55 protein-coding genes and 1 pseudogene (2 of these 56 running past the window's edge) are annotated in these 56,475 nt (G+C 68.9%); 33 read left to right on the top strand and 23 right to left on the bottom strand.

Going from position 1 to position 56,475, the window contains the following annotated elements:
* From ACBY01_RS04590 to ACBY01_RS04545, 10 genes are all read right to left on the bottom strand, one after another.
* Positions 1-780: the 5' portion of a peptidoglycan-binding protein gene (locus ACBY01_RS04590; RefSeq protein ID WP_416459591.1), read on the bottom strand. Its footprint begins 135 nt before the window's first position; the window shows 780 of its 915 coding nt (coding positions 1-780); its start codon is at positions 778-780; the stop codon falls past the left edge of the window.
* A 21-nt stretch (positions 781-801) separates the two neighbouring features.
* A complete protein-coding gene (gene tssG, locus ACBY01_RS04585; protein ID WP_416459590.1) occupies positions 802-1,818 on the bottom strand; it encodes a type VI secretion system baseplate subunit TssG in 1,017 nt (338 codons plus the stop codon).
* On the bottom strand, positions 1,782-3,659 hold the full coding sequence (gene tssF / locus ACBY01_RS04580) for a type VI secretion system baseplate subunit TssF (RefSeq protein ID WP_416459589.1): 1,878 nt from the start codon (positions 3,657-3,659) through the stop codon (positions 1,782-1,784). The genes tssG and tssF overlap by 37 nt, the downstream gene beginning before the upstream one ends.
* A gap of 2 nt (positions 3,660-3,661) precedes the next feature.
* A complete protein-coding gene (gene tssE, locus ACBY01_RS04575; protein ID WP_416459588.1) occupies positions 3,662-4,195 on the bottom strand; it encodes a type VI secretion system baseplate subunit TssE in 534 nt (177 codons plus the stop codon).
* Positions 4,196-4,202: 7 nt separating this feature from the next.
* On the bottom strand, positions 4,203-4,973 hold the full coding sequence (locus tag ACBY01_RS04570; protein WP_416459587.1) for a type VI secretion system accessory protein TagJ: 771 nt from the start codon (positions 4,971-4,973) through the stop codon (positions 4,203-4,205).
* A 32-nt stretch (positions 4,974-5,005) separates the two neighbouring features.
* A complete protein-coding gene (locus ACBY01_RS04565; RefSeq protein WP_416459586.1) occupies positions 5,006-5,500 on the bottom strand; it encodes an Hcp family type VI secretion system effector in 495 nt (164 codons plus the stop codon).
* A 42-nt stretch (positions 5,501-5,542) separates the two neighbouring features.
* Positions 5,543-7,036 (bottom strand): type VI secretion system contractile sheath large subunit, encoded by a 1,494-nt coding sequence (gene tssC, locus ACBY01_RS04560; protein WP_416459585.1) that lies wholly within the window; start codon positions 7,034-7,036, stop codon positions 5,543-5,545.
* 26 nt (positions 7,037-7,062) lie between these two features.
* Positions 7,063-7,593, bottom strand: coding sequence for a type VI secretion system contractile sheath small subunit (gene tssB, locus ACBY01_RS04555; RefSeq protein ID WP_416459584.1), 531 nt, complete (start codon positions 7,591-7,593; stop codon positions 7,063-7,065).
* A gap of 75 nt (positions 7,594-7,668) precedes the next feature.
* Entirely contained in the window at positions 7,669-8,655 is a 987-nt protein-coding gene (locus tag ACBY01_RS04550) for a type VI secretion system protein TssA (protein WP_416459583.1), read from the bottom strand.
* Positions 8,656-8,682: 27 nt separating this feature from the next.
* Positions 8,683-9,390 (bottom strand): OmpA family protein, encoded by a 708-nt coding sequence (locus ACBY01_RS04545; RefSeq protein ID WP_416459582.1) that lies wholly within the window; start codon positions 9,388-9,390, stop codon positions 8,683-8,685.
* A 211-nt stretch (positions 9,391-9,601) separates the two neighbouring features.
* On the opposite strand from ACBY01_RS04545, the gene ACBY01_RS04540 reads away from it, so the two are divergent.
* From ACBY01_RS04540 to ACBY01_RS04525, 4 genes are all read left to right on the top strand, one after another.
* Complete coding sequence (locus ACBY01_RS04540; protein WP_416459581.1) at positions 9,602-11,632, top strand: type VI secretion system Vgr family protein; 2,031 nt, start codon at positions 9,602-9,604, stop codon at positions 11,630-11,632.
* A gap of 63 nt (positions 11,633-11,695) precedes the next feature.
* Positions 11,696-13,237, top strand: coding sequence for a type VI secretion system-associated FHA domain protein TagH (gene tagH, locus ACBY01_RS04535; protein ID WP_416459580.1), 1,542 nt, complete (start codon positions 11,696-11,698; stop codon positions 13,235-13,237).
* A gap of 169 nt (positions 13,238-13,406) precedes the next feature.
* Complete coding sequence (locus ACBY01_RS04530) at positions 13,407-13,748, top strand: hypothetical protein (RefSeq protein WP_416459579.1); 342 nt, start codon at positions 13,407-13,409, stop codon at positions 13,746-13,748.
* Positions 13,745-14,185: a hypothetical protein gene (locus ACBY01_RS04525; protein WP_416459578.1), complete on the top strand. Its 441-nt coding sequence runs from the start codon at positions 13,745-13,747 to the stop codon at positions 14,183-14,185. The genes ACBY01_RS04530 and ACBY01_RS04525 overlap by 4 nt, the downstream gene beginning before the upstream one ends.
* Positions 14,186-14,352: 167 nt before the next feature.
* Here the strand turns inward: ACBY01_RS04525 and ACBY01_RS04520 are convergent, their stop codons facing one another.
* Positions 14,353-15,159 carry a hypothetical protein gene (locus ACBY01_RS04520; protein WP_416459577.1) on the bottom strand — a complete coding sequence of 269 codons (807 nt, stop codon included), beginning with the start codon at positions 15,157-15,159 and terminating at the stop codon, positions 14,353-14,355.
* 449 nt (positions 15,160-15,608) lie between these two features.
* Here ACBY01_RS04520 and ACBY01_RS04515 point away from each other — a divergent pair, with 449 nt between their 5' ends.
* From ACBY01_RS04515 to ACBY01_RS04500, 4 genes and pseudogenes are all read left to right on the top strand, one after another.
* Complete coding sequence (locus ACBY01_RS04515) at positions 15,609-21,032, top strand: hypothetical protein (protein WP_416459576.1); 5,424 nt, start codon at positions 15,609-15,611, stop codon at positions 21,030-21,032.
* A 70-nt stretch (positions 21,033-21,102) separates the two neighbouring features.
* Entirely contained in the window at positions 21,103-22,215 is a 1,113-nt protein-coding gene (locus tag ACBY01_RS04510; RefSeq protein ID WP_416459575.1) for a TIGR03032 family protein, read from the top strand.
* Positions 22,216-22,498: 283 nt separating this feature from the next.
* Positions 22,499-23,434: pseudogene (locus tag ACBY01_RS04505) on the top strand (IS630 family transposase).
* Between the two features lie 235 nt (positions 23,435-23,669).
* Positions 23,670-25,061 (top strand): methyl-accepting chemotaxis protein, encoded by a 1,392-nt coding sequence (locus ACBY01_RS04500; protein WP_416459574.1) that lies wholly within the window; start codon positions 23,670-23,672, stop codon positions 25,059-25,061.
* Between the two features lie 648 nt (positions 25,062-25,709).
* Here the strand turns inward: ACBY01_RS04500 and ACBY01_RS04495 are convergent.
* The 7 genes from ACBY01_RS04495 to ACBY01_RS04465 form a co-directional block, all read right to left on the bottom strand.
* A complete protein-coding gene (locus tag ACBY01_RS04495; RefSeq protein ID WP_416459573.1) occupies positions 25,710-25,991 on the bottom strand; it encodes a hypothetical protein in 282 nt (93 codons plus the stop codon).
* Positions 25,992-26,182: 191 nt separating this feature from the next.
* Complete coding sequence (locus ACBY01_RS04490) at positions 26,183-26,587, bottom strand: hypothetical protein (protein WP_416459572.1); 405 nt, start codon at positions 26,585-26,587, stop codon at positions 26,183-26,185.
* A 179-nt stretch (positions 26,588-26,766) separates the two neighbouring features.
* Complete coding sequence (locus tag ACBY01_RS04485; RefSeq protein ID WP_416459614.1) at positions 26,767-27,612, bottom strand: flagellin; 846 nt, start codon at positions 27,610-27,612, stop codon at positions 26,767-26,769.
* Positions 27,613-27,861: 249 nt separating this feature from the next.
* Complete coding sequence (gene flgH / locus ACBY01_RS04480) at positions 27,862-28,608, bottom strand: flagellar basal body L-ring protein FlgH (protein WP_416459571.1); 747 nt, start codon at positions 28,606-28,608, stop codon at positions 27,862-27,864.
* Between the two features lie 23 nt (positions 28,609-28,631).
* Entirely contained in the window at positions 28,632-29,087 is a 456-nt protein-coding gene (gene flgA, locus ACBY01_RS04475) for a flagellar basal body P-ring formation chaperone FlgA (protein ID WP_416459570.1), read from the bottom strand.
* Positions 29,084-29,866 carry a flagellar basal-body rod protein FlgG gene (flgG, locus tag ACBY01_RS04470; RefSeq protein WP_416459569.1) on the bottom strand — a complete coding sequence of 261 codons (783 nt, stop codon included), beginning with the start codon at positions 29,864-29,866 and terminating at the stop codon, positions 29,084-29,086. Before flgG ends, flgA begins: the two co-directional genes overlap by 4 nt.
* A 36-nt stretch (positions 29,867-29,902) precedes the next feature.
* The gene (locus tag ACBY01_RS04465) at positions 29,903-30,646 is read right to left on the bottom strand and encodes a flagellar hook-basal body complex protein (protein WP_416459568.1); all 744 of its coding nucleotides are present in this window, start codon (positions 30,644-30,646) and stop codon (positions 29,903-29,905) included.
* 150 nt (positions 30,647-30,796) lie between these two features.
* Between ACBY01_RS04465 and ACBY01_RS04460 the strand changes: the two genes are divergently transcribed.
* The 5 genes from ACBY01_RS04460 to ACBY01_RS04440 all read left to right on the top strand — a co-directional run bounded on the left by ACBY01_RS04460 (position 30,797) and on the right by ACBY01_RS04440 (position 34,069).
* Positions 30,797-31,339, top strand: coding sequence for a flagellar basal body-associated FliL family protein (locus ACBY01_RS04460; RefSeq protein ID WP_416459567.1), 543 nt, complete (start codon positions 30,797-30,799; stop codon positions 31,337-31,339).
* Positions 31,336-32,352: a flagellar motor switch protein FliM gene (gene fliM / locus ACBY01_RS04455; protein WP_416459566.1), complete on the top strand. Its 1,017-nt coding sequence runs from the start codon at positions 31,336-31,338 to the stop codon at positions 32,350-32,352. The genes ACBY01_RS04460 and fliM overlap by 4 nt, the downstream gene beginning before the upstream one ends.
* Entirely contained in the window at positions 32,349-32,705 is a 357-nt protein-coding gene (locus tag ACBY01_RS04450; RefSeq protein WP_416459565.1) for a DUF6468 domain-containing protein, read from the top strand. The genes fliM and ACBY01_RS04450 overlap by 4 nt, the downstream gene beginning before the upstream one ends.
* Positions 32,702-33,277, top strand: a complete 576-nt coding sequence (locus ACBY01_RS04445) for a MotE family protein (RefSeq protein ID WP_416459564.1) — start codon at positions 32,702-32,704, stop codon at positions 33,275-33,277. Before ACBY01_RS04450 ends, ACBY01_RS04445 begins: the two co-directional genes overlap by 4 nt.
* A gap of 168 nt (positions 33,278-33,445) precedes the next feature.
* Positions 33,446-34,069 (top strand): GAF domain-containing protein, encoded by a 624-nt coding sequence (locus ACBY01_RS04440; protein ID WP_416459563.1) that lies wholly within the window; start codon positions 33,446-33,448, stop codon positions 34,067-34,069.
* Here the strand turns inward: ACBY01_RS04440 and ACBY01_RS04435 are convergent.
* Complete coding sequence (locus ACBY01_RS04435; RefSeq protein WP_416459562.1) at positions 34,066-34,458, bottom strand: hypothetical protein; 393 nt, start codon at positions 34,456-34,458, stop codon at positions 34,066-34,068. The two genes, ACBY01_RS04440 and ACBY01_RS04435, sit on opposite strands and share 4 nt — an antisense overlap.
* A gap of 87 nt (positions 34,459-34,545) precedes the next feature.
* On the opposite strand from ACBY01_RS04435, the gene ACBY01_RS04430 reads away from it, so the two are divergent.
* Both ACBY01_RS04430 and ACBY01_RS04425 read left to right on the top strand, forming a co-directional pair.
* On the top strand, positions 34,546-34,788 hold the full coding sequence (locus tag ACBY01_RS04430) for a hypothetical protein (RefSeq protein ID WP_416459561.1): 243 nt from the start codon (positions 34,546-34,548) through the stop codon (positions 34,786-34,788).
* Positions 34,788-36,626: a hypothetical protein gene (locus ACBY01_RS04425; protein WP_416459560.1), complete on the top strand. Its 1,839-nt coding sequence runs from the start codon at positions 34,788-34,790 to the stop codon at positions 36,624-36,626. The genes ACBY01_RS04430 and ACBY01_RS04425 overlap by 1 nt, the downstream gene beginning before the upstream one ends.
* A 59-nt stretch (positions 36,627-36,685) precedes the next feature.
* Here the strand turns inward: ACBY01_RS04425 and ACBY01_RS04420 are convergent, their stop codons facing one another.
* Genes ACBY01_RS04420 through ACBY01_RS04410 form a run of 3 tightly spaced genes read right to left on the bottom strand, consistent with a single transcriptional unit; the run spans position 36,686 to position 41,048 of the window.
* Positions 36,686-37,591, bottom strand: coding sequence for a flagellin family protein (locus tag ACBY01_RS04420; protein WP_416459559.1), 906 nt, complete (start codon positions 37,589-37,591; stop codon positions 36,686-36,688).
* Positions 37,592-37,602: 11 nt separating this feature from the next.
* Entirely contained in the window at positions 37,603-39,702 is a 2,100-nt protein-coding gene (locus tag ACBY01_RS04415; RefSeq protein ID WP_416459558.1) for a FlgK family flagellar hook-associated protein, read from the bottom strand.
* Between the two features lie 47 nt (positions 39,703-39,749).
* Positions 39,750-41,048 (bottom strand): flagellar hook protein FlgE, encoded by a 1,299-nt coding sequence (locus ACBY01_RS04410; protein ID WP_416459557.1) that lies wholly within the window; start codon positions 41,046-41,048, stop codon positions 39,750-39,752.
* Between the two features lie 205 nt (positions 41,049-41,253).
* On the opposite strand from ACBY01_RS04410, the gene ACBY01_RS04405 reads away from it, so the two are divergent.
* From ACBY01_RS04405 to ACBY01_RS04375, 7 genes are all read left to right on the top strand, one after another.
* Positions 41,254-41,661 carry a flagellar biosynthesis repressor FlbT gene (locus tag ACBY01_RS04405; RefSeq protein WP_416459556.1) on the top strand — a complete coding sequence of 136 codons (408 nt, stop codon included), beginning with the start codon at positions 41,254-41,256 and terminating at the stop codon, positions 41,659-41,661.
* A 14-nt stretch (positions 41,662-41,675) separates the two neighbouring features.
* Positions 41,676-43,001 carry a flagellar protein export ATPase FliI gene (gene fliI, locus ACBY01_RS04400; protein WP_416459555.1) on the top strand — a complete coding sequence of 442 codons (1,326 nt, stop codon included), beginning with the start codon at positions 41,676-41,678 and terminating at the stop codon, positions 42,999-43,001.
* Positions 42,998-43,444: a hypothetical protein gene (locus ACBY01_RS04395; RefSeq protein ID WP_416459554.1), complete on the top strand. Its 447-nt coding sequence runs from the start codon at positions 42,998-43,000 to the stop codon at positions 43,442-43,444. Before fliI ends, ACBY01_RS04395 begins: the two co-directional genes overlap by 4 nt.
* Positions 43,441-44,400 (top strand): peptidoglycan-binding protein, encoded by a 960-nt coding sequence (locus tag ACBY01_RS04390; protein ID WP_416459553.1) that lies wholly within the window; start codon positions 43,441-43,443, stop codon positions 44,398-44,400. Before ACBY01_RS04395 ends, ACBY01_RS04390 begins: the two co-directional genes overlap by 4 nt.
* A 305-nt stretch (positions 44,401-44,705) precedes the next feature.
* A complete protein-coding gene (locus ACBY01_RS04385) occupies positions 44,706-45,767 on the top strand; it encodes a sigma factor-like helix-turn-helix DNA-binding protein (RefSeq protein WP_416459552.1) in 1,062 nt (353 codons plus the stop codon).
* 216 nt (positions 45,768-45,983) lie between these two features.
* The gene (locus ACBY01_RS04380; RefSeq protein ID WP_416459551.1) at positions 45,984-47,102 is read left to right on the top strand and encodes a helix-turn-helix domain-containing protein; all 1,119 of its coding nucleotides are present in this window, start codon (positions 45,984-45,986) and stop codon (positions 47,100-47,102) included.
* A gap of 271 nt (positions 47,103-47,373) precedes the next feature.
* Positions 47,374-47,934: a response regulator transcription factor gene (locus ACBY01_RS04375; RefSeq protein WP_416459613.1), complete on the top strand. Its 561-nt coding sequence runs from the start codon at positions 47,374-47,376 to the stop codon at positions 47,932-47,934.
* Between the two features lie 13 nt (positions 47,935-47,947).
* Here the strand turns inward: ACBY01_RS04375 and flaF are convergent, their stop codons facing one another.
* Positions 47,948-48,310, bottom strand: coding sequence for a flagellar biosynthesis regulator FlaF (gene flaF / locus ACBY01_RS04370; RefSeq protein ID WP_416459550.1), 363 nt, complete (start codon positions 48,308-48,310; stop codon positions 47,948-47,950).
* A gap of 184 nt (positions 48,311-48,494) precedes the next feature.
* On the opposite strand from flaF, the gene motA reads away from it, so the two are divergent.
* The 11 genes in view from motA to ACBY01_RS04315 are tightly spaced (at most 33 nt apart) and all read left to right on the top strand, a layout consistent with a single transcriptional unit that may run on beyond the window.
* Complete coding sequence (motA, locus tag ACBY01_RS04365) at positions 48,495-49,379, top strand: flagellar motor stator protein MotA (RefSeq protein WP_416459549.1); 885 nt, start codon at positions 48,495-48,497, stop codon at positions 49,377-49,379.
* A 19-nt stretch (positions 49,380-49,398) separates the two neighbouring features.
* On the top strand, positions 49,399-49,683 hold the full coding sequence (locus ACBY01_RS04360) for an STAS domain-containing protein (protein WP_416459548.1): 285 nt from the start codon (positions 49,399-49,401) through the stop codon (positions 49,681-49,683).
* Positions 49,680-50,045 (top strand): response regulator, encoded by a 366-nt coding sequence (locus ACBY01_RS04355; protein WP_416459547.1) that lies wholly within the window; start codon positions 49,680-49,682, stop codon positions 50,043-50,045. Before ACBY01_RS04360 ends, ACBY01_RS04355 begins: the two co-directional genes overlap by 4 nt.
* On the top strand, positions 50,042-52,222 hold the full coding sequence (locus tag ACBY01_RS04350; RefSeq protein ID WP_416459546.1) for a chemotaxis protein CheA: 2,181 nt from the start codon (positions 50,042-50,044) through the stop codon (positions 52,220-52,222). Before ACBY01_RS04355 ends, ACBY01_RS04350 begins: the two co-directional genes overlap by 4 nt.
* On the top strand, positions 52,219-52,707 hold the full coding sequence (locus ACBY01_RS04345) for a chemotaxis protein CheW (RefSeq protein WP_416459545.1): 489 nt from the start codon (positions 52,219-52,221) through the stop codon (positions 52,705-52,707). Before ACBY01_RS04350 ends, ACBY01_RS04345 begins: the two co-directional genes overlap by 4 nt.
* Positions 52,704-53,579, top strand: a complete 876-nt coding sequence (locus ACBY01_RS04340) for a CheR family methyltransferase (protein WP_416459544.1) — start codon at positions 52,704-52,706, stop codon at positions 53,577-53,579. Before ACBY01_RS04345 ends, ACBY01_RS04340 begins: the two co-directional genes overlap by 4 nt.
* Positions 53,576-54,601 carry a protein-glutamate methylesterase/protein-glutamine glutaminase gene (locus tag ACBY01_RS04335; RefSeq protein ID WP_416459543.1) on the top strand — a complete coding sequence of 342 codons (1,026 nt, stop codon included), beginning with the start codon at positions 53,576-53,578 and terminating at the stop codon, positions 54,599-54,601. The genes ACBY01_RS04340 and ACBY01_RS04335 overlap by 4 nt, the downstream gene beginning before the upstream one ends.
* Positions 54,602-54,620: 19 nt before the next feature.
* Positions 54,621-55,010 carry a response regulator gene (locus tag ACBY01_RS04330; protein ID WP_416459542.1) on the top strand — a complete coding sequence of 130 codons (390 nt, stop codon included), beginning with the start codon at positions 54,621-54,623 and terminating at the stop codon, positions 55,008-55,010.
* 13 nt (positions 55,011-55,023) lie between these two features.
* Positions 55,024-55,545: a chemotaxis protein CheD gene (locus tag ACBY01_RS04325; RefSeq protein ID WP_416459541.1), complete on the top strand. Its 522-nt coding sequence runs from the start codon at positions 55,024-55,026 to the stop codon at positions 55,543-55,545.
* Positions 55,546-55,578: 33 nt separating this feature from the next.
* On the top strand, positions 55,579-55,878 hold the full coding sequence (locus ACBY01_RS04320; RefSeq protein ID WP_416459540.1) for a hypothetical protein: 300 nt from the start codon (positions 55,579-55,581) through the stop codon (positions 55,876-55,878).
* Between the two features lie 2 nt (positions 55,879-55,880).
* Positions 55,881-56,475 carry the 5' portion of a flagellar motor protein MotB gene (locus ACBY01_RS04315; RefSeq protein WP_416459539.1) on the top strand. Its footprint extends 263 nt past the window's final position, so 595 of the gene's 858 nt are visible here — the first part of the coding sequence; the start codon lies at positions 55,881-55,883; the stop codon falls past the right edge of the window.

Below are 56,475 nucleotides of genomic sequence, written 5' to 3'. Positions count from 1 at the left end.
CAGGCGCGCCGTCGTCGGCCAGCCGCCGCCCGGGTTGTAGACATAGGATACCAGCGCATCGAATTCGTGCTGGTGCAGCGGCACGCGGATGCGGCGCTTGACGATCGCCTCGTAATGCGGTGCGACATGGACGATCAGCTGCTGCTGCTGCGCCTCGGTCAGGTTCAGCACGTCGCGGTTGTTGCGAACGAAGGCGGTCGCCTGCGACCCCGACAGTCCTGCCCCCTGCGCCGCGGCGCGCGCCGATGCGGTCGGCACCTGTACCGCCTCCAGGTCACGCTGGATGCTCGCGGCGCTGCGATCCTTCATGTCGTAGCCGGCGCCGATCGTCACGCCACTGCCGCTGGTCGGATGGTGCAGCCGGTTGCTGACGCCGCGCTGCGCCTCGTGATCGAAGATGAACTTCCGGCCGAGCCGCGAGATGTGCATCTCGGCAACCGGGCTCGCCTGGCCCCGCGGGGCGGCGCCGGTGGTCGCACGCTGCCGTGCGCCGTTGACGGCGGGACCAAGTGCACCTGGGCTGCGGCTGGCGCTCGCCGGAGCGGCCGGCACCGTCCGGCTGCTGCCGGTCGAGCCTTGGGTCAGCGCGCCCATCGTCCGGGGGCCGGCAATGCCGTCGGGAGGATAGAGGCCGGCACGCCGCTGATAGGCGCGCACCGCACGCTCGGTCGCAGGCCCGTAGATGCCGTCGGGTTTCAGGTCGGGCTGATAGCGCTTCAGCATCGTCTGCAACGCACGCACCTGATCGCCGCGACTTCCGATCCGCAAACTCCGGACCATTCCGATCTCCTTCCTGGTTGCTTACCTCTGCCCCGACTTTGGGCTCCGCCGCAGATGCGCGTCGCGGCGGACGCTGCCCCCGCCGCCGCCGACCCAGCCGCTCCAGCCGAGCCGGGTTCGCCCGTCGAGCCGAGCGGCCGGCGCGTCGGCGCCGTCGATCTCCAGCTCGACATCCCACTCGAGGTGGCTCGGCGCGAAGGCGTCGAGCGCCTCCCCCAGCACGCGGAAGCGCGCGCCGGACGGGAGCAGCGATTCATATTCCTGGCGCGTGCGCGGGCGGATCACGACGCGGAACGCGTCCGACGCGACGCTCGCGCGAGTCCCAAGCATCGCCTCGTCGCCCAGCTGCGCGAACTGGCGGCCGAGCCGCGTACGGTCGTCGGGCTCGATCTCGCGCCAACGCGGCTGAAACTCGCGGATCCGCACCGGCTGGCCGAGCAGGTGGGTGAGCGCGTCCTCGATCGCACCGGCACTGCGGCGCGAGGCGAACAGCGCGGCATAGTGGATGCGGCCGAAGGCGGGAAAGGCGGCACGGTTGCCGACGCCCTCCGTGGCGCCGGTCAGCTGCGCCAGCTGCCCGGCGAAGCGATCGTCGTCGGGGCGATCGGCCTGGCTGGTCGGCTGCGAATCGCTCCACACCCGCACGAAGAACTGGAGCATCCGCCCGGCGAGCAGGTCGAGCCAGCGCCCGAACGGACGCTGCCGGGCATAGCGCCGCTCGAACGCGGCGAACTCGGTCATGTGGAGCGGCAGCGGCCCCATCGGCCCGGTCAGCCCGAGCCAATGCCCGCCGACCCGGGCACGCCCCGCCTTCACCTCGACTTCGGCGAGGGTGGAGTCCGGGAAGGACAGGCTCGGCACCTGCGCGAGATCGGCGACGCTTTGCGAAGGGCGGCGGGCGCGGCCGATCCGCGGCAGGTGCGGCGCACGCGCCTCCGCACCGCGCGCGATCGGGAACAAGCCGAAGCGCTTGGTCTCGGCCGCCGCGTCGGCGAGGAAGCTCAGATGGTCGGACGTCGGCCGATTCTCAGCGGCCATCGCCGGAACTCCCCTTCGTTCGCGCTGCGGAAATGCGTCTCGGTGAAGCTGTTGATGCTCGCGAACTCCGCCAGGAACCGCTCGAGCACCGCCGAGAACAGGAACATCCGCCCCTTGTCGAACGCGGCATCGTCGAGCGCGACGCGAATACGGTGCCCGCGCGCGATCGACATGCGGTTCATGCCGGGCACCCGCCGGGCGATGCGCTCGGACTGGATCGCCAGCACCCCGTCGACCTGCCGGCGCGACGCGGCGTCCTCCTGCCGGCCGTAGAGCGCGAGATGGTCGCGCAGCACCGCCGGGTCGCTGCCCTCCTCGGGCGCGAGGGTGGTGTAGTTCGGGGTGAGATGGCCGATCACCCGCCACGCCGCGTCGCCCAGCCCCAGCGGCGGCTGCGGACGGGTCGGCGCGCGCAGCACCGTCACCGCCCGCGCCGGCACGCCCGAGACGGTGAAGTGTCGGTCGCCGCGGAAGGTCAGCAGCTCGGGCAGCTCGCGGTTGGTGACCAGCGCGCGCACCGCAAGCTCGTCGATCCCGTCGAGCCGGCTCGCGTCCCCGGGCGAGGTCAGGCTGATCCAGGTCTCTGTACCGGTGTATTCGCTCCGCCGCCGCAAGCGCTGCTCGCGCGTCGACAGCCGGCGCGGGCGCAACTGCGTCGTGTAGAACAGCGCCTCGTTCCAATCGTAGAGCAGGGCGCCGGGCGCATAGAGCGGCGCGACGCTGCGCCCATCGACCGTGTTGGCGGCATAGGCCTGGACGTCGAGCAGACGGAACACCTCGAAGTCGAGCGGCCGCGCACGATCGGGAACGACGTGATGCTCGTGCTCGAACCGCGATACGCGCACGCGGCCGAGCTGCTTTTCGAACAGGTTGATCGCCGGCGTGGCGAACAGCCGGAAGTTGGCGGGCTCCAGCGCATTGTGCAGCGCGGGTGCCGAGCGCGAGAACAGCAGCACCACGTCGCATGCCCCGTCGCTCGCGCGAAACGCGCGGTCGAGCCCCTGGAGATCGACGAACAGGAAGCGTTCGGGGCAGGCGAAATACTCGCTCAGCAGGCGATAGCCGCGGAACGAGCGGAGCTCGGCGGGAAGCAGCGCCTCGTCGTCCTCAAACCCGACCTGTCCGGGCTCCGGCAGCCGCAGCCAGCCCTCTGGCCCCGCCGCCGCCTCGGCCGAGCGCGCGATCACCGCCTGGGTCTCGCCGACGATCTGGCGATAGAGTTCGGCCGGCACCGCCTCAGACCCGGCGAGGTAGATCGGCAGCCGCTTGGGGAGCACCTGCGCCAGCGGCACGCCCGCGGTCGCCTCGAACCGAAGCCGCAGCCCGGCCTCGGCACGCACGTCGGCGGCCGCGGCGAACGGCGCGACGGCGGCGCGGCTCGGCAGATACTCCGCCTGGGTGATGCGCAGCGGCCAGAGGGTCACGTCATGGCCGGTGCGGAATTCGACCGGCACCCCGCCCTGCTCGCCCGCGACCGCCACCAGCGGCGTGTTGCGCGCGACCGAGTGCCCCTTGATGAGCACGGGATCGCCGTCCTTGGGCTCGAAGCCGACGACGCACATCGACGGCGTGGGCGCCAGATAGTGTGGCTGGATCGCGTGGAGCAGATGCTGGGTGAATTCGGGATACTGGTCCGCGATCTTGAGCTGGACGCGCGCGCCCAGGAAGGCGACACCCTCCAGCAGGCGTTCGACATAGGGATCGGGATCGGTCGGCGTTTTGAGCCCCAGCCGGCCGGCGACCGCCTCATGCTCCTCGCCGAACGCGCGCGCCTCCTCGCGCAGATAGGCGAGTTCGTCGTTGTAGAAGCGCAGCAGCCGCGGATCGAGCCCGGTACTCATCGCTATTCGCGCACGGTGACCGACGCGGTCTCCGCCTCCACCTCGGTCCGGAACTTGACGGGCATGACCTGCGCGGCGGCGCTGATGTCGCCCTGGATCAGATAGGTCAGCGAATGCGGATCGCTCGGATCCTCCACCGGGTCGACGGTGAGCCCTTCCTTCGCCAGCCGCGGCTCGAACAGGCGGATCGCCCGACGGATTTCGCGCGCCCGCGCCAGCACCGCGCGCCGGTCGAGCGTGCGGCCGGCAAGATCGGTCAGCCCGAAGTTGAGCACCGACTCGCGGACGTGGGGATAGGCCTCGAGATCGACCAGCGATTCCAGATTGGTGGTGTTGAACAGCCAAGCAAGATCGCGGCGGATGGTGGCGCGCAGCGCGGTTTCGTTGAACCGCTCCAGCTTGGGCACCGAATAGTAGCGGAACTTCTCGCGGCTGACGGTCGGCAGGTCCTCGCCGCTGTCGCGCATGCCCGAGATGTCGAGGTCGGCGACGAGCTTGTCGTAGAGCGTCGGCGTCAGCCGCTGTTGGACCGCCACGGACGCGTCAGCGCAGTTCGAGCGAACGGATCGACAGCAGTCCGTGATCCTCGCCGTCGGAGGTCGACCACAGCCGCTGCCCGATGCCGCGGCCTTCGTCGGTCCAGCCGGTCGCACGCGCGAACCGCTCCGGCCCCTGCTCGGGGATGCCGGGGTAGCGGACCGGCAGCAGCGCGGCGACGCGCGGACCCGCCTTCAGCGTGATCTCGACCGGATACCAGACGAGGTCGCGCAGGTCGCGCGGTCCCTCGCTCGTGAGTTTCGCGATCGCGTCGAACGGCAGCAGGCCGTAGCGGCCACCCAGCACCGCCTCGATCGTCGGGCCGAAGCGCGGATCGGCGTCGGCGATCCAGTCGAAGTCCGTGCCGTCCAGCGTGCCGGGCGTATCCGGCGCCGCAGCGAACGCCGCATCGCGGCAGGCCTCGGCCTGCGCGGGATCGCCGCGTGCCTCGAGTTCGATCGCTTCGGCGACACCCTCGGCCCAGGCGGAGCCGCCGTGGATCGCGGCACGCTGGCTGCCGGCAAGCACCGCGGCGCGCTGCTCCTCGGCATCGAGCGCCTGGCCATAGACGACCGAGAGCATCTGCGCTTCGGGAGAAAGTTGGGCGAGTGTCGCCAGCTGCGTCTTCGCCTTGGCCCATTCGCCGGCGACCGCCAGCAACTGGAACAGGAACAGACGCGTGGGCACGTCGCCGGGGTCGCGCCGGGCGACCTCGACCAGTACGCGTCGCGCACCATCGAGATCGCCCGCACGCAGCAGCTCGTCCGCTTCGTTCATGATGGTCCTCAGCGGATCGGCTGCCAGGGTGCTCAGCCCGCCTCGTTCTGGCGGATGTCGTAGTAGGCGGTGACGACGCCGCCGTCCTTGCCACCCTGCGCGTTCTGCGCCTGATAGTCGAAGGTCACCTTGGCGCAGTTGAACGTCACCGACTCCATGATGTTGTCGCCGCCCGAAGCGCCGTTGTTGTGGATGTCGGAGACGATGATGTCCTCGAGCTTGATCTTGTAGTAGGTCAGCGGCGCCGAGCCGTCGCCGGCCTTCTGCGAGTAGATGATCGCTTCCTTGATGTGCTTACCCGAGGCGCAGGCTTTGAACAGCAGCGGCGACGACTTGTCGACTTCCTTCTGGATGCGGATGTCGGAGATCTCGGCCTTGCCCGAGCCACCGCCCGAACCACCGCTGTGGAACGAGCCGTGCTGCACCGCGCCGAAATCGAACGAGATGATGTCGATTTCGCCCTGGTGGTTCTTCTTCGAGGACTCGCCGTTGATGCCCTCAATTTTCAGAAAAAGATCGACTGCCATGTGTCACTCCTGTTGCGATTCGCTTGCTTCCAGTGTGCGGCGTCAGCCCGACGTCTTGGGCAACCGCGAGACCATGCTCAACGCCACGTCCATCCCTTCGAGCTGGTAGTGCGGCACGAACATGAACTTCCCCTTGTAGTAACCCGGGTTCTCCTCGTCGGGGACCACCTCGATCTTGGCGTCCTTCAGAGGCAGGCGGGCCTTGGTCTCTTCGTTCGAAGACGAGGGAGACCCGTCGACATATTGAAGGACCCAATTGTTTAAGTCACGTTGCAATTGTTCCGATTCTCGCGACCCACCAACCCAGTCGCGCACCATGCACTTGAGATAATGCGCAAATCGGCAGCTGGCGAAGATGTACGGCAGCCGCGCCGAAAGATTGGCGTTCGCCGTCGCTTCCTTCTTGTCGTAGGTTGCGGGGCGATGGACGGTCTGCGCGCCGATGAAGGTGGCCTGATCGGTATTCTTGCGATGCACCAGCGCCATCAGCCCCGCGCCCGACAGTTCGGCCTCGCGCCGGTCCGAGATTGCGATCTCGGTCGGGCACTTGTGGTCGACGCCGCCTTCATCGGTCGGGAAGGTCGCGGTCGGCAGTTCCTCGACGGTGCCGCCCGACTCCACGCCGCGGATGCGGGTGGTCCAGCCATAGGTGTTGAACGCCTCGGTGATGCGCGTTCCCATCGCATAGGCCGCGTTCAGCCAAAGATGGTTGTCGTGCTCGCCGGCCGAATCCTCCTCGAAGTCGAACTCCTCGACCGGATCGGTCTTCGCACCGTAGAGCGGACGCCCGAGGAAGCGCGGCAGCGCCAGCGCGAGATAGCGGCTGTCCTCCGACGCTCGGAAGGTGCGCCACGCGCCGTAATCGGTTGCGTCGAACAGCTTGCCCAGATCGCGCGGGTTCGAAAGCTCGGTCCACGAATCCATGCCGAGCAGCGAGGGCGCGGCCGCGGCGATGAACGGCGCATGGCTCGCGGCACCGATGCGCGACAGGCCGCGCATCACCTCGAGATCGGGTGCCGAATGATCGAACTGGTAGTCGCAGACGAAGGCGCCATAGGGCTGGCCGCCGAGCTGACCGAATTCGCTCTCGTAGATCTTCTTGAACAGCGGGCTCTGGTCCCACGCCGCGTCGCGGTACTGGCGGAACATCCGCCGGCACTCTTCCTTGGACATGTTCATCACGCGGATCTTCATGTCCTTCCCCGTCGCCGTATTCATGACGAGGTAGTGGAGCCCGCGCCACGTCGATTCCAGCTTCTGGAATTCTTCGTGGTGGATGATCTGGTTGATCTGCTCGGTGAGCTTGCGGTCGATCGCCGCACGCATCGCGTCGACGGTGGCGAACACGTCGCCGCCGATCACCTGCGCGTTCTGCAGCGCCTGCTGAGCGAGCGTCTGCACCGCCTGCTCGATGCGCGTCTTGCGCTCGTCGGTGGCGGGCTTGAACTCCTTCTGCAGCAGCGCCTGGAAGTCGTCGACCTCCGCTTCGGTCGCCTGCTGGGTATCGCCGGTCTGCCTGAGCGCGTCTTGCGCCATATTCCGCTCCGATCGCTTTGAAGTGTTTAGGCCTGGGTCGGCGAAGTGTCGGACTCGTCGGTCGAAGCGGCGCGCTGCGCCGAGATCGCCTTGAGCAGCGCCGGGTCGTTCAGCACCTTGTCGAGCAGGTCCTGCGCGCCGTGCTTGCCGTCCATGTAGGACAGCAGATCCTCGAGCTGCGTCCGCGCCTCGAGCAGCTTGGCGAGCGGCTCGATCCGCTTGGCGATCTGCCCGGGGGAGAAATCGTCCATCGAATTGAGCGTGAGATCGACCGACAGCTTGCCCTCGCCGGTCAGCGTGTTGTCGACCGCGAAGTCGATGCGCGGGGCGATCGCCTCCATGCGCTGGTCGAAATTGTCCATGTCGAAGTCGACGAACTCGCGCGCTTCCGCCGCCTTCTTGTCCTTCAGGCTCTTGCCCGAGAGATCGGACATCACGCCCATGACGAAGGGAAGCTCCACCTTTTGACGCGCGCCGTAGGTCTCGACCTCATATTCGATATGGACCCGCGGCTTCCGGTTCTCGCGAATGAAACGCTGACCGCTCTTGATCGCCATCTCTCTGCATCCCTTGATACCGTGCACGCTCCGGGCACGAACTTCTTGGAGCGAGCACGCACTTCCTGTCTAGTCCTACATCAAATCCGGGCTGCCGCCATCCTCGGAGCGCGAACGCAGTACCGTCAAGGCTTCGCCGGTGCTGCCCGGCGCGATGTCGTTGAGGATCGACATGAAATCCATGGCGATCCAGGCCTTTACCCGGCCGAGTGCCAGCGGGATCGGGCTCGAAGGTTCGACGCGGCCGTAATATTCGATCACCGCGTCCAGCGCGCGTGCGACATCTTCGCGACTCTCGACCCGCCCGGTCATCGCCCGCGCCCGTCCGTTGGCCACCGGCGCCTCCTCCCCGATCGCCACCGCCGCCCCGTCGTCGCCGACCGGATCGAGATGGACGTGCGGACGCACCGCCTCGGCGATCGCGTCGAGCGCCTCATAGGTGGTCGTGAAATTGGTCCCGGTCTGGCCGACCTTGGCCGCCTCGTCCGACAGCACCGCATCGGCGCGCGCCACCGCCGCGCGGATCCGGCCGATCCGGTCGAGCTGCTCGGCGATCCGCTCGACCGGCGTGTCGGCGACCGCCGCGCGGAACTGGCCATAGCCGTCGGCCGCGGCACCCTCGGCCGCGAAGCGCTCGAAATCGCCGCCGCTGAACAGGCCCAACCGCGGATGCTCGATCAGCGGCACCCGGCGCAGCGGCGCCAGGAACTCGCCGATCCGCACCAGCGACTCGCACGCGCCCTTGCGACCCTCGATGCCATATTCCTCGACGGTGGGATGAGCGCTGCCCCAGAACCCTTCGAGATAGCCCGCGAGCAGCTCGACGCCGTTCTCGATCCGGTCGAGCCTACCCGCCCGCGCCCCCGCCCGCGCCAGATAGACGGCGAGCCACAGGTCGCGCGTTTCCGCCGCCTGCGCGACGATGCGATCGATCGTGCGATCCCACTCGACCTCGTCGGGCGGCGTGTCGAACGCCTGCTCGATGACCTGGCGATCGCCGTCGTACGACAGGTCCGGCCCCGCCGGCGCGTCAAGCGAGACCGGGGCGAGAAGCGCCTGCATGTCCACGTCCGTTCCTCCGGCCGCGGATCAGGGAAGCAGCTCTGCCTCGACGCGGCGATTGGTCGGATCCGCCGCGTCATGCCCGGCGAGCGGCTTCGACGATCCGAAGCCCCGCGCCTGCAGCCGGCTCGGCTCGACACCCTGCGCGATCAGGAAGGACGCGACCCGCTGCGCGCGCCGCTGCGACAGCGGGACGTTGACGCCGCTGCCGCCGCGCTCGTCGGTATGGCCCTCGATCAGGAAGCGCTTGCTGCGCAGTTCCGGCATGAGCAGCGACTGGGCGAACACCGTCGCCGCCTGGCGACCGACTGCCGTCAGGCGATCCGAGTTGAGCTCGAACCCGATCATCAGGTCGGCGCGCGGGCGCGTCCCGGCCGGCAGCGCCGCCGCGCGACCTGCCACCGCCCGCGGTGCGACCGGCGTATAGCCGCTGCGACGTCCGTGCGTCGGCGACGACGCCGCACTACTCCGCGACCGGGCACGCGCGGCAGGCGCGACCGCCTTGGGGGTCGCCGTGTCCTTGCCACCACCCGAGCGCGCCAGCGTGAACCCCTTGGTCGGCGGCGCGTCGCGCGTGGCGGCCTCCCCTTCGGGCGCGTCGCACTTCCCCGCGAACGTGCACAGATAGCCCTCGACGCTCGGCTGCGTCGACGTCGTCTGCCCGGCATTCGCCTGTCCTGCGGCGCCCGCACCCGCGCCGAGTGCCAAGACGGCCACTGCGATCCGCAACGTCATGGTAACTATCCCACCTGTTTCTCGACCCTTGATGCAAGACTATGGCATGCATTCGAGCCGATCAACCGATAACAACAGTTGAGCCGCACGACTTTGCTTCCTTGGCCGCGCCAGGCATTGTCGCGGGCGAAGAGTGTCGATAGACCATCGGACGATGGGCAACAGGGTCGTGCGGGCGGGCGTAAGCTGTCGCGCATGCGGGAGTTAGTCGGTGGCGGATGCAGGTGAACGGCTCACGCAGATGTCGATCGACGTCGGCGACGAGCAGGTCGTACTGGAACGCATTGAAAGCCAGGAGAAACTTGGCCGCCCCTATGTCCTCCACGCGACCATCATCTCGCCGCTGGAACTCGACCTCCAGCCGCATCTCGGCAAGCCGGTCGCGCTCGCGGTGCTGGAGGACGGCGAGCTCTTGCGCCGCTTCCACGGGCTGCTGACCGCCGGCGAGTACACCAAGGAGAGCCCCGCCGGGCATCACTATCGCCTCACCATCCAGCCCTGGACCTATTATCTCGCGCAGAATCGCCAGATGGCGATTTTCCAGGACAAGACCGCGGTCGAGATCATCAAGCAGGTGTTCGAGGACGCCGGCGTCCAGGACGTCGACTACACCCGACTGGTGCGGTCGCGGGTGACGCGCGGCTACACCGTCCAGTACCGCGAGAGCGACTTCGACTTCGCCTCGCGGCTGATGGAGGAGGAGGGAATCTATTACTTCTTCCGCCACGACGCCGACCGCCACGTCATGGTGCTGTGCGAGGGGCCGGCGTCGCACCAGCCGGGGACGATTGCGAAGCTCCGCTACAACGCCAATGCCGTGTCGGTGTTCAGCACCAATTCGAAGAGCCGCTTCGACCGGCAGCAGGAATATCTGCAGAGCTGGACCGAGCGCGTATCCTCGACCGGGCAGGCGCGGGTCACGGTGCGCGACTACGACTTCGAGTCGCCCGACCAGCCGCTCGCCAGCGAAAGCGTCGGCGAGGGATCGCACGCCCGCGACGATCGCGAGATCTTCGTCTACCCCGGCCGCTACACGCGCGAGAAGACCGGGCGCGGCGATCAGGAACAGACCGGTCGCGAACGCGGCGAGACGCTGCTCGCCGCGCAGCGCGCCAACCGCCGCGTGTTCACCGGCCAGTCGCAGGCGGCCGGCATCACCACCGGCTATCGCCTCGACGTGGCGGAGCACCCCGCCGGGAGGATGAACGGCAGCTATCTGGTCACCGCCGCCTTCCACTCGATCGCCTCGGAAAGCTATCGCTCGGGCGCGCAGGAGGACGAGGAACCGTTCAACGTCCGGTTCGAGGCGATCCCCGCCGACACCGCCTTCCAGTCGCAGCCGGAGACGCCGCGGCCGCGGGTGCAGGGGCTGGAGACCGCCACCGTCACCGGACCGCCGGGCGAGACGATCTACACCGACGAATACGGCCGGGTGAAGGTGCGCTTCCCGTGGGACCGAGCCAGCACCCCGGGCGAACGCTCGACCTGCTGGATCCGCGTGTCGCAGACCGGCGGGCTCGGCAACGTCATCCTGCCACGCGTCGGGCACGAGGTGCTGGTAGACTTCCTCGACGGCGACCCCGATCGCCCGCTCGTCGTCGGCCGCGTGTTCAACCGCGCGCATATGCCGGTCTACGATCTGCCCGCCAACAAGACGCGCGCGGTGTGGCGCACGCTGACCTATGGCGAGTCGGGCGAGTATCCGAATGCCGAGCCGCTCGACAGCGGCCAGAACCGCACCTCGAACGAGATCCGCTTCGAGGACAAGGGCGGCCAGGAAGAACTGTTCATCCACGCCGAGCGCGACATGAACAACCGCGTTCGCTTCGACCACACGCACCATGTCGGCCGCAACCAGGACCGCCGTGTCGGCTGGGATCGCAGCACCCGCATCGGCGGCAACGATACCAAGCGGATCGTCGGGTTCCGCAAGCAGCGCGTCGAGAAGACCGACCGTCTGCTGGTAGACGGCGTCCTGTCGATCGAAAGCAAGCAAGCGATCACGATCCGCGTCAAGGATTCGCAGATCACGATCGGGCCGCAGGGGATCGTCATCCAGTCGCCCAATGTGCAGGTGCAGGCCAACGAGCAGGCGATCGTCAACGCCGGAAAGAGCACACTCGTGAACGGCGGCTCCGATCTCGTCCTCAACGGCGGCACGACCAACATCAACCCGGAGGGGCTTGCGGGCGACGCGTTCGGCAAACCGGGAGACCTCGGTGCGGCGGCCGGGGACGAGTGATCGGGCGCCGGTGCCGTCGCCACTGCGCTTGCACGCCGGGCGCCGATCGCTGATGCCGGCGCGATGACCCTCACCCTCTTCATCCGCAGCGGCCCCGCATCCGCCGCCGCCGTGCCAGAGCTCGTACTCGACAGCCGCGGCGGCGTGGTCGGGCGCGCATCGAGCTGCGACTGGTCGCTCGCCGACCCCACCCGCCACGTCTCGTCCCGTCATTTCGAGATCCGCTACGACGGCCGCGACTATCTGCTCGTCGATTGCAGCACCAACGGCACCTTTCTCAGCCGGACCGGCGAGCGCCTGTCCGCCCCGCACCGTATCGTCGACGGCGACGCCTTCACGGTGGGGCCGTTCACCCTCGCCGCGCGGCTGAGCGCGGCGAGCGCGCCGCCGGCGTGGCGCGGCTGGGACGCGGGACGCGAGGCGACCTCCGCTCCGACGAACGCACCCTCGGGGGACGGCTGGGACGCCCCGACACCCGTTCCCGCCCCCTCCGGCGGCTGGGACAGCCCGGCTCCCGCGCCGACTCCATCGGGTGGCTGGGACACGCCGGCCGTTTCCTCCGGCGGCTGGGACGCACCGCCCTCGGTCGCGCCGGGTACAAGCGACGGCGGATGGCAGCCGCAGATCGGGCCGTCACTGGCGAGAGCCGAGCCGCATCGTGCGGCGGGGCAATGGGCAGAGGCGCTCCCGCCGCGCGGGGCGCCTGCGGACGGCAATGCCGGCTGGGCACCCCGCCCAACGGCACCCGCAGCACCGGTCGCCTCGGCGTGGGACACGGCGACGCCGGCCCCTGATCCCGCCTCCGGCTGGTCGAGCGCGGCGCCCGACCGGCCGCCGGCGCCGGCGCCGACGCCGGACGACCTGTGGGGCCGGATCGCGGAGGGCAACGTCGTCGACTGGGCACGCGGCGGCTTCGGTCAGCCGATCGAACCCAGGCGCGACCCGCTGGGGCTGGAGCCGGCAGCGCCGCCCGCCCCGCCCGCGCCACCACCTTCTCCGCGCGCCGCTCCCCCCGCGGCCGCACCTGCCCCGAGCGGCCGCGAGGATGCGTTCCTGAACGCGCTCGGCATCGACGCGTCGCGGCTGGGGGAGGATGCGGACGCCCGCGCGGCGCTGCTGTTCCGCCGCCTCGTCTCCGGACTGGTGGTGATGCTTGAGGCGCGTGCGCGCGCCAAGGCGCAGCTCGGCGCCGAGGCGACCGCGTTCAGCCCGGACGGACACAATCCGCTCAAATTCGCGCGTACTCCCGACGAGGCACTGGCGATGCTGCTCGGTCCCCCGCAGCCCGGCTTCATGCCCCCCGATCGCGCGGTCGAGGATGCGTTCAAGGACCTCCAGACCCATCAGGTCGCGACGCTGCGGGCGATGCAGGGGGCACTACGCACCACGCTCGAACGCTTCTCCCCCACCGCGATCCGCGCGCGTGCCGGCAACAGCGGCGTGCTCGAACGCATCGTCCCCGCCGCGCGCGACGCCGCGCTATGGCAGGCATACGAGCGCGAGTTCGGCGGTGTGGCGCAAGGCTCCGACGAAGCCTTCCTCGACATGTTCGCGAAGGAATTCCGCGAGGCGTACAATGGCCGAGCGCCTGACCGCCGCCCCTGATCCGGTTAACAGGAGGCCCGCCGAGCAAGCCGACGCGAAGTCGCAATGGATATGCGGCGGCCCGGGCGCTGAGTCGACAAGATCATGACCGTCTATAGCGCTCCCGCCGAACCGGAGGTGCCGATCGCCCTCAACGTCTTTATCGGTAAACCCGTCATGCAGCGCGCCCATGTTCATGAAAATGGGGCATCTGCTCGGCCTGGGCCATGTTGACGTCGGAAAACCGCATTACCCGCCTTCTGGCGATACGAACGCCAGCGACTGCTACGGGATCACCGACGTGGACATGAACAGCGTGATGGGCGCAGGAATGCGGCTGGACCTCATCCATGCGGAGCCGTGGCTCGCCACGATGCGCGCCTTCGCAAAGGCGGAAGCGAAATCACCATTATACGCGCCGCACCCAAAGTTCGTGAAACCGTTCCGCGTATCGAAGCAGCGACTTTATCCACGAACTACCGCAGAGCTCGAAGCGGGAACCGTGCTGACAGAAGTGCTTCCTGGGAGATGACCGCGATGCGCAGCGCCAACTCGAACGCGCTCCTTGCGATGCTGGCTGCGCTTGCGCTCTTTGGATGTTCCGGGTCGGACGCGACGGCCACCGATCGGCGGGAGACTCCCGAAGCGACCGGCCCGACGAGCGGGAGAGCCCCCTTCCCCACGCTGGGGCAGCAAACGAAAGGATCTAGCGTGGAGACTTCGATGCAATGCGGCAGCAGCGAACTCGAGCGCGCCTCCTGCATGATCCAACTCATCCTGGCAGACCTGAAGGCGAACTATCGCGCTACCGGCGGGGGCGGCATCACCAGCATCAAGGCTGGGGTTGGGATGTCCTATTCCGTCGCCCTTCCCCACGAAGAGCGCTCGGATATCTTCACGTACGAGTTCGAGGAGCAAGGGGGCAAGATCGCGATCAAGAGCAAGAAAGATTCTACCGAGAGCTACTGATCTCGCGGCTTCCCATCCGGCGCCCGACGCGAAGCGCAACGATCTTCGTGGAAACGTTGTGCGCGAAACCGCCGAGCCGTAACCGTCCTGCGAAAAGCGGGCATCGTTCTCGCGCGGCCATTTAATACCGATCTAGCGCGATCCTAAAGGCATGATGCGACCGTGCGCTACTTGGACCGGAGAACGCGACGTGGATCGCTGCCGACGGCACGATTTCGACTTGGTTGCCGTGCAACACTCGCGTGCGCCGCCGCCAAGGCGTCGAGCAGCCGCGCACTCGCCCCCTCATGCCGCAGAGTCGCGGCCGGGATGAGCACCGGCTCCGAACAGGCTTGATTGGCGTGATTGAGATCGAATTGGACCACCAGTCCGTTCTGGCGCGCGTCGAGCCAGGCGAACATCGGCACGGGCGCCGCATCGTCGGGGCCCGCCACCTGGTCGCGGCAATTCTCATCGTTCGCCGTATCGTTGGCACCGTGCGCGTACCCTGCAAGGTAAAGCGCAAACAGTCGGGCGGAGGTCAGCGTCACCACCTCCACGCCGCCGCTCCTCTCGGCGAGGCCAAGCTCGCCGGTGAGGTGCCGGGGCAACAGAACGGTCCAATCTACTGGCGCACCACTTCGCAGGTCGTAGACGATAGCGCTGTGCGAAGTGCTCGGATGCGCACCGCCGCAGTCGACTTCGTCGGTAATGAGATAGCTGACGAATTCGGGCCCGTGCATGGGCGCGTCGATCTGGCGCTTCCAACTGGTCGGATTATCGCCGGGCGCGCCCATGCACTCGCGCATCGCCGTCCGTAGTCGAGAATCAAGCCGATCGAGTGCACGGTTGATGCGTTGTTGCGGCCCGACCGTCGGCGCGGCGATACGCGGGTACGCGTCTATTTCGGGTCGGATCCGCGCCGGCCTCGTCAAAGCAATCGACTGAGCCGCAACTGCCGTGGCGAGGATGGTGGCAAGCGATGTGGAGGGCATAGCCGATACTACCGCTTGCCTTAATGTGCGCCAGCAGGTTTGATGTGCCGCCTCCCCGTTTAGCGGTCGAACGATCAGTTTTCGCCCGCGGCGGATTGCGCGGTTCGAACATAAGCCGAATATCGAGAGAACCTCCCCAACCCGGGGCTAGCGACGATTGCTCGAAGTAGCTGGTCGGACAACAGCCGAATGCCACGATTTTCAATATCAGGGCATGATGCTTGCCTGAAGACGAGAGGTGGTATCGTCGTGCTGCGACGGGCTCACCGAAACAGCGGAGGACGTCGACACGTGTCCCGCGTAGGCCGCAGATGAAAATCAGATGCTGGAAATGTTGGGTGAACCATCGCCTCGCCTAGAATTGAGGTTGTAAATAACGGCGCACCGACGTTGACCTGAACAAAAATATGTCGGTAGAACATCCAGAACGGATGCAAATAGGGGGCAGTATGGTGAATGAGCCTGCACGCGTCGGCGTGGCGTTTTCGGCGTCGCGACCCGGGGCGCGGACGCTGCTGCTTTCCACCGCCTTTGCGAGCCTCGCCGCTGGGCTGCTCGCCCCCGGAGTCGCCCAGGCGGCGGACGAGTGCGGCCCCACGCAACAGGGCACCGTGACCTGCACCCCTGCCGGTAATCCCTACGGCAACGGCATCGAGTACACGACGCCGGCCGTCGATCCGACGCAGGATCCGGGCCTCGATCCGGCCGTTCCGGTGTACGACCTGACCGTCAATCTCGATCCAGGGGTCGCCATCGAGCGTGCCGGCGGCACGGGCGTGGCGCTAATCGGCTTCAACGACGGGGGCGTGACGCTCAACTCGGCACCGGACACCGGCATCGCCGTCACCGGCACCGGCTCGACCGGGGTGCTCGCCAGCACGAACTATGGCGACATCACCATCAACACGCAGAGCCTGACCGCCGAGGGCCGCGCGAGCGGCGGGATCAACGCTAACTCCTATGCCGGCGACATCGCCATCAACGCCGGCAGCATCGCGGTGACCGGCAACGGCACGCTTGGCATCAGCGCCAATTCCTATGCCGGCAACGTCACGATCGACGCCGGAACGGTGGACGCGACCGGCTACTACACTGGCGGCATCAACGCCTATGTCGGCAACGGCGACCTGACCGTCACCGTGGACCGCGTCACCACCAGCGGCGGCAGCTTCTACGACTATGGCTCCAACGCCATCGATCTGACCGCGGCAGGCGGCAACATCACGGTCGATGCGGGCGAAGTGTCGACCGGGGCCGACTATTCCACCGGCGTGCAGGCGGTCTCGTTCGGAACGCAGGGCACGGTGGACGTCGCGGTCGATACGATCGCGACCAGCGGCTACGCCGCCTTCGGCGCGCAGATCCAGGGCGCCACCGCGACGCTGAACGCCGGCACGATCGCCACCACCGGCGACTATGGCTACGGCGCCATCGTGTTCGGCACCGGCGCAGGCGGTGCGACGCTGAACGCGGGCACGATCACCACCGCGGGCGACGATGCCACCGGCGCCATCGTGAGGGCCTATGGCGACGGCGCTGCGAGCGTGACGGTCGGCACGGTCGCCACCACCGGCGACGACGCGACCGGCATCTCCGCGGCCGCGTTCGGCTCCGGCGACGTGACCGTGAACGCAGGTACCGTCACCGTCTCTGGCGCGGGCTCGAACGCGGTGGTCGCGACCAGCTACGAAGGCGATGTCGCCCTCAACGTCGACAACGCCTCGACCACCGGCGACTACAGCTTCGCGGTCGCCGGCGCTTCTCGCGCGGGCGGCGACGTGTCCGTCGTCTCGAACGGCTCGATCGTGACCACGGGCGATTTCGCGCCCGGCCTCTACGCGGCCGCAGCACCGGGCGGGAATGCGAGCGTCACGGTCAGCAATGTCTCGACCGACGGTTTCGTCTCGCACGCGGTCGTCGCAGCGGGGGATTCGGTCGACGTGACGGTCAACGGCACGATCCGAACGACCGACTATGGTTCGATGGCCATCCGCGCCCAGGCGTTTGACGGCAGTGCGACGGTGACGAACAACGGCGCGATCGACACGGCCACCGGCGGAGGCGTCGGCATCTTCGCCTCCGGATCGAACGGGGTGACCATCAGCGGCACCGGCACGATCGTGACGAACGGCGGATCGGCCAGCGGCATCGTCGCTTATGGGAACAATGGCGCCACCACCATCGCGGCGACGTCCATCACCACTGCGGGCAACTACTCGCGCGGGGTCAGCGCCGAGGGCTCGGGCGACATGACGCTGGACCTGGGAACCGTCACGACGAACGGCCGGGTCGCGAGCGGGATCGAGGCGGCGACCTTCCAGAACGGTACCGGTCCTCTCGACGCCGATCTGAACGTCACGGTCGATACGGTCACCGTGAACGGCGACTACTCGCACGGGATCAACGTGTTCTCGAGCAACGACGGCGTCGTGAATATCAACGCGGGCACGGTTACCGTCAACGGCGCCAACGGCATCGGCATCCTCTCCGACAGCTTCACCGCCGATACCACGATCCATGCCGATACGGTGATCACCACCGGAACCGGCGACGTCTACAGCGGCCCCTCCGCCATCTACGCGACCAGCGATACCGGCGATATCGCCGTCACCTCGTCAAATCTGATTTCGACCCAAGGATCGGGCGGGATCGGTGTCTTCGCCTCGACCGCCGGGGACGTGACGATCGACGTCAACGACGTGTCGACCCGGGGAGACAACGCTCCTGCGATCGTCGCGGCCGGCGGCAATGCGGCCGTGACGATCAACGGCGACGTCTCGACCGCGGGTGCCAACGCGCCCGGCGTCTATGCGGTCGGCCAGACCGGCAACGCGACCGTCATCAACAACGGCTCCGTCACCACCGCAGGCACCGGCAGTGCCGGCATCGTCGCGCTCGCTTATGGCGACGTGACCGTGTCCGGCACGGGAGCGGTCCAGTCCAGCGGAACGGGCCTCGACCTCTACAGCTACGCCGGAAACATCGTTGCAGGCCAGGCGGCGATCGTCACCGCCGGCGACGGCGCCGACGGCATCCGCGCCGAAACCGCGAATGCGCTGGGCGCCGACGGCAACATCACGATCGACACCGGCACGATCACGACCAGCGGCGACGCTGCCGACGGGATCGACGCGACCGCGCTGGGCGGCGGCACCATCGCCATCACCCACGGTGCGATCGCCACCAGCGGCGAGGAGTCGTTCGGCGTCGCCGCGATCGGGCTGGACGACGTGACGATCGCGGGCGGGTCGGTGACGACCACCGGCTACAACGCTGCCGGCGTCTACGCCGTCAGCATCCTGGGCAACGCCTCCGTCGCCAATAGCGGCACGATCTCGACGGCCGGCGACTATGCGCCCGGCGCGCTTACCGCTTCCTATTACGGCAATGCTGCGGTCGACGTGAACGCGGTCTCCACGACCGGCTATTCGTCGGACGGCGCGTTCGCGGTCGCCTTCTACGGCGACGCGAGCGCGAGCGTGAACACGGTCAGCACGGCCGGCGACAACTCCATCGGCGTGCGCGTAGAGGCGTACAACGATGCCACCGCCACCGTCGGGAAGTCGGCGACCACCGCGGGCGCCTACGCCGATGCGGTGAGCGTCTATTCGGGCTACGGCACCGCCAGCGTCGTCAACAACGGCGCCATCGTGACCACCGGGATCGAGGCGAACGGCATCGACGCGAACAGCGCCTATGGCGGGATCGCCATCAGCGGCGCCGGTTCGGTGGCCACGCGCGGCGACTTCTCCACCGCGATCGTTGCGCGCGCTCTTTCCGGTCCGATTTCGATCAGCACGGGGACCGTCGCAACGTCCGGCGCGGGGGCCGGCGGCATCAGTGCCTATGGCGGGGGCGGCGTGACGATCGACGTCGATTCGCTCAGCACCGCGGGCGACGGAGCATTCGGCATCTCGGCCGGGGGCGGCAATTCGGTGACGGTCAACGCCACCCAGGTCCGCACCAGCGGCGACAAGGCGAACGGCATCGAAGCGGCGAGCTTCGGCGGCGACGTGATTGTCGATGTGGGGTCGGTCCGCACCTCGGGCGCCGACAGCATCGCCATCCGTGCGTTCGGGTTCGGCGGCGGCGCCGACGTGCGCGCGACCGGCGCGGTCGTTTCCGACAGCGGAATCGCCGTGCGGATGCGCGCAGGGGGCGTCGGCGGCGGGGGCAATATCGGTCTGGGCGATCCCGCACTCGACGGCATCGCGCGGCTGACGGTAGCATCGGGCGGCTCCGTCGTCGGGGGAACCGACGCGGTGTGGATCGACTCCGTCCGCGGCGCCGTGGTCGACAACGCGGGCACGATCGCCGGCGGCAGCGGCTATGCGCTGCGCGTCACCGGCGCGCCGGCGACGATCGCCAACAGCGGGGACATCCACGGTCGCCTGCTGCTGACGGACGGCAACGACACGCTGACCAACAGCGGCCGCTGGACGCTGACCGGCGTCAGCGACTTCGGCGACGGCACCGACACCTTGACCAGCAGCGGCACGATCCGGCTCGACACCGCCGGCGCAGCACAGGCGGCATCGGTCGCCGGGCTCGAGACGCTTGCCAGCAGCGGTCTGATCGACCTTCGCAACGGCGTGGCCGGCGACCGGCTGACGTTTGCGAACACGGCCTACACCGGCAGCGGCGACGCGACGCTGGGTCTGGACGTCGCGTTCGGCAACGGTACGGCGACCACCGACCAGCTCATCCTGGGTAGTGCCGCCGGCGCCACGGAGATCGCGCTGAACGCCACGGGCACGCCGACGCTATTCGCCCCGGTGACGCTGGTCGACGTCGCCGCCGCGTCCAGCCCCGATGCGTTCACGCTGGCAGGCGGTTCGCAGGAGGTCGGAGTCGTTGCGTTCGGCATCACCTACGCCCCGGAGGCGACCGCCTATCAGCTGGTCAGCGCCCCCGGCACCGCCGTCTATCGCCAGGCGCAGCTTGGCGAAGCACTGACGACGCTGTGGAATCGCTCGGCCGACGCGGTCAGCGCGCGCTTCTCGTCCAGCCGCGATGCCGCCTGGGCGAGCGAGGCGGCCACCGGCTCGGGCCGGCTGTGGCTGCAGTCGCTGGGCGAGGTGAACACGCGCAAGGACCGCCGCGACTTCGACCTCGGCGGGCTGGCGCAGCCGGACGTGAACCTCGGCTACCGGCAGGATGCCTTCGGCACGCAGGTCGGGTTCGATGTGATCGACGGCTCCGCCGAGGGCGGCGCGATCGCCGGCGTCACGGCAGGCTACCTCAACTCGACCACGCGGTTCCTGGCCGGCGGCGGCGACCGCTTCCAGGTCGATGCGTTCAACGTCGGCGTCTATGCCGGCTTCCACGGCGGCCCGTTCTTCGTCGACGGTTTGGCGAAGTACGATTTCTACAAGGTCGGTCGACGCAGCTACATCGCCGGGCTGAAGGGCGACGACGACGCGCACGCCTGGGGCGGCAAGGTCGAGGCCGGCTTGCGGCTCGGTTCGGCGAGCTTCTTCGCGGAACCGCTCGTCAGCCTTGCCTACAGCCAGACCTCGCTCGACGATTTCGAGGTCGGCGCCAATGCGTTCGACTATGATCGGTTCGAGGGGCTTCGCGGCAAGGCAGGGCTGCGGCTGGGCGGTCGCACCGATCTCGCCGGCTCCACCGTCGCCTTCTATGCAGCGGGCGCGGCCGTGAAGGAGTTCGAAGGGCGCGACGGGCTGCGCTTCGCCAGCGGCGGGCAGGTATTTTCGGTTCGCGGCGACCGGCTGAACACCTTCGGCCAGGGCACGCTGGGCATGAACGTCACCATGTCGAGCGGCGTCAGCGGCTTCCTCGAGGGCCACGGCGAGTTCGGCAAGGAGTATCGCGGCGGCGGCGGCCGCGTCGGGCTGCGCGTTCGCTTCTGACCGGCATCGCGCGCGCCTGCCGGCCCATGAGCCGGGTCGGCAGGCGCTGCGGCTTAATGGAAGGCACTGCATGACGGACCAAGCGACTGAAGGCACCGTGGCCACGCCGGCGCCACGGGGCGACACGGTGCCGGCCGTGGCCCAGACAGGCACGCAGCTCACCGTCTCGCGTGGTCTGGCGGACTGGCTGCGCAGCCATCGCACCAGCTTCGCCTTCACCTCCTACCAGACGGGTCAGCTGTTCCTGGTCGGGCTGCTCGCCAACGGCACGGTTTCGTTCAACCAGCAGAATTTCGTGCGCGCGATGGGGCTCTGCTACCAGCCAGGGCGGCTCTACCTGGGCGCGCTTTCGCAGGTGTGGCGGCTGGAGAACATGCTGCGTCCGGGCGAGCGCGCCAACGGCCAGTTCGACATGGCGCTGGTGCCGCGCAACGCCCAGACCGTCGGCGATGTTGACATCCATGAGGTCGGTACCGACGACGAAGGGCGGGTGATCTTCGTCAACACCAAGTACAGCTGCCTCGCCACGCTGGATCTGGTGCACAGTTTCCGGCCGATCTGGAAGCCGCCGTTCATCTCGCGCCTCGCACCCGAAGACCGCTGCCATCTCAACGGCGTCGCCTTCGACGGCGGTCAGCCACGCTATGTCACCGCGGTCAGCCGCAGCGACATCGTCACCGGCTGGCGCGAGCGGCGGCACGAGGGCGGTGTCCTAATCGAGGTCGATACCGGCCGCATCGTCACCGACCAGCTCTCCATGCCGCACAGCCCCCGGCTTCACGACGGCGCGGCCTATGTGCTCGACTCGGGCCGCGGCGAGATCGTGCGGGTCGATCTGGAGAGCGGGCAGAAGACCACGATCGCCTTCTGCCCCGGCTTCCTGCGCGGCATGTCGATCCACGCCGGCCATGCGCTGGTCACCGTCTCCAAGCCCCGCAACGGCACCTTCGCCGGCCTGGCGCTGGACGAGGCGCTCCGCGGTCGCGACGCGGAGCCGTGGTGCGGCGTGCTGGTCGTCGATCTGGCGACCGGCGACATCGTGGAATGGCTGAAGCTAGAGGGCTTCATCACCGAGCTGTTCGACGTCGCGGTAATGCCGGGCGTCACGTGCCCGATGGCGATCGGGCCGGACACGGTAGATATCCGCTCGACAATCAGCTTCGACCCGCTGCCGGAACAGTGAGCGTAAGGATCTGATAGCACAACAGCCCGGCCGGGTGGGTAGAGCGAGGAGCATCCAGCCCGCTGTGATCCTGTACCAGAGGTGAAGCCCGACCGGCGTAGTTTCGGCCGTTCCGTCCATTTGGACAGGTCTTCAAAGCAGATAGTAGTCCATCTGATTGGCGCGGGCGAACCCTCCCGCCGCCGGTCCCGGAGCATGTTTCGAGCTGACTGTTTCGACGGGGATTCACAAAACGGGACCGATGTGGTTCCAGGCTGCCCGCCGGGATCGGCGGCCGGCATGCATGACGCGAGCTTTGTCGTTGGATTTTCGGGAGCGTGTGCTTGCGGCGGTCGCGGCTGGTGCGTCGTGTCACCAGTCGGCGGCGCGGTTCGGGGTGAGCGCGTCGAGCGCGATCCGGTGGAACGCGCTTGCGAACGCGAAGGGTGATGCGACGCCGAAGCGCCAAGGCGGCGCCCGCCGCTCGCGCCGGATTGAGGCGCATACGGACCTGATCCTGGGCGCGGTCGAGCGACAGCCGGACATCACGCGGGCGGGCCTGCGCATCGAGCTTGCCGGGGCACGGCGTCGCGATCAGCGTCGCGGGTCTGTGGCGCTTCTTCGCGCGTTGCCGGATCACGCACAAAAAAAGTCCGGGAATGCCGCGGAGCAGGACCGTCCCGACGTCCTGAAGCGGCGCTGGAAATGGTCGGAGGGCCAACTCGACCTCGACCCGCATCGCCTCGTCTTCATCGACAAGACCAGCGCGCACACGAAGATGGCGCGCCTCCACGGCCGCGCCGCGCGGGCAGCGGCTCGGCGCCGCCATCCCGCATGGCCATTTGGAAGACCACCACCTTCGTCGGCGCGCTCCGGTTGACCGGCATGACCGCGCCGATGGTGCTCTACGGGCCGATAACCGGCGAGTGGTTTTTTGCCTACACTCAACAGTTCCTCGCGCCGACGCTCGAGCCCAACGACGTCGTGATCCTCGGTAACCTTCCCGCCCACAAAGGAGACGCGGTGCGTGAAACCATCTGGGCGGATGGGGCGCGGCTCCTGCTGTTCCTCCCACCCTACAGCCCCGACTCAACCCGATCGAGAACACCTTCCCAAGCTCAAGACGCTGCTGCGCAAGGCCGCTGCGCGCACCATCGAGCACCTCTGGAGTGTCATTGACGAAAGCCTCGATGCCTTCACACCAGCCGAATGCGCCAACTACTTCGCTGCCGCCGGCTAGGACGCATACTGATTGAAAAATGCTCTATTCGACCGCCGGTGCGCCAGACTTGCGCCCTTTTCCTCCATTCGGCTCCGTTTCGGAAACGCTGTGATGGTAATGCCGATCGCCGCCGAAGCGACCTCCTGCCTTCTATAACGGGATAGGAACGGTTCTTTTTCACACCCATTGTGGGGCGAACCGTCACAATCTGCGGATCACAACGATCCACGACTTGGGCTGGAGGAGGCCACGCATGTACTGGTTCCGGGCGATCGCGCCTGTCCGCACGAAGCTGAAGATCGCGTTCGGCACCTTCACGGCGCTGATCGCGGCGCAAGGGCTCGTCGGCTATTTCTTCGACGGATGGGTCTCGCTCGTTCTCAGCGGACTGTTCGTCGTGCTCACCGTGGTGGTCGGCGCTTTCTATCGCAGCGCCATCGCCGATCCGTACGTCACGACGGTGGTGCGCATGGAGGGCGTCGCCGCCGGCGACCTCACCAGCCCGATCCAGTACACCGACTACAGCGACTGCGTCGGCCGGCTGACCCGCGCGATGCTGACCTTCCGCGACGCCGCGGTGCACCAGCAGCAGGAGGCCGCCGCCCAGACCGAGGTGGTCCGGGTGCTCAACGAGCATCTCGGCGCCCTCGCCAAGGGCGACCTGACGGCGGAAATCACCGCCGACTTCCCGTCGTCCTATGCGGCGCTGAAGGGCAACTTCAACGGTGCCCTGACCGAACTGCGCACGCTGATCGGGGCGGTGATGGAAAGCACGGCATCGGTTCGCACCGGCTCGGGTGAGATCGCCCACGCCTCGGAGAACCTCGCGCGGCGCACCGAAGCCAATGCGGCGAGTCTGGAGGAAACCTCCGCGTCGCTCACGCAGATCGACAGCCGCCTGAAGGCGACCGCGGTCGCCGCCAGCGACACCGTGCATCGCGCCGACCAGGCGATCTCGACCGTCAACGGCGGCCGCGCCATCGCCGACGAAGCGGTGCAGGCGATGAACCGCGTGTCGGACAGCGCCCGCGGCATCGATTCGGTGATCGAGGGCGTGGACAAGATCGCCTTCCAGACCCGGGTGCTCGCGATGAACGCGGCAGTCGAGGCCGGACGCGCCGGCGACGCCGGTCGCGGCTTTGCGGTGGTGGCCGACCTGGTCTCCGCTCTGGCAATGCGCGCCGAGGAAGAGGCGAAGCGCGCCCGCGATCAGCTGACCGTCACCCAGGCGGATATCGTGACGGCGGTCGAAGCGGTGCAGAAGGTCGATGGCGCGCTTTCCGACATCTCGGGCGATGTGGGCCAGGTCCACCAGTTGCTCGGCACGATGGCGGCGGACAACAAGGCGCAGTCGGCGGCGATCACCGAGATCTCGGCCGCGATCAGCACGATGGACCATTCGACCCAGCAGAATGCCGCGATGGTCGAAGAAACGTCGGCTGCCGCGCGCAACCTCAGCAACGAGGTGACGGTCATGACCGAGCAGACCTCGCACTTCCGCGTCGAGGAAGGCCGCATCGATCGCCCGCAGCGGTCGGCCGGAACGCTCGACCAGCGCCTCGCCGCGCCGGCCCGCCCGCTTCCGCCAGCGGCCGTCCCCGCGCTGGTGCGTGCCGGCGGTGACGACGACTGGAACGAGTTCTGATCCCAAGCTGACCTACATCGGTCGACACGGGCCCGCCGCAGCGATCGTGCTGCGGCGGGTCTTTTTTTGTTTGCCGGTAGGGGACGCAGGACGGTGGTGAAGGCTGCTGCCGTCGGGATCTCACGCCGATCGGCGCCACGGGGCGTGTCCCCTTGCGGCTTCAACGCTCTTCTTAGGGAGGGATCTAGGTCGGATCGACATTCACGCATTTCCCGTTCGTCTCGAGTGGGGATCGAGCTTGTCGAGAGCCCGTATCGAGAGAGCCGCGAATGCCGACCTCTCGATACGCCGTCTCGACAAGCTCGACGGCACCTCGAGGCGAACGGATGAAGGGGGGAGTTCAGGACTTCAACGATGAATGTCGATACGCCCCAGTTCCTCGCCAGCCCGCATCTTCGAGACCGGGACGCTCATCACCGCGACCCGTCGAAGAGCTCCCACCGGTACATGGCGCCGCACGAGGTAGATGCGGTGGCTGTCCCCGCTCATACCTCGCGCGCAGCGCGAATGGACCCAGACTTCCGTCAGGGTGATGAATGACGGGGGCGATCCGCTAGCTTGCGCACGTGGGCGTTGTGCGCCCACGCTTCGGCAGATTGGCGAGTGACACGGGAGGAGCGCCGCGGCTTTGGCCGTCAGCGCGTGGTTTCAGGCGGCCTGGCGCCCGGGAGGACCGAGCAGGCCGAGCGCCGCGACCGGCGGAACCGCGGCCAGGACGGGGACGGCGTCGATGCGCAGGTCCTGCGCGCGGCAACCCGCCAGGTCGATCGGGAGGAGCAGCGCGGCCAGGCAGTCGGCGATCTCCGCCTCCTCGCACGCACCGAGCGTGTCGAGCACATCCTCGTGCGTCAGGGCGGAGGTCCGCATCGTCTTGGCGGCGGCTGCCGTCCAGAGCGCCGCCGCATCCTCGACCGAGAGGGTCAGGGTCACCCGGTACTCGACCGGGTTCGTCCTGACGACGGCGGGTTCCGCACGAACTGCACGGCTGGAGTCTAGCGGAACCATCATACCCCTCGTCTACGTCCTCGCGTTCGGCATGCGGCGCTCGCCGGCCTCAGGGCGCGGCTGATGCCGCAGAACTGCGTGGAGCAGAAGTAAGGGGTTCTGCGTAATGCTCTGGATCAAGGCAGTTCGAGTTCTCGCTGCCGACGAAACGCGCGCAGATGCGCGAGGATCAGGCAGAGCTCGGCATAGAGCCGATCCCAGAGCGATGCGGGGATCTCCAGCGGGCGATCGAGCCCGGCCTGGATGAGAAAGATCGCCGGCTCGGGATACGCAGCGAGCCGCAGCCGGGTGGTGCATGCACCGTCGGTGCATTCGTCGGGAAGCGGCTGGTCGCCCGCGATCCGGGCGGACATGATGAAGCCCCACAGCAGCTCTGCGCCATAGGCGTCGAGCACCGCACGCGGCCGGCCGCGGACGTTCGGCCGCTCCAGCACGAGCGTGGGCCCGTCGGCCTGCGCCTCCACGACGACGTTGAGACGGATACCGGTGGGATCGGTGATGGCCCTGGCCCTGGCGAACAAGCGTACCTCCTGCTGCACTCATTATAGGCGCGTCACGATCGCGACGGGCCTGAGGCAGCGCGCAGCAGCGAGGGAAAACACCCTCGCCGGCGCGAAAAAAAGAAGCCGGGACGGTAGGGTCCGTCCCGGCTTCATCGCGATCCCGCCCGCGTTGGGGAAACGGGCGGTTCCCGCCTCCCTTAACGGAAGAGCGAGGTGATCGTCTGCGGCGCCTGGTTGGCGATCGACAGCGCCTGCACGCCAAGCTGCTGCTTGACCTGCAGAGCCTGCAGCTTGGCAGACTCCTTGGCGAGGTCGGCGTCGACGAGGTTGCCGATGCCGGCCGCAATCGTGTCCGACAGCTTGCTGACGAACGACGACTGACCGTCGATGTTGCGCGACGCCGCGCCGAGCGTGCTCAGCTTGGTGTTGATCGCCTTCCCGACGGTGTCGAGCGTGGTCAGCATGGTCTTCGAGTTGGCGGCCGTATCGACGGCGCCGGCCGAGATCGCGTCCAGAACGTCGGTGGAGAAGTCCTGGTTCGCAACGGTCAGCGTGGTGCCGTTGGTGATGTCGGTCGACATCAGCGCCTTGACCGAGCCGCTACCGGGGGCAGCGGCGTCTTCCTTCTTCAGCAGGTTGGTGCCGTTGAAGGAAGAAGAATCGATGATCGAGCCGATCTGATCCTTCAGTGCGCCGAAGTCCTTGGCGATCGCAGCGCGGCTGTCGGCATCGAGGCCTTCGTCCGACGCTTCCTTCGCCTTGGCCTTCATCTGGTTGACGATGTCGGAGATTTGCTCCGCACCGGCCACCGCCACGTCGGTGGTGCTCTTCGCCCGGCTGAGCGACGAACCGACCGCCGTCAGGACGCCCTGATCGCCGCGAAGCGTCTGGGCAACCGTGTACTTGGCAGAATCGTCCTTCGTCGACGACACGTTCAGGCCGGTGTTGATGCGGCTCTGAACCGTCGACAGGTCCTTGTTGGTCGAGTTGAGGCTCTGAAGAGCCGCCATCGCGCCAATGTTGGTGTTTACGGACATACCCATGATAATACTTCCTTCTGGAATGAAGATCGCTTCTGCGATCATGGGTCAGCTCGCTGACCCCCGACCGGCCGCCCCAGCGGCCTGTGCTTTCATTTTGGGAAAGTTTTCGGCCGAGCGGCGTCAGCGATCATGTTTTTTCGCGGTCAGCCTCGCATCGGGATGTGTTGCCCCGAGGGCACGCGAAAACGGCGCCGAAGGCGGGGAGCCCTCGACGCCGTTTTCGGGTCGACACGCCTTTCAAAGGCGCCCTCAGAACGGGAACAGCGCGTCGTAGATCTGCTGGCCCCAGCGCGCCTGCTGCGCACTGCTGAGCTGGCCGCGGCCGCCGTAGCTGATCCGCGCCTCGGCGATCTGCGAATGGGCGATGCTGTTGTCGCGGGAGATGTCCTGCGGGCGGACGAGGCCAGTGACGATCAGTTCGCGCAGTTCATAGTTGACCCGCACCTCCTGCCGGCCGCGGATCGCCAGATTGCCGTTGGGCAGCACGTTGGTGACGATCGCCGACATGGTCATGTTGATCGTCTCGCTGCGGCTGATGTTGCCACCGCCCGAATTCTGCGACTGCGAGTTGGTGCTGGCGAGGTTGGTGCCGTTGCCCGGCAGCAGCTTCTGCAGGCCGAGCAGCGACGCGACGCTGGCGTTCTCCGACCCGGCGCGCGAGCGGCTGGTCGAATTGCCGACCTCCGCCCGGTCGGCGATGTTGATGCGGATCGTCAGGATATCGCCGACGCTCGCGGCGCGCTGGTCGCCCAGGAACGCGCCCGCGCCGGCGCGGAACAGCGAGGCGCTGGGCGTCTGCACCGCCCCGGGCGGGGTCATCGCGGTGCGGCGCTGGGTCGCGCCCGCTTCGCCAAGCGATCGCTCGAGATACGGTGCGTCGACCTGGCCGACTTCGCTCAGCGGCGGGGCCTTGCCCACCATCTTGAGGTTCCCGACCGTGCCGCAACCCGACAATGCGGCGCCGGCGACGATCAGCAGGGGAAGGGTCTTGTTCATGGAAGCCAAACTCCGCTGCAGCTTCACGGCGCAGTCACGCGCACGGCGTCCGGACCCTCGACCACAGCGTCGAGCGTGCGGTTGGTGGACAGATTGACCACGCGCACCATCTCCCCTGCCCCGGCGCTCGCAAGGGCGCGGCCGCCGGTGGCAATCGCCAGCCCGGCGGACCGGATGGTGATGGTGACGGGCTCGCCGCGGCGCACGAGCCGCGGGGCGATCACGTCGTTCGCGCGAACTACGGTGCCGGCCGGCAGCAGCCGGGTCGTCTCCTTGCCCACCGCATCGCCCACCGGCAGCGCGTTGCGCGCCTGCGCCGGTGTCCGCGGCTCGGACGCGAAGTCGTCCTGCCCTAGCAGCTGGCCGCGCGCGACCGCGCGGCTGAGCACGGGCACCTCGACGGCCGCAGCACCGGTCTGTGCCGCCGCGGGAAGCGCGGTGACGAGGCCGAGCGCGACGAGAGACAGCCGCCCGATCACCGCAGCTGGCTCGTGGTGGAGAGCATCTCGTCGGCGGTCTTCACCACCCGGCTGTTCATCTCATAGGCGCGCTGCGCGGTGATCAGAGCGGTGATCTCCGCCACCGGGTTGACGTTCGACGCCTCGACGAAGCCCTGCTGCAGCGTGCCGAGGCCGGGATCGCCCGGCGTCGCGACGGTCGGCTGGCCCGACGACGCGGTTTCCAGCAGCAGGTTGCCGCCCTGCGCCTCGAGCCCCGCCTCGTTGACGAAGGTCGCGAGCTGGAGCTGACCGACCGTCTGCATCTCGGGGGCGCCGGCGGTCTTCACCTGGACCTCGCCGGTCTTGGAGATCGACACGTCGACCGCGTCCTGCGGGACGGTGATCCCCGGCTGCACCGGATAGCCGTCGGTGGTGACGAGCTCGCCCTGGTCGGACAGCTGGAAGGCGCCGTCGCGGGTATAGGCGGTCTCGCCGCTCGGCAGCGTCACCTGGAAATAGCCGCGGCCCTGGATGCCCAGGTCGTAGCGGTTGTCGGTCTGCTGCAGCGTGCCCTGCTCATGGATGCGATAGACACCGCCCGTCTTGACGCCGAGACCGATCTGGATGCCGGTTGGGACCTTACTGTCCGGCCCGGTCGCAGCGCCCGGCCGCGACACGTTCTGGTAGAGCAAGTCCTGGAACTCGGCCCGCTGCCGCTTGTACGCGGTCGTGTTCATGTTGGCGATGTTGTGCGAGATCACATCGACGTTGGTCTGTTGGGCCAGCATGCCGGTGCTGGCGGTGGAGAGACAGCGCATGGCGTACCTTTCGAGAGAAAAAGGAAGAGAGGAGGATCAGCTGAAGCGGCCGAGCCGGTCGATCGCGCTCTTGCGCATGTCCGACAGGCTCTGGGAAAGCTGCACGCTGGTCTGATAGGCGCGCAGGATCTCGACCATCGAGGTGGTCTCGACGATCGGCTGGACGTTGGAGCTTTCGATGCCGCCCGAGCGCAGCTTGGTCTCGGCGGCGGGCAGTTCGCGGCCGTTCTGCGCGTCGAACATGCCGTCGCCGCGCGGGGCGACCCCGCGCTCGTCGTCGAATACGGTCACGGCGATGCGGCCGAGCGGGCCTTCGCGGCCCATCACCGTGCCGTCGTCGGTGACGGAGAGGTTGGCCTGCTCCTCGACCGGCACGTTGATCGGCTTGCCGCCCTCGCCCAGGATGCGCTGGCCGCCGGCGGTGCCGAGATCGCCGCTGTCGAGCACCTTCACATAGCCCGCGCGCGTATAGGCGGTGCCGCCCGCCGGCGTCTCGACCGCAAGATAGCCCGGGCCGTCGATCATCACGTCGAGCGGATTGCTCGTCGCCTCGAAGCTGCCCGAGGCGGTGTCGTGCACCTGGCCGAAATCGAGCACGAACGACGTCTTCTTTGCGTCCGGCACCATCGCCTGGTCGGCCCGCTCGACATATTCGCGGAACACCGGCTGCTCGCGCTTGAACCCCGCGGTGCTCATGTTCGCCATGTTGTTGGCGGCGACGTCCAGCTTTCGCCGGAGCGCCTGTTCATGGCTGAGCAGCACATAGGAGGAGATGTCCATCCGCGGCCTCTTCGAAAAATCTGCATCCGGTGTCCGCTAGGCAAAAGTTGCCCGCTCACCGCTCTATAATAGGAAGGAAACGGCCGTCCGGGTTCGGACGCCACGCAAATTCAGCGGCTTGCCGAGGCAAGCGGTTCAGGGGCGAAGTCAGTGTCAGCAGAAGACAAGCAGGTCAGCACCGAGGTCGAAGGCACCGCCGCACCGGCCAAGCCCCAGCCCAACAAGCGCAAGCGCATGATGATCGTCGCTGCGGCCGCCGCCGTGCTGCTCGCGGGCGGCTGCGGCGGCGCCTATGCGCTGATGGGCGGCGAGGCCGAGGCCGGAACCACCGCCGAGCACGGCGAGGCAGCGGAGGAAGACGAAAGCGCCGAGGGTCACGGCGACGGTGCCGAGGCGTTCGTCGACGTGCCGGCGATGGTCATCAACCTGCGCAACGCCGACGGGGGCAGCCACTTCCTCAAGCTGCACTTCATGCTCGTACCTGGGGCGGCTGCCACGCCGGACGCGCTGCGCGACAAGCTGCCGCTGCTGCTCGACGCCTATCAGCCGTTCCTGCGCGAACTCCGTCCGGAGGACCTCGCCGGCTCCGCCGCGGTGTTCCGCATCAAGGAAGAGATGCTGGTGCGCGCCAACGCCACGCTCGGATCGGGCAAGGTGAAGGACGTGCTGATCCAGGACCTGATCCAGCAATGAGCGACGATTTCGACGATTTCGCCCTCCCCGACCCGCCGGTGATGCCGATGGGCGGGGATGCGACCTTCGACCAGGCCGGCATCGACGCGCTGTTCGGGGACCTCGACACGCGCCCGGAGCCCAAGGTCGGGCTGAAGGCGGTGATCGAATCCAACGTCATCAGCCACGAGCGGCTGCCGATGCTGGAGGTGGTGTACGACCGTATGGTCCGCACCTTCGCCACGTCGATGCGCAACCTGACGTCGGACGCGATCGACGTCAGCCTGGAGGAAATCAACACCATCCGCTTCGGCGACTTCATGAGCCACGTGATGCTCCCGGCGATGATCGGGGTGTTCCGGGTCGAGGAGTGGGAGAACTACGGGCTGATCACGGTCGATTCCGGCCTGATCTACGCCGTGGTCGACGCGCTGCTCGGCGGGCGTCGCAGCGCGGCGCCACTGGTGATCGACGGGCGCGGGTTCACCAGCATCGAGACCGGGCTGGTCGCGCGCATGCTGCAGCTCGCGCTCGCCGACATGAGCGCGGCGCTGAAGTCGATCACCCCCAACACCATGAAGCTGGAGCGGATCGAGACCAGCCCGCGCTTTGCCGCGATCGCCGCGCCGACCAACATCTGCGCGGTGGCCACCTTCCGCGTCGACATGGAGGGTCGCGGCGGCAAGTTCAGCGTGCTGCTGCCCTACGCCACGATCGAGCCGGTCCGCCATCAGCTCGGCCAGCGGTTCATGGGCGAGAAGTTCGCGGGCGACAATGTGTGGGAAGCGCACATGAGCGCGGAGATCCGCAAGACCGAGGTGCTGGTCGACGTGGTGCTCGGCGAGAAGCCGCTGACGCTGCAGGAGATCCAGGACTTCGCCATCGGCCAGACCATCGCCCTCCACCAGAGCCCGGACGATCCGCTCGACATCCAGTGCGGCGGAGTCACGCTGGGCCGCGCGCAGATCGGACAGCGCCGCAACAATATCGCGATCCGTCTGGTGACGGACGTTGCCAAGGACAGCCAGTCATGAACTTCGCCGTGCTCACCAACATCGCCACGATGGCGCTGTGCCTTGCCGTGCTGGTGCAGAGCGTGCGGATGATGCGCTCGCTCAAGGCGGTGAAGGAAGGCGCGCTGACCGACGTGGTCGGGGCGCTCGACCGCTCGACCGCGCAGGCGCGCAGCGTGCTGTCCGAGCTCAAGAGCGCGCTGATCGAGTCGGCGTCCACCGCACGCGTGATCGACGAGGGCAAGAACATGGCCGACGAGCTGGGCGTGATGATCGAGATCGCCAACAACACCGCCGAGCGGCTGATGGCGGCTGCCAGCAACGCCAATCGTCCCGCCGCCGATCAGCCCGAGACCGACGAGGTGGCGGCATGATCCGGCGTCCTTCGCTGCTGGCGCTGACCGCCGCCGTGGCCGCCGCCGCCGCGGTCGCCAACGGGGTGAGCGCCGCCTCCCCCGACACGGCAGACGTCGCCGGCGGCGGCGCGCCGGCGCAGACCCGGCTCGGTGCCGCGATCGGCGGAGAGATGAACGCCCGCGACCGTGCCGTGGCCGAGCGCAAGCGCGCGCTCGACCTGCGCGAGCAGGCGACCCGCGCCGCCGAGGCCCGGCTGAAGGCCGACCTCGACGCCCGCCAGCAGGCCGACGCCGCCCCCGCTGCCGAGCCGACGCGGAGCGCCGGCCGGATGGAACAGGAGCGCGACCAGTACGACGACCTCGCCCGCATCTATCAGGCGATGAAGCCGGCGCAGGCCGCGGTGGTGCTCGAGCAGCTCGACCTCGACGTGCAGATGAAGGTCGCGCAGAAGATGCGCGAGCGTTCAGCGGCGATGATCCTGGGGCAGATGACGCCCAAGGGCGCCGCGAAGCTCAGCATGGCACTGGCGCGGCGATACCCGGTCTCCAGTCCACCGCCCGGCGCACGAAATACAGCGGCGCGCCCTTGATTCCGTCCAGTAACGGGCACGCATAACTACCTAATTGCAATTGCGTCTCCATTCCACGATTACAGCGCAGCCCGATCTCGCGGAGGCGCGAGCGGCGACGAGGAGCAGCTGGCCATTTCCGCGGACCCGAGCGAAACTCTGCGACAGGCGGCCGTCTTCGCGTCCGGCGTGCTCGCGATCCGCAGCAACGATGCGCTGCGCGCGATCGTCGAGCGGGCGGCGGCGCTGCTCGACACGCCGATCGCCGCGCTGACGATCATCGATCGCGAGCGGCAATGGTGCCCGGTCGCGATCGGGCTGCCCGGCGAACTGCCCCGGCAGGTCGCCTTCTGCAGCTATGCGGTGCGCAAGCCCGGCGAGACGCTGTGCGTGCTGGACGCCACCGCCGACACGCGCTTCTCGGCCAATCCGCTCGTCACGCCGGAAGACGGCGTCCGCTTCTATCTGGGGGCGCCGCTCGTCGATGAGGATGGCCTAGCGCTTGGCGCGATCTGCGTGCTCGATCGCACGCCGCGGGAATCGCTCTCCGACGAGAAACGGGCCGCGCTGCAGGAGCTCGCGCGCGAGGCGATGGTGGCGATCCGCGCGTCCGAGATCCGCACCGAATTCGCACCGGAGGCCGTCGAGCACATCGTCTCGCAGATGCGCGACGCCGCCAAGCGCGACGACGAGACGCTGCTGCTGGCGCTCGATCGGGTCGTCCAGATGCTGGAGCAGGAATTGACGGTGCCGCTGCCGCACGACTGGCTCGACGAGCCGATCGCCCCGGCGGACCCGCCGCGGCAGGACTAGGCCGGAACCGCCATCACCTTGACGATCAGCACGCGGGCGATGCCGGGCTTCTGCGCCTGCAGCGCCGCGGTCAGCCGCGACGCCAGGCGCCGCGCGTCGACGGGAAGCCGCGGCGAGGCGTAGAGCCGCGCGAACTCCAGCCCCTCGCTCAAGGCCGCCGCACGCAGCAGCGGCAGCGCCGCGGTCAGCGCGTGCGCCGCGCCCTCGTCCTTCGCCTCCAGCACCAGCTGGAAACGCAACGTGCCGTCGGCCCGCGCGCCGTCGACGATCGGCACTGCCAGTTCGTCCATCGTCACGAGATGCGGTGCCCCTGCGCCGCCCGAGGCGTGCGCGGGCACGCCGGCCGTCGCGAGCGACAGCGCCAGGGCGGAAAGGAGAAAGGATCGCATCGACAAGCTCCGGCAACGCTGCGCGGACGCCGAACGCAGCCGCCTTCCCTCTATAATAGAATGGAAACTCTCACTCCGGGACGCGCGATGAGCCACGATCAGAAACCCGCACGCATGCGCGTCGTCAATTCGGGCGGCGCCGCGCCGACGCCGCAGCGCCGCCGGGGCGATGTGGCGCCGACGGGTGCCGCCCCCGCCCCGCAGGTCGGAAGCGGACCGGCCGCGGCCGGCGCTGCCCGCAGCGGCAAGACGACGGCGCTGCTTGCCGCGCTGTTCCTGGTCGGTTGCATCGCCGGCGGCGTCGCCCTGCCGCTGCTGGGGATTTTGTGATGGCGAAGCCCGCCGCCCTGCTGCTGTTCGCCGCCGCCGCGAGCCCGGTCGCGCACGAGGCTTCGTCGGCAGTGCCCGCCGATACCACACCTTCCGCAGAGGCGTCGCCGATCGCCCCGGCGCCGACCTCCGCCCCCACTCCCTCGAAGCCGCGCTTTCCCGGCTTCGCGGCGGCGCTCGCGGAACAGCCGACCATCACCGGCCCCGGCGCATGGACGATCCTGCCCTATGCCGACGCCTGGGCGGCGCTTGCCGCCAGCACGGCCGAGACCCGGCAGCAGGCGCGCTGGGCCTATGCCCGCAGCCTTGTCGGACAGGGGCTCGGCAGCGAGGCGCTGGGCGTGCTCGACGTCGCCAGGAGCGACGACCCCGATCTCGCGCTGGTCCCCGCGTGGCAGCTCGCGCGCGGCGCGGCGCTGATCCAGATGGGGCAGTATGCCGAAGCGCTCGAGGCACTCGGCGGTGCCGAACTCGCCACCAATGCGGAGGCCTGCGCCTGGCGGATGCGCGGCATGGGCGAGGCCGGGCTCGCGCAGCAGGCGATCGCGCAGGTCGACTGCGCGCTGCCGGCGATCAACGCGCGGACCGGGCGCCAGCGCGCGCCGTTCGTGCTCGCCGCCTCGCGCGCGGCGGTCGAGGGCGGCCGACCGGCGCAGGCACTCAAATGGCTGGCGCTGCTGCCCGACAGAGACCCCGCCGCAAACCTCTATCGCGGCCGCGCCTATCTCGCGCTCGGCGACGCGCAGGCGGGGCGGCTACGGCTCGACCGAGTCGGGCTGAGCGGCACCGCCGAGCAGCGGATGGATGCCCGGCTGAGCACGTTGGAAGCCGGCGTCGCCGACCACAGCATCCTTCCCGCCGACGCGCTCAAGCAGCTCGACCAGATCCGCTTCACCTGGCGCGGCGGCGACATCGAACAGCGCGCGCTGCAGCTGACCGTGCGGCTGAGCGCCGACCGGCACGACACCTACCGTTCGCTCGCCGCCGGAGCCGCGCTGTTCCGCTACTTCGACCTCGGCGCGGAAGCAGGGCCGACGCTCGTGTCGCTGCGCACGCAGTTCACCCAGGCGCTGGCGCCGCAAAGCGGGATGCCGCTCGACAAGGCGGCCGGGCTCTACTGGGACTTCCGCGATCTCGCGCCGGGCGGCGCCGAAGGCGACCTGCTGGTCAGCCGCCTCGCCGACCGGCTCCAGGCCGCGGGGCTCTACGGCCGCGCCGCCGAGCTGCTGCAATATCAGCTGACCGCGCGCGCCCGCGACCTGGCGCAGGGACCGTTGTCGGTCCGCGTCGCCAGCCTCTACATCCTCGCCGCGCGACCGGATCGCGCACTGGGCGCGCTGCGTGCCAGCGAAGGGCCGCTCTATCCGGAGCAGATGCTGTGGGACCGCCACCGGGTGGAAGCGACCGCGCTGCACCTGCTCGGCCGGACCAGCGAGGCGCTGGCGGTGTTGCAGGACGTGCCCGACGGCAACCGCATCCGCAGCGAGATCCTCTGGCAGAAGCAGGATTGGACGAGCCTGGTCGCCACCAACGAGGCGAACCTGCCGCGCCCCGGCGCGCTCAACGACGTCGATCAGACGATCGTGCTGCGCCAGGCGATCGGCCTGGCAATGCTGGGACGCGAAGCGCCGCTGGCTCGCCTGAAGTCGCGCTACGCCGGATCGTTTGCGAAGCTGCCGACGGCGGCGACCTTCGACGTGCTGACCGATCCGGTCGGCGCGATCGATCCCGCAGCGCTGAGCAAGGCGATGGCTGCGCTGCCCGCCGCGAGCCCGGCCGGCGCCATTGCCGACCTGCTCGCAACCAATACTAAGTCGGTCCAGCTTCCCGCGGCCTGAGCCGCGCGGCTAACGACGAAGAAAGGCCCGGAACGCGTGGAGGCGTTCCGGGCCGGCGGTCAGCGGAGATAGTTGACCAGGCTGAGGCCGGAGAGCTGGCCGAACACCGAATAGCTCGCCTCCAGCACCGCCTTCTGCTGCGCCAGATCGATGGCCACCTGCCCGAGATCGGCGTCTTCGTTGCGGCTGATGATGTCCTGATAGACCAGTCCACGCTGGTCGGCGCGGGTGCCGAGCGTCTCCAGCTGCGTCTGCTTGCGGCCGTTCTCGGCATTGATGTTGCGGATGCCGCCCATCGCCCCGTCGATCTGGCCGAGTGCCGTTCGCAGCGCCTGGGTCTGTTCGGCGGTGGGGGTGTCGCCGACCGCCCCCATCTCGGCCAGCGTGCGGAACGCGGCGAGCATGTCGGTGCCGAGCGCGCTGGCGGTGACGCCATATTCCACGTCGATATTGTCGCCGACGCGCGCCGACGCGCGGACGCCGTCGTTGGTGAACGCCGCCTCCGGTTCCAGCCCGGCCGTGTCGGCGAGGGTTTCGGGCGTGAACGGCGGCGTGCTCTGCGACCCGGCGAACAGCGGCGCTCCGCCCGAAGACGCGTTGAGGATCGCGCGGAACTGGTCGAAGGCCACGTTGATCGCGTCCTGAAGCCCGGGCGAGTTGCCGGTGCCGACTGCCGAGAGGATACTCTGCCGCAGATCGGTGCCCAGCGTGTCGAGGCCGGAAATGTTGCTGTCGTACAGCGACAGGGTCGTGCCGACCTGCGCGGCGACGTCGGAATGCGCCTTCTCGCGCGCGACCAGCGAATGCGCCGACAGGTTGCGGACCGCCTGCGTGCCGAGCGCGGCGAAGTTCGGTGCCTTCTTGCCGGTCGCCAGCTGCGTCTGGCTCACCGCCAGCTTCTGCTGCGCCTGCTGGATCGCGCCCGCCATCGTGCGCTGCAACGGAATAGTGGCGATGCGGGTCATGCGGCGTCCTTTCAGCCCATCATCGCGATGAGCGTGTCGTACATCTGGCTCGCGCTGGTCATCACGCGCGCGGCGGCGGAATAGCTGTTCTGGAGCACCACCATGTTGGCGAGTTCCTCGTCGATGTTGACGCCGGAGAAGCTGTCGCGGCGGTTGACCGCGTCGGTACTCCGGGCGGTGGCGTCGGCCAGCGCGTCGGACGCCTGGCTCGCCTGGGTCCCCGCGTTGCCGAGCAGCAGACTCGAAAAGCGCTCCAGCGTGGTCACGCCGTCGCGGCCGAGATCCACCGCCTTGGCGAGCTGATCGGCGAAGGCGGTGGCACCGCGGTTGTCGGCCGCGCCCAGCGCCTTGCCGCCGACCGCGACGCCATCCTGGAACCGCGCCAGCGGCAGCTTGGTCGCATCCGCCAGGACGTCGGGCCGCACGCCGGCGGTCGACAGGCCGCTCTCGGTGCCGGTGAGCCCCACGATCGAGGAGAAGGAGCGGCCGGTGCCGTAGCGGTTGGTCGAATCCGACGGGATCGACAGCGACGCGCCCGGTACGCTGGCGGAGGGCTGGAACTGGATCCGCCCCTTGTCGTCGAGCGCGAAGCTGCCGAACGAACCCAGCGAGCTGTCGTTGAGCTGCGACACCAGGTCGCCGAACGTGTCGCCCTCGGCCGCGGTCATCGAATAGCGCGTCACCGCGCGGCCGCTCGCGTCTCGCAGCACGATCTCCGTGGTCTCCCCGGCCGTGAAGCCGGTGCGATCGTCGGCGATGAAGCCCGACGGCGTGAGCGTGCTCGCGTCGCTCTTCACGACGTCGTTGAGGCCGAAGAACTGCGAGAAGCCGGCGCCGCCCCGCGTGCTCGGCGCATTGGCATCCTGCGCGACGACCATGCCGGTGCCCGAGCCCTTGGCCTGGAGCGTCAGCTTGCCGTCAACGAAGCTCGCGGTCGCCACGCCGCGCAGGCCGGCGTTGATCGCGGCGACGGCGTCGTTGACGGTCGCACCGCTGCCGAGCGCGGTGAAGTCGACCTTGGTGCTCGCGACCAGCGTCCCATCGGCCTTGGTGACCGCAAAGGTCGTTGCGCCGGTGAAGCCGAGCCGGTCGCTGCCGGTGAGCGCCGTCTGCCCGCCGGTGAGCTGGCTGGGCGGCGGCACGGTGGTGCCGGCATTGGAGACGGCGTTGAGCGATTGGGCAAGGCCGCCGAACAGCACGCCGAGCTTCTCGGAAAAGGCCGGCAGCGTGCGGTCGCGCAGGTCGAGCAGTCCGCCCAGCCTGCCGCCCACCGCGACCGAATCGATCTTGTCGCCGGTCGACGCACCGGGCTGACCGCTGGCGTCGGCGAAGCGGATGTCGATGCTGGGGTAGTCGGGTTGCGACACGCCTTCGCCGGACGACGGATAGGAGAGCAGCCGCAGTCGCCGGTCGAGCAGCGTCGTGCCCGAGGCGGTCTCGATCGTGACCCGGCCGTCCGGCTGGTCGCGGACCGTCAGCTTCATTAGCCCGCTGAGTTCTTCGACCGCCGAGTTGCGCTGGTCGACCGCACCCGCCGAGCTGCGGCCGAGCGCATCGAGGCGCGACACCGTGCTGTTGAGATCGTCGATCCGCACGAGCAGGCCGTTGATGCGATCGATGCTGTTGCCGACCTCCGACTCCACGTCGCCGCGCAGGATCGTGACGTCGTCGTTCAGCTGCTGCATCGACGCGACGGCGTCCTGCACGTCGGCGGTGAAGCCCGCCACCGCCTGCACCGACGAGGTGCTGGCCGTCATCGCGATCGCCGACTGGCTGATGGCGTCGAGGCGCGCCGGCAGGCCGGACTCGGCACCCGGAGCGCCGAGCAGCGCCTGCAACCGGTCGAGATAGGCGGCGGTGGCGTCCGCCTTCCCGACGTCGCCGGCGCGCTTGTAGACGGTGGATTCGAGGAAGCGGTCGGCGACGCGGGTGGTCTCTCCCACCGCGACGCCGGTGACCCGGCCGCCGGTGACGGCGGTGGTGGTCGCGACCTTCTCTCGCGCGTAGCCGGCGGTGCCGACGTTCGCGATGTTGTTGGAGACGGTGCGCAGGCCGGCCTGGGCGGCGTTGAGCCCCGAGAGCGCCGATCCGAAGATTTCGTTCAACGACACGGGTCGCCCTTTTCAATCGGCGGGGTGTCGCCACCCCGCCCCTGTCATCAGCGCTTCAGGTTGCTGACTTCCTGCAGCATGTCGTCCACCGTGGTGATGATCTTCGACGAGGCGCTGTAGGCGCGCTGGAAGCGGATCATGTTGGTGAACTCGCCCGCCAGGTCGACGGTCGACGCCTCCAGGTTGTTGGACGACAGCTTGCCCGCGCCGGCGGCGCCGCCTTCGTTGATCGCCACTAGGCCCGACAGGTCGGACGCGGCATAGGCGTTGCCGGACAGGCGGGTCAGCCCATCCGGGTTGGGGAAGGTCGCGATCGGCAGTTGGAACACCTCGCGCGAGGTACCGTCCTCGAACAGCGCGCTCACGCGGCCGCTCTCCGACACCTGGACGGTGAACGCGCCCTGCAGGCCGCCGTCGACGCTCGACGAGATCAGCGCGGACTCGCTGCCGAACTGGGTCAGGCCGTTGAGACCCTTGTCATCGCCGAGTTGGAGCTTGATCGGGCTCGATCCCGCGCCGTTGGTCCAGCCGATGTTGAGCGAGCCAAACAAGTCCTTGGAGCTGCCGGCGAGGTCGAGGCTGCCGTCGCCGTTGAAGCGGACAGTGCCGCCCGCGACCATGCCGTTGGCGGCGCTCACGTCGCTGGCAGGGCTCGCGTAGATCTCGGTCGCCCACTCGTTGGCGCCGCGCTTGGTAAAGCCGATGTTGAGCTGGTGCGAACCGCCCTGCGCGTCATAGACGGTGACCGCGCGGGTAAACTGCGGTGCCAGCGTGCCCTTCGCCATGTCGCCCGCGGCATAGGCCCCGGTATAAGCTTCCTGCGTCGACTGGAGGTTGACGCGCATCGCGACCTTCGAGGTCGGTGCGGCAGTGCCGGTCAGGTCGCTCAGCCGCACCGGCTCCAGCGCGTTGAGATCGCCGGTGTTGGTGTAGTTGCCCGCGTTGTCGAGCTTCCACCCCTGCAGATAATAGCCGCCGGTGTTGCGGAGGTAGCCCTGCTTGTCGGCGGTGAACGAACCGGCGCGGGTGAACGACACCGCGCTGTCCGCACCGCTGCCGTCGCGGGTCACGAACATGCCGTTGCCGTCGATCGCGAGGTCGGTCGCGCTGGTCGAGGCCGAAAGCAGGCCCTGCTGCGAGATCAGCGAACGCGGTGCCGCCTGCACGCCGCCCGCCGAGTAGGTCGAGCGCGCCTTGCCGTCGGTCACCATCGTGCGGAACTGGGTGTCGGTGCCCTTGTACCCGACGGTGTTGATGTTGGTGATGTTGTCGGCGACGCCGGCCATTGCGGCGGCTTCGGCGCTGAGGCCGGACACGCCGGCATAGAGAGCGGAATAGAGGCTCAAGGATGGTCTCCCCGGTGGTGGGCCCGCCTGCATCGTCGCCGCGCACGCCCGTTCAGGAAGCATCTTAGGACGGCCGCACTGCCGGCGGTTCGATCGCGGCGAAAAAATCGCGCCCGGCAAATTTTGCCCACCCTTCCCCGGTTTGCGGCACCGCTCGCCTATAAGTTGGGGAAAGCAGCACCTGTCAGAAGAAGGCTTCGGCGCGATGACCCTCCGTATTTCGCTCAAGGACGGCGAGAAGATGATCGTCAACGGCGCGGTGATGCGCTCCGTGGGGCGCACCGACCTCGTCGTCGAGAACCAGGTCGCGCTGATGCGCGGCCGCGAGGTGATGTCGCCGCAGGAGGCGACCACGCCCGCGCGCCGGCTCTATTTCGCATGCATGCTGGCCTACATCGGCGGCGACGACGGGCGCGCGGCGCAGCAGGACCAGGTGGTGAACCTGCTCGGCGACCTCGTCGACGTGTTCGAGGCGGAGGAGCCGCGCGCGATCTGCGCTCGGATCGCCCATCTGCTCGCCGCCGCCGATTATTATCGTGCGCTGACCGAGTGCCGCGCGCTGATCGCCTACGAGAGCGAGGCGCTCGCCCGTCTGCCCGTGCAGGCCGCCTGACCGGAACGCCCGCCGTGCAGACGCTCGCCTCCGCCGCCCGCACCTTGCGCGGCCTGTCCTTCGACCAGCGCTTCGGCCGGGTCGTCGGCGTGCGCGGTGCGCTGATCGAGGTGGAGGGGCTGACCGGCGCCGCCCAGATCGGCTCGCGCGTGCGGATCGAGGCGCGTGGCGGCACGGTGGAGGCGGAGGTCACCGGCCTCGACGCGAACGTCGCGCAGTGCCTGCCGTTCAGCGACCCGCACGGGCTGTCGTCGGGCACGCGCGCGCTGCTCGCGGCCGGCGAGTTCGCGGTGCGGCCGTGCAATGCCTGGCTCGGCCGGATGGTCGACGGGCTCGGCCGCCCGGTCGACGGCAAGGGCGTGCTGCGCGCCGGCGCCGAGCCGCGTGCGATCAAGGCCGCCCCGCCCCTCGCCGCGCACCGCGCCCGCGTCGGCGAGAAGGTCGAGACCGGCGTGCGCGCGCTCGACGTGTTCGTGCCGCTGTGCCGCGGCCAGCGTCTCGGCCTGTTCGCAGGTTCGGGCGTCGGAAAGTCGGTGCTGCTGTCGATGCTGGCGCGCTGGACCGAGTGCGACGTCGCGGTGATCGGCCTGATCGGCGAGCGCGGTCGCGAGGTGCAGGAATTCGTCGAGGACGACCTCGGCCCCGAAGGCCTGGCGCGCAGCGTCGTCGTCGTCGCGACCTCCGACGAGCCCGCGCTGATGCGTCGCCAGGCCGCCTGGACGACGCTCGCGATCGCCGAGCATTTCCGCGACCAGGGGCTGAACGTGCTGTGCCTGATGGACTCGGTCACCCGCTTCGCGATGGCGCAGCGCGAGATCGGCCTCGCCAACGGCGAGCCGCCGGCGACCAAGGGCTATACCCCCACCGTCTTCGCCGAGCTGCCGCGCCTGCTCGAGCGCGCCGGGCCGGGGCTGCCGGGTCAGGGATCGATCACCGGGCTGTTCACCGTGCTGGTCGACGGCGACGACCATAATGAGCCGGTCGCCGACGCGGTGCGCGGCATCCTCGACGGCCATGTCGTCATCACCCGCCGCATCGCCGAGCGCGGCCGCTATCCGGCGATCGATATCCTCAAGTCAGTGTCGCGCACTCTGCCCCACTGCCACACGCCGGAAGAGAACGAGACCCGCCTCGCCGCGCGTCGGCTGCTGTCGACCTATGGCGACATGGAGGAAATGGTGCGGCTGGGCGCCTACAAAGCCGGATCGAGCCCCGAGGTGGACGAGGCGATCCGCCTCGCGCCCGCGATCGAAACGCTGCTGAAGCAGGGCAAGGGGGATCGCGGCCACGCCGCCGACACCTTCGCCACGCTCGGCGCCATGCTGGAACCGCAGCCATGAAGACCCCGTACGACACCGCCCTTCGTGCGCGGCAGCGCGAGGTCGACGACCTGCGCACCTCGATCGGCACCGCCACCCAGCGGCTGGCGGAGGCCGATGCCGGTCGTCTGGCGATCACCGAGGCGATGGTGCGCGAGAGCCGCATCGCCGCCGGCGACTGGACGCTGTCGGCGATGCCGTATCTCGCCCGCGCCCGTGCGGAGCGCGAGCGGCTTGCCGAGCTGCGCCGCCTTGCCGATGCCGAGCTGGAGGCGCTGCGCCACCAGGCGATCGAGAGCTACGGTTCGCTGCGCGCGCTCGAAGGCGCCGCCGACGGCTTCCGCGAACAGGCCGATCGCGCGGCGGCCGGAGTCGAGCAGGCCTCCGTCGACGACTTCGCCGGCGCCCGCTTCGCCCGCACGCTTCATCTCGCGCGGCAGGCACGCGCGCGAGACGCGCGATGAACGCGATCACCCGCGCCGAGCTGCAACAGCTTTCGCCGACGCAAAAGGCCGAGCTGATCTACAGCCAGGCGCGGTCGGAGCTGTCAGACCGCTTGTGGCGCGCGGCGCTGGGCGACGGCGACGACGCCACGAGCGATCGGCACGTCTGCCCCGAGAACGATTCGATGCCGCTCGACTCGCTGCTGGCGCTGTTCGAACCGGCCCGTAAGGCGGCGGCGACGCCTGCTTCCTCGATCGCCGCCGTACAGCCGAGCACGTCCGTCGCGACGCCCTGCGACCCGCCCGCGGACCTCGCGACGGCGGCGGTGCGGGCGACCGGGCTCGGCCCCAACGCGCGGCATCAGGAGGCGATCGCCAGCGCCGCGGCACGCACCGGCATCCCGGCGCCCGCGCTCGCAGCGATCGTCAACGCCGAGGCGGCGAAGGGCGCCGACGGCAGCTGGCAGCTCTACTCGCGCAATCCGCGCTCCAGCGCCGCAGGGCTCGGCCAGTTCCTCAGCAGCACCTGGGTGGGAATGGCCAACACCAAGGGCAGCTGGCTCAACGCCGCCGCCAACGCGCGCGGCTGGATCGGCGAGAACGGGCGGGTTCTGCCGTCGGCGCGCGCGTCGCTGCTGTCGCTGCGCTACGACGCGGAAGCGTCGATCAACGCCGTCGCCGACTATGCGCGCGGCAACCTCGACGGGTTGCGCCGTGCCGGGGTGCCGGTGGGCAACGATGCCGCGACGATCGCGCAAAGTGCCTATCTGGGCCACCACCTCGGCCTCGGCGATGCGATCAAGTTCGCCAAGGGCGGACTCGACCCGGCGCGCGCCCGCACCCTGCTGTGCGCGCAGATCGGGACCGCGCGTGCCAGCCAGAACATCGCCCAGGCGGGGAATGCCACCGTCGCGCACCGCACGTGGTTCCTCGACTATGTCCGCCGCAACCTGCAGCCGGAGCGCTTCGCAGCCTGACGGTGCCCGCGACTCGTTAACGGGCGAGTCGCTTGCCGGGAACGCTACGAAATTTCGCGCAGGCAACCCTGCATAATCCGAAATTCATCCTATAACTTTGACAGGCGATCCGTCGCGGCATTGATCCGCGTCAGGACAGCGTCATTCCCTGAGCGAAACCCTAGGTTTCTGGATCGGCACCGCGAAGCGGGAGGTTTAGGTAAAGATACGGATAGGAGGATTGTCCTCCTATTAACTTCTGACATGCGAAAAGCACCTCAACGAAGCGAGGCGGTACACCCGCCCGCTGGTTGGGGAAAAAGCTGATGTCGAAGACCACTGCCGCGCTGGAAGCTGCTGTTTCCACGGTGATCGCCAATACGCCCGCCGGCGACACTCGGCAGACGGCCCGTCAGCGCGCCGAGGCGGATCGCGCCTTCGCCCAGATCCTCAAGCTGATCGCACCGCGCATCCGCCACTTCATCCGCCAGTACGGTCTCGTCGCTCACTGGGACGATGCCGAGCAGTGCTGCGCGATCGGCGTGCACCGCGCCATCCAGGGCTACGAGCCGGAGAAGGCGCAGTTCACCACCTTCGTGAACTGGCAGCTGCGCGGCGAGCTGCAGAGCCTGCGCTTCCGCCTGATGACCGACCAGCGTCCCTCCGCCAAGAAGGTGGCGGCGACCACGGTGTCGCTCAACGCCTTCTCGGCAGGCGCCGATGGCGAGGAAAGCTCGCTCGAGACGATGATCGAGGACGAGGACGCGCTGATGCGCACCGAATCCGGCGCATCCGACTATTTCACCATGGGTGCCCGCTCCGCGCTGATCGACGGCTACGTCCAGCACCTGCGCGAGGTCGGCGTGTCGCAGCTCAAGCGCCGGGCGCGCGCCAAGCGCAGCGAGGTTCAGGTCGTCGATCCCAACCTGCCGCGGTTTCGCGGCAAGAACGTGGCGGTCTCGGCCGACGAGCTCGCCGACCTCGAGAACCGCATCGCCGAGCAGCGGACCGTCGTCGAGCGCCGCCTGTTCGACGAAGCGACGCTGGACGAGGTCAACCACGACACCGGCGTTACCAAGGAGCGCGTCCGTCAGATCACCAAGAGCGCCGCCAAGATCATGGCCGAGCTCGCCGGCAGCGATCCGCGCTTCACCGTGATGGAGGCGACCTCGCGCCCGGCGGTGAAGCCGGCCCGGGCCCGCAAGCCGGCGGCGCCGAGCATCCTGCCCGGGACCAACGTGGCGAACGCCCAGCTGACCCGCGTCGTGGCGATCGATCCGCAAAGCGTCTGCACCGCGATCGACGACGACTTCGACCTCGAAGTCGTCAGCGAGGCCGCCCCGGAGCTGCTCGCGGACACGCTGCGCCGCAAGGTGCTCGCCAATTGAAGCAGGCGCTGTCGCACTGGATGATGATGGGACAGCGGGTCCGTCGCGTACGGCGGCCCGCTGTCCCTACGTGTTTGCGATGCTTCCGCAAAAGGATCCTGTAGGCTAAGTCTTGCTGGCGAGGCCACTCCGGCGTCGCCAGCACCGCAGGTCGGCGACGAGGACGTGAGGAGTGGGTGACGCGAAGCCGCATCGATCGACGCGCGTGACGTCGCCGTGACGCTCGCCGAAGTGCCGGCGGAGTCCGAAGGAGCGGCGGTCGATCCCTGGCGCGCCTTCGTCTTTCCCAACCGCGTTCGCGAGCTCCGCCAGAACGCAGGGTTCCCTACGCTGATGGGGCTGTCGGCCGAGCTGCCGCACATCCCCTACATCCGCCTGTCGAAGATCGAGCGGGGAGAGGTGTTCGCGCGCTCCGACGAGTTGACGCAGATCGCCACCGCGCTGTCGACCGAGCCGGACGCGCTGTTGCTCGACATCGACGCTCCCGATTTCGACCTGGCCGACTGGGCCGCGCCGTTCCTCGACCCCGCATCGATCGACTGGGACGAGGAGCGCTTCGCCGTCCTGCTCGCCGCCGCGTTGCGTGCGCGGCGCCACGACGACCGTGCGCTGACGCTCGCGCGCCTCGGTGAGGACTTCGGCCTGCCGCCGGTGGTGGTCTCCCGCCTGGAGAATGCGCAGAAGCCGCTCGGTCGCTGGGGTGCGGGAACGATCGACGGGCTGTGCGCGGTGTTCGGCGTCAAGCGCGAGCATACGTTGCGGCGCCACGTGCTGGCCCAGCATCGTTCCGGCGCGCTCGTATCCTATTTCCCGGCGATCGGCGGGCCCGAGGCCCGGCTGGCGCGTACGCGGGAGCGCACCGCCGAGTTGGTCGCCGATCTGGCGAGGCTGCGGCACCCCCTCGCCCCGCCCCTGCAACCCCCAATCGGCTTTCCGGAAGGAACACCGATGGCTGCCGAACCGCCCTCGACACCGCGCATGCTGCCGGTGTTCGGATCGGCGCTTGCCGGCGGGCTCATCGCCGACACCCCTACCCCCGACCGGATCGAGGCGCCGGCGGCGGCCGGTCCGCGCGCCTACGGCCTCCGCCTCTGCCGCGCGACGCTGGGACTCGGTATGCCGAGCAACGCGACGTTGGTGGTCGATCCCGATCGCTATCCGGTCGCGGGGGGCCTGGCGGTGCTGCGCGAGGCGGACGGCTACCGCGTGCTTGCCGTGCTCCAGGATCGCAACGGCGCCATGCAGGGGCACAGTGTCGCTCCGGAAATCGAGATCGCGCTGGACGAAAAGGACCCCGCCGACGTAGCCGCGGTCATCGCCGCATCGTTCGTCTGACCGCGGCTGCCCGGCCGATCGGCCGATCGGCCGCACGTTTCGCGCGCGGCGTGCACCAACTGTCAACAAAACTGGTCCATTCGGGCTCAGACGGCTATCAGGTTTGGCCGGCAGGGGTGCGAAGGCTGGGGGAGAACGCTCGAATGCTTCGGAAGGGTAAGGCGGTACGCGCGTACGAATCGAAGCGGTCGGTCCGCACGGGAGACCGATCTGCGTGAACGGCAACATCTACGTCACCGCACCTTCCGAGTCCGATACCGGTTCCTTGCAGATGCTCCGCCTCGCGAAAGCGGGGTGCATCGTCCGCGGGTTTCGTTCGGCAGACGCCTTTCTCGCGCAGGTCGACGAGCTCGATCCGGGTGTCGTCGTCCTCAACCTGCACATCCCCGCCGAAGACGGCGTCGACGTGTTGCAGGCGATCCGCGCCCAAGGCAGCAGGTTCGTCGCCATCGTGATCGGCGCAGAATGCACCGTCCGCGCCGCGGTCCAAGCGATGAAGGCCGAGGCCTTCGACGTGCTGGAGACGCCCTGCGAGCCTGACGCACTGGTCGGCGCGATCGACGCCGCCTTGCAGCGGCTCGAACGCAACCGCGCGGCGAGCGCGCATACCGAGGCGGCCACAGCGACGCTCGCCAAGCTGTCGATGCGCGAGCGTGAGGTGCTCAAGGGGCTGATCGACGGGCGTCCGAACAAGCAAATCGCCTTCGAACTCAGCCTCAGCCCCCGCACGGTCGAAATCTATCGCGCGAACCTGATGGACAAGCTGCAGGTGCGCAGCCTGTCCGAAGCGTTGCGCATCGCCTTCACCGCGGGGCTGTTCCCCGCGGTGTGAGGCTCCCGCTCGATCAGGCGGCGAGGGCGTTCTGGTGGCGCAGCCCGTCGATGATCGAGCAGTTGACGCTGATCAGTTCCTCGATCGAGTCGCGCCCGGCCACGACGTCGCTGGTGAAGCGATCGACCCACAGGCCGATCGAGATGATGCTGGCGCGCAGTGCGTCGGGCAGCTGGTTGCCGGTGGCGGCGCAGGCGCCGCTGAACGCGCTCCATACCTCGCGATTGCGGTGCAGCACCGGCACCAGCGCCGCGCCGCTCAGGCCGGAGTCGCGCGCCTGCATCATGTCGCCGGTGATCTGGCTCATCAGACGATATTCGGCGCCGCGCGGGCTTTCGACCATCGTGCGCGCACGCTCATAGGCGTTGAGGGACATGGCAGCTCCTTCGATATTCTGCCCCCATTCTAGAGGATCGCGCGCGGTTCGGTGCGTAGGCGCGATCATTTTGCCGGCGCCGGCGAAGGACTGCGCAATGTTTTGGGCGCGAACGCCGGGGCACGCGGGAACCGTTCTATAATCGGGAGGAACCGTTCGACCGCAACAGAAAGTCTCCCCTCCCATGCTCAACGGCGTTGGCCTGCTGATCATCGTGAGCTGCGTCTTCGGCAGCTTCCTGTGGTCGGGCGGCAAGATGGAGATCGTGCTGCATGCCTTGCCGCACGAGCTGCTGGCGATCGGCGGTGCCGCGATCGGCGCCTTCATCGTCTCCAATTCCATGTCGACGGTGAAGCTCGCCGGCAAGGGCCTGCTGCGCGCCTTCAAGGGGCCGCGGTGGAAGGACAAGGACTATCGCGACCTGTTGACGCTGCTGTTCGCGCTGCTGGCGACGTTCAAGAAGGGCGGCGCGACCGCGATCGAGTCCCATCTCGACGCCCCCAAGGAAAGCGCGATCTTCACGCGCTACCCGCGGGTGCTCGCCGACCATCACCTGGTGGAGTTCGTCTGCGACTATCTGCGGATGATGACGGTCAACTTCGAGGACCCGCATCAGCTCGCCGAGGCGATGGACAACGACATCGAGCGGCATCACCACGAGGAGCTCGCTCCCCAACACGCGCTCCAGGCGATGGCCGACGGCCTGCCCGCGATCGGCATCGTCGCCGCCGTGCTCGGCGTCATCAAGACGATGGGCTCGATCGACCAGCCGACCGAAGTGCTGGGCGCGATGATCGGCGGCGCGCTCGTCGGAACCTTCCTGGGCGTGCTGCTCGCCTACTGCCTGGTCGGCCCGCTCGCGCAGAAGCTGCTTCAGGTCGTCGAGGAGGACGCCAAGCCGTTCGCGATCGCCAAGACGGCGATCATCGCCCACGCCCAGGGCGCCCCCACTCAGGTCGCGATCGAGATCGCGCGGCGGATGACGCCGTCGAGCTGCGCGCCGACCTTCCAGCAACTCGAGACCGCGCTCGACGAGGCCAAGAATGAACTCATCCCTGCCACAGCCTAACGCGTCGGAGGACCCGTCCGTGATCCGCCTGCCCGCGCACGGCACCACCGTGACGGCCGCCGAACTGCGCACGCAGATGGTGCTCGCCGCCGACTTCAGCGACCGCACGGTCGTCGATGCCGCCGAGGTCGAGAGCGTCGGCCAGGCGGTGCTGCAGGTGCTGGTCGCCGCTCGCCGCGAGGCGGTCCAGTCGGGCCACGCCTTCGCCATCCACAATCCCAGCCCCGCGTTCGTACAGCGCGTGGTCGCGAGCCGCCTCGCCGATGCCATCGGCCTCCCGGTCGGAAAGGACGATCTCCTGTGAGCAAACTGATCCTCACCGTCGATGACTCGGCCAGCATGCGGATGCTGCTCAAGAGCTCGCTGACCGCGCAGGGCTTTCGCATCGAGAGCGCCAACGACGGCGTGCACGGGCTCGAGCGGATGCACGAGCTGGCGCCCGATCTGCTGATCACCGACATCAACATGCCGCGGATGGACGGGTTCGAGCTGATCGAGGCCGTCCGCGCGCTGCCGCAGTTCCGCGGCACGCCGATCCTGGTGCTGTCGACCGAGTTCTCGGACGACAAGAAGGCACGCGCCCGCAGCGCCGGTGCGACCGGCTGGATCACCAAGCCGTTCGACGCCGACAAGCTCGCCGCGGCGATCCGCCGGGTGTGCCCGTGAGCGACGAACTCGACGAGATCCAGGCGATCTTCTTCGAAGAATGCGCCGAGGGGCTGGCGACCGCCGAACAGGGATTGTCGGCGATGGCCGCGGGCGACGTGTCCGCGGACGTGATCGCCGGCGTGTTCCGCGCGGTGCACTCGATCAAGGGGGGCGCCGGCGCGTTCGGCCATGCCGCGCTGACAGCCTTCTCCCACCGGTTCGAGAACGTGCTGGACGAAGTGCGCGCCGGCCGCATCCCGCCGACGCCGGCAGTGACCGCGGTGATGCTCACCGCGTTCGACGTGCTGTCGGACCATGTCGAGGCGGCCAAGGGTATCAGCGCCACGCCGAGCGACGCCGCCGCGCTGGCGGCGCTCGATGGCGTGCTCGAGAACAAGGGCGCGGAGGCGGTCCCTTCGCCGGCTCCCGCCTCGGCCCCGAGCGCTGCCGCACCCGCGATCGACGACGCCGACGAGTTCGGCTTCACCCCAATCGCAGCGGTGGTCGACGATCTCGATCCGTTCGGCTTCGAGCCGGTCGGCGTCAGCCTGGAGGATCTCGATCCGCCCGCGATGGCCCCCGCGAGCGACTGGACGATCCGCTTCCATCCCGCGCGCGCCGCGCTCGCCAACGGTGGCGAGCCGTTGCTGGTGGTGCGCGAGATCGAGCATCTCGGCGGCAAGGTGACCGACGTCGACCTCTCGGCGCTGCCGGGCCTGCGCGACCTCGATCCGGAGGAAGGCTATCTGGTGTGGACGTTGTCCGCGCCGGCCGCGCTCGCCGAGGCCGATGTCGCCGAGTGCTTCGACTTCGTGTCACCCGACTCGCTGATCGAGATTGCGCGAGCCGGTGCCGAGCCGGAGGTCGCACCCGTGGCGCTGCCCGAGTTCGAACCCGCCCCCGCTGCCCCGGCAACGGAACCGGCGCCCGCGCTCCAGCTGGTGTCGCCCGTCGGGGTCCCGGCTCCGCCGACGGCGGCGCCCCCGCCCCCCGCGCGTGCCGCCGAGCCGCCCGCGCAGACGATCCGCGTCGACCTCACCAAGCTCGACATGCTGCTCAACCTGGTCGGCGAGCTGGTGATCCGCAACTCGATCCTGGCCGACCGGCTGAGCCCCAAGGACCAGCAACGCGTCGAACTGCCCGAGCTCGCGCGGCTGACGCGCGAGATCCAGGACAATGTGATGTCGCTGCGTGCGCAGCCGATCAAGCAGGCGTTCAGCCGCGTGCCGCGGATGCTGCGCGACCTTTCCGCCGAGACCGGCAAGCAGGTGCTGCTGGAGACGATCGGCGAAGGGACCGAAGTCGACAAGGGCGTGATCGAGAAGATCGGCGACCCGCTGACCCACATGATCCGCAACGCGGTCGACCACGGTATCGAGAGCCCCGAGGAGCGGCTCGCCGCCGGCAAGCCGGGCGAGGGCACCATCCGCCTGTCGGCCGAGCAGAAGGGCGCGCGCATCTTCGTGCGCGTCGCGGACGACGGTCGCGGCATTGATCGCGCCCGGGTCCGCGCCAAGGCGGTCGACAAGGGGATCATCGCCGCCGACGCGGTGCTGTCGAACGAAGAGATCGACCAGCTGATCTGCGCGCCCGGCTTCTCGACCGCAGAGACGATCTCGAACATCTCCGGCCGCGGCGTCGGCATGGACGTGGTGCGTTCGAACGTGGAGGCGCTGGGCGGCCGGGTCGAGATCGGCTCGGTGCCGGGCGAAGGCACGAGCTTCACCATGATCCTGCCGCTGACGCTGGCGATCCTCGACGGCATGGTCGTGCGGCTGGCGGGCCACCGCTACGTCCTGCCGCTCGCGACGGTGGTCGAGACCGTGCGACCCGAGCCCGGCCAGGTCCGCCCGCTGTCGCCGACCTCCGAGGTCGTCGAGCTGCGCGGCAACTATCTGCCGGTCCGCCGGCTCACCGACGTGTTCGGCTTTGGCGGCGGCGTCCGCGCGCCTGAGGACTCGCTGGTCATCATCGTCGAGAGCGAGGCCGGCCACGTCGGCCTGATGGTCGACACGATCGAGGACCGCCGCGAAGTCGTCATCAAGAGCCTCGACCAGAACCTGCATCCGATCCGCGGCCTGGGCGGCGCGACCATCCTGGGCGACGGATCGATCGCGCTGATCCTCGACGTCGAGGCGCTGGTCGCCTGGACCGCCCCCGCCTCTCCGCACGCACTCAAAGGACTTGCCGCATGACCACCACGCATGAACCCGGCGAGCGCAAGGTCGTCACCTTCTCGCTCGGCCACCAGATGTTCGGCATCGACATGTCGGCGCTGATCGAGATCCGCGAATGGGAAGAGCCGACCCCGCTGCCGGGCGTCGCTCCCTATATCAAGGGCGTCACCAACCTGCGCGGCACCGTGGTGCCGGTCGTGGGCCTGGCCGAGCGCATCGGCTGGCCGGCGAGCGAGATCCACTCGCGCTCGTGCATCCTGGTCGTCAACATCGGCGGCAAGCATTGCGGCTTCCTGGTCGACGAGGTCGCCGACATCGTCCTGATCAAGCAGGAGGACGTGCAGCCCGCCCCCGAAGTGGAGATTGGCGAGAACGTCATTTCCGGGCTGGTGCAGATCAGCGCCCGCACCACCGACGGCGCGCCGCCGGCCGGCGGGACGATGGTGTCGCTGCTCGACCTCGCCACGCTCAGCCTCACGCGACCGATGGAAGCCGCGGCATGACAGCCGCCGCCCTCGCCGGCGAACCGTCTGCGATCTACGGCGCTGGCGACCTCGGCTCGGCCGAGTTCGCCGTCGTCGCCGGGATCATGCAGAGCGACGCCCGCATCCACCTGACCGAGGCCAAGAAGACGCTGGTCCATTCGCGGCTCAGCCGTCGGCTGCGCGCGCACGGGCTCGCGAGCTTTCGCGACTATGTCCGGCTGGTCCAGGCGGATCCGGCGGAGCGCGCGGCGATGGTGGTGTCGCTGACGACCAACCACACCCATTTCTTTCGCGAGGAGCACCACTTCGACCATCTGCGCAGCACGGCGATGCCGTGGCTGCAGGATCGTGCGCGTCACCAGCCGGTGCGGATCTGGTCGGCGGGCTGCTCGAGCGGCGAGGAAGTCTATACGATCGCCATGTGCCTGCTCGGCGAGGATCCGTCGGCGGCCGCGTGGCTGCGCCAGGGCGACGTCCGGCTGCTCGCGACCGATCTATCGCCGCCCGTGGTCGAGGCGACCCGCCGCGGCGTCTATTCGGCCTCGATCGTCGAGCCCGTTCCGGCCCCCTATCGCAACGCGTGGATGCGTCGCGTCGGCAACGACTATCAGATGGCCGACGAGGCGCGTGCGCTCGTCACCGCGCGGGTGCTCAACCTGTTCGGCCCCTGGCCGATGCGCCGCCAGTACGACGTGATCTTCTGCCGCAACGTCATGATCTATTTCGACGACGCGGCGAAGGCCGAGCTGGAGGAGCGCTTCGTCCAGATGCTGGCGCCCGGCGGCTATCTCTACATCGGCCATTCCGAGCGGCTGATCGGCCCCGCCGCCGCGCGCATGCGCAGCTGCGGCCACACCACCTATCAGAAGCCGGCGGGGAGCGTCGCATGAGCCCCGTCCGCGCCCTGATCGTCGACGACAGCGCCGCGATGCGTGCGCTGCTCAACCGCATCCTGTCCGCCGACCCGGAGATCGAGGTCGTCGGCATGGCGCCCGAGCCGCATGCCGCACGCGCCATGATCAAGGAGCTCAACCCCGACGTCGTCACGCTCGACATCGAGATGCCGGGGATGGACGGGCTGTCCTTCCTCGAAAAGATCATGCGCCTGAGGCCGATGCCGGTGGTGATGTGCTCGACGCTGACCGCGCGCGGTGCCGAGGCGACGGTCGAGGCGCTGCGGCTGGGGGCGGTCGACTGCATCGCCAAGCCGACCGGCAACCCGCTGGAGATCGCCCAGGATGCGGCGCACCTGTGCCGCACCGTCCGCAACGCCGGGCGCGCCTCGGTCCGGACGCGTTCGACCGCCCCGGCCCCCGTTGCCGCCCCCGCCCCGGCCGGCGGCTTCCGCGACGTGCTGATCGCGATCGGCGCGTCGACCGGCGGCGTCGAGGCGCTGTTCGAGCTGCTGCGGACCATGCCCGCGGATTGCCCGCCGATCCTGATCGTCCAGCATATGCCCGCCAGCTTCACCGGCAGCTTCGCCGCGCGGCTCGACCGCGAATGCGCGGTGCGCGTCGTCGAAGCCACGGACTCGATGCCGGTCGAGCGGGGCACCGTCTACATCGCGCCCGGCGGCGAAAACCACATGACGCTCGTCGGCGGGCTGCGCGGCCGGCTGCGGCTGCGCCCCGGCGCGCGCCACTCCAACCACCGTCCGTCGATCGACCTGCTGTTCCAGTCGGTCGCGCCGCTGGGCGGCCAGGCGGTCGGCGCCATCCTGACAGGCATGGGCGCCGATGGAGCACAGGGATTGCTGGCGATGCGGCAGGCAGGCGCCCGCACCTTCGGCCAGTCGCGGGAGAGCTGCGTGATCTACGGAATGCCGCGCGTCGCGGCCGAGCTTGGCGCCGTCGAGCGCGAGATCGGTCTGTCCGTCATGGCCGAGGCGATCCTCGGCGCGTGCCGCAGCTAAGAGTTCGGGGAAAGAGTCAATGCCCGCAGCATCAGCAATCAAGGTGATGGTGGTCGACGACCAGACCAGCATGCGCGCGATGATCCGCGTCGCGCTGCAGGATCTGGGCTTCAAGGACGTTCGCGACAAGCCGAGCGCCGAGGAAGCGCTGGAGGCGGTCCGCGCCGACCGCGTCCACCTGATCATCTCCGACTACAACATGCCCGGCATGGACGGGCTCGAGTTCCTGCGCCAGGTGCGCGGCGACGCCGTGATCGGCAAGACGGTGTTCATCATGCTCACCGGCTCGTCGGATCGCGACCTCGTGCAGCAGGCCGCGGCGTTGGGCGTAAACAACTATCTGGTGAAGCCCTTCGCCCCCGCCGCCCTCAAGGAAAAGATCGAGCGCGTCTTCGGCGCGCTCACCTGACGCGGATCGAACGATGCGGCGCATCTCCATCATCCAGGGCGAACATGCCGTCGTGACCGAGCCGGACACCGTCATCTCGACGGTGCTCGGCTCGTGCATCGCGGTGTGCCTGCGCGACGGCGTGGCGCGGATCGGCGGCATGAACCACTTCCTGCTCGGCGAGCCCGATCCCGGCCACCACATCAGCGTCCAGGACCGGCAGCGCTACGGGCTGCACGCGATGGAGCTGCTGATCAACGCGCTGATGGGCCGGGGCGCGGTGCGCTCGCGGCTGACGGCACAGCTCTACGGCGGCGGCAACGTCGTCGCTGGGCTGGGCACGATCGGCCAGAGCAACGCCGATTTCGCCCGGCGCTTCCTGCAGACCGAGAACATCCCGCTGATCCACGCCGACGTCGGCGGCACCCATGCCCGCCGGGTCGAGTTCCTGCCCGTCGAGGGCAAGGCTCGCTCGACGGCGGTGACGGACGCGCCGCCGCCGGTGATGCGCCCCGCCCCCGTTCCCGCCGCCAGCGGCGACCTCGAACTCTTCTGACCCTTCCTCCAGCGACCTTGGTGCGAACCGATCATGGCCACACTCGACCTCCTCGCCCCCACCCTGCACGCCGCGGTCGCCGGAGAGCTGCGCCTGATCGGCGCGCTGCTGGAGCGGCTCGCCGAGACGCTCGTCGGCGACGAGCATTTCTCCGCCCATTACCTGGACCAGCTCCAGACGTTCGACCTCATCATCCAGTGCGCCGACGAGAGCGCCTCGGTGCTCGACCGGCTGTCGCAGGGCGTCGATCCCTATGAGGCGATCGCACCGGTGCGGCTGACGGCGGTGCAGGACCGGCTTCGCGACGCGCTCGCGCTGGCGCAGGCGGCCTGACGATGGCCAGCGCCGCGCGGAACACCCGCCCGATCGTCATCCGCAAGATCAAGAAGACCGCCGCCGCCCACCACGGCGGCGCGTGGAAGGTCGCCTATGCCGACTTCGTGACCGCGATGATGGCGTTCTTCATGCTGCTGTGGCTGATCAGCAGCCCCGACAAGCAGCGGCTGAAGGGGCTGGCCGAGTATTTCTCCCCCTCCGCTCCCGACGCGCCGAGCGCTTCGGGCGAGACGCCGGGCAACGTTCCGGGCATGGGCGGGCGCATCCGTCCGGCCCCGGCCGACGACGTCAACAGCAAGGGTCAGCCGACGATGGCGTCGGCGACCGGCGGCACCGCCCGGGGTGGCACTGCCAACGTTCCCGACGCGTCGATGCGCGTGTTGGCGCAGGAGATGCGGGTGGCCCTTGAAAGCCTGCCGCAGGACGACGCCGCAAGGCAGGGCATCCGCATCGAGAGCAGCCGCGACGGGCTGCGCATCAACCTGATGGACACAGCCAACCGGTCGATGTTCCGCAACGGCACCGCCGAGCTCAACGGCTTCGCCCGCGCTTTGCTGGTCCGCGTCGCCGGCCGCCTCGCCAAGTCGGGCGCGC

The organism is Sphingomonas mangrovi (assembly GCF_047975845.1).
GTDB lineage: Bacteria > Pseudomonadota > Alphaproteobacteria > Sphingomonadales > Sphingomonadaceae > Sphingomonas.
Note: the sequence above shows the minus strand (reverse complement) of the source record. Positions and strands in the feature narration are given on the sequence as shown.

Bases quoted from the DNA above. Each gene is read 5' to 3' on its own strand.
- ACBY01_RS04565 (WP_416459586.1), bottom strand. From the start codon at position 5,500: ATGGCAGTCGATCTTTTTCTGAAAATTGAGGGCATCAACGGCGAGTCC.
- ACBY01_RS04330 (WP_416459542.1), top strand. From the start codon at position 54,621: ATGCCCGCAGCATCAGCAATCAAGGTGATGGTGGTCGACGACCAGACC.
- ACBY01_RS04430 (WP_416459561.1), top strand. From the start codon at position 34,546: ATGAGCCACGATCAGAAACCCGCACGCATGCGCGTCGTCAATTCGGGC.
- ACBY01_RS04520 (WP_416459577.1), bottom strand. From the start codon at position 15,159: ATGCCCTCCACATCGCTTGCCACCATCCTCGCCACGGCAGTTGCGGCT.
- ACBY01_RS04485 (WP_416459614.1), bottom strand. From the start codon at position 27,612: ATGGGTATGTCCGTAAACACCAACATTGGCGCGATGGCGGCTCTTCAG.
- ACBY01_RS04375 (WP_416459613.1), top strand. From the start codon at position 47,374: ATGCTCCGCCTCGCGAAAGCGGGGTGCATCGTCCGCGGGTTTCGTTCG.
- ACBY01_RS04385 (WP_416459552.1), top strand. From the start codon at position 44,706: ATGTCGAAGACCACTGCCGCGCTGGAAGCTGCTGTTTCCACGGTGATC.
- ACBY01_RS04545 (WP_416459582.1), bottom strand. From the start codon at position 9,390: ATGACGTTGCGGATCGCAGTGGCCGTCTTGGCACTCGGCGCGGGTGCG.
- tagH (WP_416459580.1), top strand. From the start codon at position 11,696: ATGACCCTCACCCTCTTCATCCGCAGCGGCCCCGCATCCGCCGCCGCC.
- ACBY01_RS04340 (WP_416459544.1), top strand. From the start codon at position 52,704: ATGACAGCCGCCGCCCTCGCCGGCGAACCGTCTGCGATCTACGGCGCT.
- tssC (WP_416459585.1), bottom strand. From the start codon at position 7,036: ATGGCGCAAGACGCGCTCAGGCAGACCGGCGATACCCAGCAGGCGACC.
- ACBY01_RS04335 (WP_416459543.1), top strand. From the start codon at position 53,576: ATGAGCCCCGTCCGCGCCCTGATCGTCGACGACAGCGCCGCGATGCGT.
- flaF (WP_416459550.1), bottom strand. From the start codon at position 48,310: ATGTCCCTCAACGCCTATGAGCGTGCGCGCACGATGGTCGAAAGCCCG.
- ACBY01_RS04345 (WP_416459545.1), top strand. From the start codon at position 52,219: ATGACCACCACGCATGAACCCGGCGAGCGCAAGGTCGTCACCTTCTCG.
- ACBY01_RS04395 (WP_416459554.1), top strand. From the start codon at position 42,998: ATGAAGACCCCGTACGACACCGCCCTTCGTGCGCGGCAGCGCGAGGTC.
- ACBY01_RS04550 (WP_416459583.1), bottom strand. From the start codon at position 8,655: ATGCAGGCGCTTCTCGCCCCGGTCTCGCTTGACGCGCCGGCGGGGCCG.
- ACBY01_RS04435 (WP_416459562.1), bottom strand. From the start codon at position 34,458: ATGCGATCCTTTCTCCTTTCCGCCCTGGCGCTGTCGCTCGCGACGGCC.
- ACBY01_RS04525 (WP_416459578.1), top strand. From the start codon at position 13,745: ATGACCGCGATGCGCAGCGCCAACTCGAACGCGCTCCTTGCGATGCTG.
- ACBY01_RS04320 (WP_416459540.1), top strand. From the start codon at position 55,579: ATGGCCACACTCGACCTCCTCGCCCCCACCCTGCACGCCGCGGTCGCC.
- tssB (WP_416459584.1), bottom strand. From the start codon at position 7,593: ATGGCGATCAAGAGCGGTCAGCGTTTCATTCGCGAGAACCGGAAGCCG.
- motA (WP_416459549.1), top strand. From the start codon at position 48,495: ATGCTCAACGGCGTTGGCCTGCTGATCATCGTGAGCTGCGTCTTCGGC.
- ACBY01_RS04445 (WP_416459564.1), top strand. From the start codon at position 32,702: ATGATCCGGCGTCCTTCGCTGCTGGCGCTGACCGCCGCCGTGGCCGCC.
- ACBY01_RS04390 (WP_416459553.1), top strand. From the start codon at position 43,441: ATGAACGCGATCACCCGCGCCGAGCTGCAACAGCTTTCGCCGACGCAA.
- ACBY01_RS04425 (WP_416459560.1), top strand. From the start codon at position 34,788: ATGGCGAAGCCCGCCGCCCTGCTGCTGTTCGCCGCCGCCGCGAGCCCG.
- ACBY01_RS04510 (WP_416459575.1), top strand. From the start codon at position 21,103: ATGACGGACCAAGCGACTGAAGGCACCGTGGCCACGCCGGCGCCACGG.
- ACBY01_RS04420 (WP_416459559.1), bottom strand. From the start codon at position 37,591: ATGACCCGCATCGCCACTATTCCGTTGCAGCGCACGATGGCGGGCGCG.
- ACBY01_RS04515 (WP_416459576.1), top strand. From the start codon at position 15,609: ATGGTGAATGAGCCTGCACGCGTCGGCGTGGCGTTTTCGGCGTCGCGA.
- ACBY01_RS04500 (WP_416459574.1), top strand. From the start codon at position 23,670: ATGTACTGGTTCCGGGCGATCGCGCCTGTCCGCACGAAGCTGAAGATC.
- ACBY01_RS04325 (WP_416459541.1), top strand. From the start codon at position 55,024: ATGCGGCGCATCTCCATCATCCAGGGCGAACATGCCGTCGTGACCGAG.
- ACBY01_RS04465 (WP_416459568.1), bottom strand. From the start codon at position 30,646: ATGGACATCTCCTCCTATGTGCTGCTCAGCCATGAACAGGCGCTCCGG.
- flgH (WP_416459571.1), bottom strand. From the start codon at position 28,608: ATGAACAAGACCCTTCCCCTGCTGATCGTCGCCGGCGCCGCATTGTCG.
- ACBY01_RS04570 (WP_416459587.1), bottom strand. From the start codon at position 4,973: ATGAACGAAGCGGACGAGCTGCTGCGTGCGGGCGATCTCGATGGTGCG.
- fliM (WP_416459566.1), top strand. From the start codon at position 31,336: ATGAGCGACGATTTCGACGATTTCGCCCTCCCCGACCCGCCGGTGATG.
- ACBY01_RS04450 (WP_416459565.1), top strand. From the start codon at position 32,349: ATGAACTTCGCCGTGCTCACCAACATCGCCACGATGGCGCTGTGCCTT.
- tssG (WP_416459590.1), bottom strand. From the start codon at position 1,818: ATGGCCGCTGAGAATCGGCCGACGTCCGACCATCTGAGCTTCCTCGCC.
- flgG (WP_416459569.1), bottom strand. From the start codon at position 29,866: ATGCGCTGTCTCTCCACCGCCAGCACCGGCATGCTGGCCCAACAGACC.
- ACBY01_RS04530 (WP_416459579.1), top strand. From the start codon at position 13,407: ATGTTCATGAAAATGGGGCATCTGCTCGGCCTGGGCCATGTTGACGTC.
- ACBY01_RS04405 (WP_416459556.1), top strand. From the start codon at position 41,254: ATGACCCTCCGTATTTCGCTCAAGGACGGCGAGAAGATGATCGTCAAC.
- tssF (WP_416459589.1), bottom strand. From the start codon at position 3,659: ATGAGTACCGGGCTCGATCCGCGGCTGCTGCGCTTCTACAACGACGAA.